Source organism: Citrobacter sp. Igbk 17 (assembly GCF_028069775.1).
In the GTDB taxonomy this organism is placed as follows: Bacteria; Pseudomonadota; Gammaproteobacteria; order Enterobacterales; family Enterobacteriaceae; genus Citrobacter.
The window spans coordinates 1-57,671 of sequence record NZ_JANEWI010000023.1 but is presented as its reverse complement, the minus strand read 5'-3'; the positions used below and the strand labels follow the sequence as shown (position 1 = coordinate 57,671).

Annotated in this window: 48 protein-coding genes and 1 pseudogene (1 of these 49 running past the window's edge); 25 read left to right on the top strand and 24 right to left on the bottom strand. The window is 51.5% G+C overall.

The window, feature by feature from the left end; genetic code table 11:
• The 10 genes from skp to rpsB all read right to left on the bottom strand — a co-directional run.
• Positions 1 to 480, bottom strand: the 5' portion of a protein-coding gene (skp, locus tag NNO08_RS14605; RefSeq protein WP_005132103.1) for a molecular chaperone Skp. Its footprint begins 6 nt before the window's first position; the window shows 480 of its 486 coding nt (coding positions 1-480); the start codon lies at positions 478 to 480; its stop codon lies off the left edge, out of view.
• Between the two features lie 122 nt (positions 481 to 602).
• Positions 603 to 3,023, bottom strand: coding sequence for an outer membrane protein assembly factor BamA (gene bamA / locus NNO08_RS14600; RefSeq protein ID WP_202039452.1), 2,421 nt, complete (start codon positions 3,021 to 3,023; stop codon positions 603 to 605).
• A gap of 29 nt (positions 3,024 to 3,052) precedes the next feature.
• Complete coding sequence (rseP, locus tag NNO08_RS14595; RefSeq protein ID WP_271441998.1) at positions 3,053 to 4,405, bottom strand: sigma E protease regulator RseP; 1,353 nt, start codon at positions 4,403 to 4,405, stop codon at positions 3,053 to 3,055.
• A gap of 11 nt (positions 4,406 to 4,416) precedes the next feature.
• The gene (cdsA, locus tag NNO08_RS14590; RefSeq protein WP_048212646.1) at positions 4,417 to 5,274 is read right to left on the bottom strand and encodes a phosphatidate cytidylyltransferase; all 858 of its coding nucleotides are present in this window, start codon (positions 5,272 to 5,274) and stop codon (positions 4,417 to 4,419) included.
• A gap of 12 nt (positions 5,275 to 5,286) precedes the next feature.
• Positions 5,287 to 6,045, bottom strand: coding sequence for a (2E,6E)-farnesyl-diphosphate-specific ditrans,polycis-undecaprenyl-diphosphate synthase (ispU, locus tag NNO08_RS14585; protein ID WP_040230029.1), 759 nt, complete (start codon positions 6,043 to 6,045; stop codon positions 5,287 to 5,289).
• 312 nt (positions 6,046 to 6,357) lie between these two features.
• The gene (gene ispC, locus NNO08_RS14580; protein WP_271456987.1) at positions 6,358 to 7,554 is read right to left on the bottom strand and encodes a 1-deoxy-D-xylulose-5-phosphate reductoisomerase; all 1,197 of its coding nucleotides are present in this window, start codon (positions 7,552 to 7,554) and stop codon (positions 6,358 to 6,360) included.
• A gap of 96 nt (positions 7,555 to 7,650) precedes the next feature.
• Complete coding sequence (frr, locus tag NNO08_RS14575; RefSeq protein ID WP_005132113.1) at positions 7,651 to 8,208, bottom strand: ribosome recycling factor; 558 nt, start codon at positions 8,206 to 8,208, stop codon at positions 7,651 to 7,653.
• Positions 8,209 to 8,347: 139 nt separating this feature from the next.
• Positions 8,348 to 9,073, bottom strand: a complete 726-nt coding sequence (gene pyrH, locus NNO08_RS14570; protein ID WP_005132114.1) for a UMP kinase — start codon at positions 9,071 to 9,073, stop codon at positions 8,348 to 8,350.
• Positions 9,074 to 9,218: 145 nt separating this feature from the next.
• Complete coding sequence (tsf, locus tag NNO08_RS14565; RefSeq protein WP_005132116.1) at positions 9,219 to 10,070, bottom strand: translation elongation factor Ts; 852 nt, start codon at positions 10,068 to 10,070, stop codon at positions 9,219 to 9,221.
• A gap of 134 nt (positions 10,071 to 10,204) precedes the next feature.
• Positions 10,205 to 10,930 (bottom strand): 30S ribosomal protein S2, encoded by a 726-nt coding sequence (gene rpsB / locus NNO08_RS14560; protein WP_005132117.1) that lies wholly within the window; start codon positions 10,928 to 10,930, stop codon positions 10,205 to 10,207.
• A gap of 450 nt (positions 10,931 to 11,380) precedes the next feature.
• Between rpsB and map the strand changes: the two genes are divergently transcribed.
• The 5 genes from map to NNO08_RS14535 all read left to right on the top strand — a co-directional run bounded on the left by map (position 11,381) and on the right by NNO08_RS14535 (position 19,639).
• The gene (gene map / locus NNO08_RS14555) at positions 11,381 to 12,175 is read left to right on the top strand and encodes a type I methionyl aminopeptidase (RefSeq protein ID WP_271442001.1); all 795 of its coding nucleotides are present in this window, start codon (positions 11,381 to 11,383) and stop codon (positions 12,173 to 12,175) included.
• Between the two features lie 238 nt (positions 12,176 to 12,413).
• Positions 12,414 to 15,086, top strand: a complete 2,673-nt coding sequence (gene glnD, locus NNO08_RS14550) for a bifunctional uridylyltransferase/uridylyl-removing protein GlnD (RefSeq protein WP_271450060.1) — start codon at positions 12,414 to 12,416, stop codon at positions 15,084 to 15,086.
• A gap of 31 nt (positions 15,087 to 15,117) precedes the next feature.
• Entirely contained in the window at positions 15,118 to 15,942 is an 825-nt protein-coding gene (dapD, locus tag NNO08_RS14545; protein WP_039030312.1) for a 2,3,4,5-tetrahydropyridine-2,6-dicarboxylate N-succinyltransferase, read from the top strand.
• Between the two features lie 109 nt (positions 15,943 to 16,051).
• The gene (locus NNO08_RS14540; protein WP_005132126.1) at positions 16,052 to 16,438 is read left to right on the top strand and encodes a DUF3461 family protein; all 387 of its coding nucleotides are present in this window, start codon (positions 16,052 to 16,054) and stop codon (positions 16,436 to 16,438) included.
• Between the two features lie 222 nt (positions 16,439 to 16,660).
• The gene (locus NNO08_RS14535) at positions 16,661 to 19,639 is read left to right on the top strand and encodes a putative mucin/carbohydrate-binding domain-containing protein (RefSeq protein WP_271456986.1); all 2,979 of its coding nucleotides are present in this window, start codon (positions 16,661 to 16,663) and stop codon (positions 19,637 to 19,639) included.
• A gap of 42 nt (positions 19,640 to 19,681) precedes the next feature.
• Here NNO08_RS14535 and cdaR read toward each other — a convergent pair whose 3' ends face one another.
• From cdaR to dgt, 3 genes are all read right to left on the bottom strand, one after another.
• Positions 19,682 to 20,839, bottom strand: a complete 1,158-nt coding sequence (gene cdaR, locus NNO08_RS14530; RefSeq protein WP_005132128.1) for a DNA-binding transcriptional regulator CdaR — start codon at positions 20,837 to 20,839, stop codon at positions 19,682 to 19,684.
• Positions 20,840 to 20,989: 150 nt separating this feature from the next.
• A complete protein-coding gene (gene degP, locus NNO08_RS14525; protein WP_005132129.1) occupies positions 20,990 to 22,423 on the bottom strand; it encodes a serine endoprotease DegP in 1,434 nt (477 codons plus the stop codon).
• A gap of 129 nt (positions 22,424 to 22,552) precedes the next feature.
• On the bottom strand, positions 22,553 to 24,070 hold the full coding sequence (gene dgt / locus NNO08_RS14520) for a dGTPase (protein WP_271442283.1): 1,518 nt from the start codon (positions 24,068 to 24,070) through the stop codon (positions 22,553 to 22,555).
• Between the two features lie 83 nt (positions 24,071 to 24,153).
• Between dgt and mtnN the strand changes: the two genes are divergently transcribed.
• From mtnN to NNO08_RS14505, 3 genes are read left to right on the top strand one after another with little or no spacing between them, the layout of a single operon-like run.
• The gene (gene mtnN / locus NNO08_RS14515) at positions 24,154 to 24,852 is read left to right on the top strand and encodes a 5'-methylthioadenosine/S-adenosylhomocysteine nucleosidase (RefSeq protein ID WP_137383241.1); all 699 of its coding nucleotides are present in this window, start codon (positions 24,154 to 24,156) and stop codon (positions 24,850 to 24,852) included.
• Positions 24,845 to 25,645, top strand: coding sequence for a vitamin B12 ABC transporter substrate-binding protein BtuF (gene btuF, locus NNO08_RS14510; protein ID WP_271456985.1), 801 nt, complete (start codon positions 24,845 to 24,847; stop codon positions 25,643 to 25,645). The genes mtnN and btuF overlap by 8 nt, the downstream gene beginning before the upstream one ends.
• A gap of 37 nt (positions 25,646 to 25,682) precedes the next feature.
• On the top strand, positions 25,683 to 26,306 hold the full coding sequence (locus tag NNO08_RS14505) for a TRIC cation channel family protein (RefSeq protein ID WP_005132135.1): 624 nt from the start codon (positions 25,683 to 25,685) through the stop codon (positions 26,304 to 26,306).
• A gap of 119 nt (positions 26,307 to 26,425) precedes the next feature.
• On the opposite strand, the gene erpA is transcribed toward NNO08_RS14505, so the two are convergent.
• The 3 genes and pseudogenes from erpA to clcA form a co-directional block, all read right to left on the bottom strand.
• Positions 26,426 to 26,770, bottom strand: a complete 345-nt coding sequence (erpA, locus tag NNO08_RS14500) for an iron-sulfur cluster insertion protein ErpA (protein ID WP_003018581.1) — start codon at positions 26,768 to 26,770, stop codon at positions 26,426 to 26,428.
• A pseudogene (gene yadW / locus NNO08_RS14495) lies at positions 26,763 to 26,828 on the bottom strand (small protein YadW). Before yadW ends, erpA begins: the two are co-directional and overlap by 8 nt.
• A 23-nt stretch (positions 26,829 to 26,851) precedes the next feature.
• A complete protein-coding gene (clcA, locus tag NNO08_RS14490) occupies positions 26,852 to 28,273 on the bottom strand; it encodes a H(+)/Cl(-) exchange transporter ClcA (protein WP_271456984.1) in 1,422 nt (473 codons plus the stop codon).
• A gap of 168 nt (positions 28,274 to 28,441) precedes the next feature.
• Between clcA and hemL the strand changes: the two genes are divergently transcribed.
• Positions 28,442 to 29,722, top strand: a complete 1,281-nt coding sequence (gene hemL, locus NNO08_RS14485; RefSeq protein ID WP_137383237.1) for a glutamate-1-semialdehyde 2,1-aminomutase — start codon at positions 28,442 to 28,444, stop codon at positions 29,720 to 29,722.
• 114 nt (positions 29,723 to 29,836) lie between these two features.
• Here hemL and fhuB read toward each other — a convergent pair whose 3' ends face one another.
• The 6 genes from fhuB to hrpB all read right to left on the bottom strand — a co-directional run bounded on the left by fhuB (position 29,837) and on the right by hrpB (position 41,181).
• Positions 29,837 to 31,819, bottom strand: a complete 1,983-nt coding sequence (fhuB, locus tag NNO08_RS14480; protein WP_271456983.1) for a Fe(3+)-hydroxamate ABC transporter permease FhuB — start codon at positions 31,817 to 31,819, stop codon at positions 29,837 to 29,839.
• A complete protein-coding gene (gene fhuD, locus NNO08_RS14475; protein WP_271456982.1) occupies positions 31,816 to 32,706 on the bottom strand; it encodes a Fe(3+)-hydroxamate ABC transporter substrate-binding protein FhuD in 891 nt (296 codons plus the stop codon). Before fhuD ends, fhuB begins: the two co-directional genes overlap by 4 nt.
• Positions 32,706 to 33,503 (bottom strand): Fe3+-hydroxamate ABC transporter ATP-binding protein FhuC, encoded by a 798-nt coding sequence (gene fhuC / locus NNO08_RS14470; protein ID WP_271442277.1) that lies wholly within the window; start codon positions 33,501 to 33,503, stop codon positions 32,706 to 32,708. Before fhuC ends, fhuD begins: the two co-directional genes overlap by 1 nt.
• Positions 33,504 to 33,550: 47 nt before the next feature.
• Entirely contained in the window at positions 33,551 to 35,770 is a 2,220-nt protein-coding gene (gene fhuA, locus NNO08_RS14465; protein ID WP_271442276.1) for a ferrichrome porin FhuA, read from the bottom strand.
• A gap of 304 nt (positions 35,771 to 36,074) precedes the next feature.
• A complete protein-coding gene (gene mrcB, locus NNO08_RS14460) occupies positions 36,075 to 38,612 on the bottom strand; it encodes a bifunctional glycosyl transferase/transpeptidase (protein ID WP_271456981.1) in 2,538 nt (845 codons plus the stop codon).
• A gap of 139 nt (positions 38,613 to 38,751) precedes the next feature.
• On the bottom strand, positions 38,752 to 41,181 hold the full coding sequence (gene hrpB, locus NNO08_RS14455; RefSeq protein ID WP_271442274.1) for an ATP-dependent helicase HrpB: 2,430 nt from the start codon (positions 41,179 to 41,181) through the stop codon (positions 38,752 to 38,754).
• 73 nt (positions 41,182 to 41,254) lie between these two features.
• On the opposite strand from hrpB, the gene thpR reads away from it, so the two are divergent.
• From thpR to NNO08_RS14375, 16 genes are all read left to right on the top strand, one after another.
• Complete coding sequence (gene thpR, locus NNO08_RS14450; protein ID WP_271442273.1) at positions 41,255 to 41,785, top strand: RNA 2',3'-cyclic phosphodiesterase; 531 nt, start codon at positions 41,255 to 41,257, stop codon at positions 41,783 to 41,785.
• Positions 41,786 to 41,800: 15 nt separating this feature from the next.
• Positions 41,801 to 42,505: a DNA/RNA nuclease SfsA gene (sfsA, locus tag NNO08_RS14445; RefSeq protein WP_271442272.1), complete on the top strand. Its 705-nt coding sequence runs from the start codon at positions 41,801 to 41,803 to the stop codon at positions 42,503 to 42,505.
• 177 nt (positions 42,506 to 42,682) lie between these two features.
• Positions 42,683 to 43,138 carry an RNA polymerase-binding protein DksA gene (gene dksA, locus NNO08_RS14440; protein ID WP_003829221.1) on the top strand — a complete coding sequence of 152 codons (456 nt, stop codon included), beginning with the start codon at positions 42,683 to 42,685 and terminating at the stop codon, positions 43,136 to 43,138.
• Positions 43,139 to 43,234: 96 nt separating this feature from the next.
• Positions 43,235 to 44,131 carry a tRNA glutamyl-Q(34) synthetase GluQRS gene (gene gluQRS / locus NNO08_RS14435; protein WP_271456980.1) on the top strand — a complete coding sequence of 299 codons (897 nt, stop codon included), beginning with the start codon at positions 43,235 to 43,237 and terminating at the stop codon, positions 44,129 to 44,131.
• A 71-nt stretch (positions 44,132 to 44,202) separates the two neighbouring features.
• A complete protein-coding gene (gene pcnB / locus NNO08_RS14430; protein ID WP_212734722.1) occupies positions 44,203 to 45,597 on the top strand; it encodes a polynucleotide adenylyltransferase PcnB in 1,395 nt (464 codons plus the stop codon).
• A gap of 51 nt (positions 45,598 to 45,648) precedes the next feature.
• Positions 45,649 to 46,140 carry a 2-amino-4-hydroxy-6-hydroxymethyldihydropteridine diphosphokinase gene (gene folK / locus NNO08_RS14425; RefSeq protein ID WP_271450071.1) on the top strand — a complete coding sequence of 164 codons (492 nt, stop codon included), beginning with the start codon at positions 45,649 to 45,651 and terminating at the stop codon, positions 46,138 to 46,140.
• Positions 46,141 to 46,260: 120 nt separating this feature from the next.
• Positions 46,261 to 47,052, top strand: coding sequence for a 3-methyl-2-oxobutanoate hydroxymethyltransferase (panB, locus tag NNO08_RS14420; RefSeq protein WP_137383692.1), 792 nt, complete (start codon positions 46,261 to 46,263; stop codon positions 47,050 to 47,052).
• Between the two features lie 125 nt (positions 47,053 to 47,177).
• Positions 47,178 to 48,032, top strand: a complete 855-nt coding sequence (panC, locus tag NNO08_RS14415; RefSeq protein ID WP_271456979.1) for a pantoate--beta-alanine ligase — start codon at positions 47,178 to 47,180, stop codon at positions 48,030 to 48,032.
• A 96-nt stretch (positions 48,033 to 48,128) separates the two neighbouring features.
• Positions 48,129 to 48,509 carry an aspartate 1-decarboxylase gene (gene panD / locus NNO08_RS14410; RefSeq protein ID WP_023178331.1) on the top strand — a complete coding sequence of 127 codons (381 nt, stop codon included), beginning with the start codon at positions 48,129 to 48,131 and terminating at the stop codon, positions 48,507 to 48,509.
• Between the two features lie 358 nt (positions 48,510 to 48,867).
• Positions 48,868 to 49,452: a fimbrial protein gene (locus NNO08_RS14405; protein ID WP_442870784.1), complete on the top strand. Its 585-nt coding sequence runs from the start codon at positions 48,868 to 48,870 to the stop codon at positions 49,450 to 49,452.
• 60 nt (positions 49,453 to 49,512) lie between these two features.
• Positions 49,513 to 50,247, top strand: a complete 735-nt coding sequence (locus NNO08_RS14400; RefSeq protein WP_271449992.1) for a fimbrial chaperone — start codon at positions 49,513 to 49,515, stop codon at positions 50,245 to 50,247.
• Between the two features lie 57 nt (positions 50,248 to 50,304).
• Positions 50,305 to 52,881 (top strand): outer membrane usher protein, encoded by a 2,577-nt coding sequence (locus NNO08_RS14395; RefSeq protein ID WP_271456995.1) that lies wholly within the window; start codon positions 50,305 to 50,307, stop codon positions 52,879 to 52,881.
• Positions 52,882 to 52,899: 18 nt separating this feature from the next.
• Complete coding sequence (locus NNO08_RS14390; RefSeq protein ID WP_271456978.1) at positions 52,900 to 53,475, top strand: fimbrial protein; 576 nt, start codon at positions 52,900 to 52,902, stop codon at positions 53,473 to 53,475.
• Positions 53,476 to 53,492: 17 nt separating this feature from the next.
• Entirely contained in the window at positions 53,493 to 54,059 is a 567-nt protein-coding gene (locus tag NNO08_RS14385) for a fimbrial protein (protein WP_271456977.1), read from the top strand.
• Positions 54,060 to 54,077: 18 nt separating this feature from the next.
• Positions 54,078 to 54,674, top strand: a complete 597-nt coding sequence (locus NNO08_RS14380) for a fimbrial-like protein (protein ID WP_271456976.1) — start codon at positions 54,078 to 54,080, stop codon at positions 54,672 to 54,674.
• A 23-nt stretch (positions 54,675 to 54,697) separates the two neighbouring features.
• Positions 54,698 to 55,807, top strand: coding sequence for a fimbrial protein (locus NNO08_RS14375; protein ID WP_271456975.1), 1,110 nt, complete (start codon positions 54,698 to 54,700; stop codon positions 55,805 to 55,807).
• Position 55,808: 1 nt separating this feature from the next.
• Here NNO08_RS14375 and NNO08_RS14370 read toward each other — a convergent pair whose 3' ends face one another.
• Positions 55,809 to 57,038, bottom strand: coding sequence for a polysaccharide deacetylase family protein (locus NNO08_RS14370; protein ID WP_271456974.1), 1,230 nt, complete (start codon positions 57,036 to 57,038; stop codon positions 55,809 to 55,811).
• A gap of 61 nt (positions 57,039 to 57,099) precedes the next feature.
• Entirely contained in the window at positions 57,100 to 57,540 is a 441-nt protein-coding gene (locus NNO08_RS14365; RefSeq protein ID WP_271456994.1) for a PTS sugar transporter subunit IIA, read from the bottom strand.
• Positions 57,541 to 57,671 lie beyond the last annotated feature (131 nt).

The window sequence follows — 57,671 nt, the reverse complement described above, 5'->3', positions numbered from 1 at the left end:
AACCTGTTTCAGTACGTCAGCGGTGATGTCTTTTACATCGCTGCTGTTGTATGCAACGGTGTTCGCGTCAACAACCAGATCGATGCTCTGGCTGCTCGCAACAGATTTCACAGCTGTCTGGATACGATTAACCAGCTTGCCACGTTCTTCGTTAGAACGACGTTGACGATCCTGCTCGAAAGCCTGCGCTTTCTGAGAGAAAGTCTGGCGCTGAGCCATTACGTCTTTTTCCAGCTTGGTACGGTCGCTGCCTGCTTTCATTGATTGCAGACGCTGCATTTTAGATTGCAGGTCGGATTCCATACGCTGCAGTTCACTGGCGCGGCCTTTGAACTCATTTTCCAGCGTAGTAGAAACACCCGTCTTCTGTGCAACCTGTTGGAACAGGCTACCCATGTTGACGATTGCAATTTTGTCAGCAGCCTGTGCGGACGTTGCCATCGCTAAACCGAGACCTGCAGCTAATAACCACTTTTTCACAATTAACTCCTTACCATCCCATTTGCACCCGAAGGTGCAGTTCTTTGCGTGGCCAGGCGATCCCATGCAAGATCGCCTAAAGTCATCGCTACACTACCACTACATTCCTTTGCGAAGAACAATTACCAGGTTTTACCAATGTTAAACTGGAACTGTTCCGCTTTGTCTCCATCGTACTTCTTGAACGGTTGGGCGTAGGAGAAAACCAACGGCCCCAATGGGGACATCCATTGTAACGCGATACCCGCAGACATACGGATATTATTCGGATCGCTGTAGTCTGGCACGCCAAGTGCACGAGTGTCGGCAGTGTTCTGCCAGTTCGTATCCCACACGGTACCCATATCCCAGAAGAAGGAGGTACGCACCGAGTTAGCATATTTATCGCTGATAAACGGCGTAGGTGTGATGAATTCCAGGCTGGCTACAGCCATGGCGTTACCGCCGACTGCATCGTCTGATTTACACAGCGCAGCGCCCGTACACTCTTCGTAGTTGTCATTATTGTCTCTATCGCCAGAATAAGCCCCGTTCTTATAGACGGCTTTCGGGCCGATAGTATTGGACTGGAAGCCACGCACGGTGCTGGAACCACCCGCGTAGAAGTTCTCATAGAACGGCATCTCTTTACTGCCTATGCCATCACCATAGCCCAGCTTGGTACGTCCCAGAACCACCCATTTGTGGTCGTCATCGATCGGCACATAGGTCGCCGTATCCAACGTCGCTTTATAGTATTCGTTATCAGAACCCGGAACAGTCACTTTACCGTTCAGGTTGACACGCGTACCTTCCGTAGGGAAATACCCACGGTCCAGCTTGTTGTAGGTCCAACCGTAGTTGAAGGTAAAGTCATCTGCGGCAAAGCTGCTGGTATCATCTTGTCCCATTGAATCAAGATAACGATCCATCGCAATCTGCGGCTGCATGTTGGACAGTTTGTTATGCACATAACCCAGGCCTGCGCGCAACGTGTTGTATTCGTTGACCGGGAAGCCCAGCGTTACGTCCGTACCATAGCTTTTGTTGGTATAGTCGGACAGATCTGCATCATCTGCCTCAAAGTCGTTATAGAAGACACGACCACCGAGACTCACACCATCGACGGTGAAGTACGGGTTGGTGACAGACAGCTCAGTATAGGTCTGATAGTCGTTTTTGGTGCCGCTAATCCCGACTGAATAACCGGTACCTAACCAGTTATCCTGCTGAACGCCCGCCTGGAAGCTTACGCCACTTTCAGTGCCGTAACCCACACCGAAGTTAAAGCTACCGGTGTTGCGTTCTTTCACCTTATAGACCACATCAACCTGATCAGGACTGCCCGGAACACGTTGAGTATCGGTATCGACAGTTTCAAAGTAACCCAGACGGTTCAGACGCTCTTTACCCTGGTCAACCAGATCGCTGCCCAACCAGGCGCCTTCCATCTGGCGCATTTCGCGACGCAGTACGGAATCTTTCGAAGTGTCGTTACCTTCAAAACGGATCTTACGCACATAGAAACGGTTACCCGCATCCACGTTTACACGCAATTTAACGGTTTTGTCTGCATCGTTGATTTCAGGCTGCGACTGTACACGCGGGTAGGCATAACCATAGCGTCCCAGAAGCTTCTTGATATCATCTTCCATTTTGGTCACTTTGGTGCCGTTATAGAGTTCACCCGGTTCGATTTTCGTCAGGGTCTCAATTTCGGCAGAGTGTCCAGCCAGGTTACCACTCACCTGGACCCCAGAAAGCTTGTACTGCTCGCCTTCTGTGATGTTAACGGTGATGTAGATACCTTTTTTATCCGGCGTCAGGCTAACCTGCGTGGAATCGATATTGAAGCGAGCATAACCGCGATCCAGATAGTAACTGCGCAGGGTTTCAAGGTCGCCGGCCAGTTTCTGTTTCTGGTATTTACGATCGCCCACCACGTTCCACCACGGTACTTCATCGCGTAGTTGGAAGTGAGAGATAAGCTCGTCGGTTGTGAAGGCGTGGTTGCCGACGATATTGATCTGTTGGATCTTCGCCGAAACGCCTTCCTGGAAGACCAGTTTGAGGTCAACGCGGTTACGCGGCAACGGCGTTACCACCGCTTTCACACTGGCGCTGTATTTACCGACGCTATAGTAGAAATCTTCCAGGCCTTTTTCGATATCGGCAAGCGTTGTGCGATCCAGAGACTCGCCAACACGTACGCCAGACGCCTCGAGGTTTTGCTTCAGCATGTCATCTTTTACCGATTTGTTACCGGAGAAAGTGATGCTGGCAATCGTCGGACGTTCTTTTACCTGAACCAGAAGGGTATCACCATCGCGCAGGACGCGGACATCCTCAAAGTTACCGGTGGCGAACAGAGCACGAATGGTATTACTGATATCTTCATCATTAACCGTGTCGCCTGTGCGCACCGGCATACTGAGGAGAGCCGCACCAACGGCGACTCGCTGTAGGCCTTCGAAATGAATGTCCTTCACTACGAACCCTTCAGCACCGTATACGGTGGCGCTGCTAAACAGCAGCGACGCTATGAGCAACTTTTTCATCGCCATCGTTATTATGCGTTCTTCCTAACACTCTCTTACAACCGAGAGAAATCATTGAAAAGTGCAAGCCCCATTAACAACACCAGCAAGATAGAGCCAATGCGATAACTAAAGTCTTGAACCCGCTCGGATACCGGACCGCCCTTCAGCTTTTCAATCGCCAGGAACAGCAGATGCCCCCCGTCAAGAACGGGCAACGGAAACAGGTTAATTATCCCTAAGTTCACGCTGATAAGCGCAAGGAACATCAGGTAATAAATAACCCCGAACTCCGCTGACATCCCAGCCCCCTGGGCGATAGAAATCGGCCCACTGAGGTTGTTCAGTTTTACATCACCGGTAATCAATTTTCCCAGCATACTGACCGTTAGCTTCATCAACTGCCACGTTTTATCCGAGGCTTCGAGGATGGCGCTGAATGGCCCATACTGGCGTACAGTCTTATACTCATCAGGCAGAGGGATAATTTTAGGCACTACGCCCGCAAAACCTTCGGCCTTTCCGTTACCCGGTTTTGAATCCGGGGTTAACGTCAAAGACAAGGAATTCCCTTGTCTTTCAATTTCTAGCGCTAGCGGCTTATCAGGATTATCGCGCACCAACGTCACGAACGTCATCCATTGCGTCAGCGGCTGACCATTGACTTTAACGATCCTGTCGCCAGCTTGCAAACCCGCCTTACTTGCCGCGGAGTTAACCTGCACTTCTGACAGCACCGGTTCAATCTGCGGACCACGTGGACGAATGCCCAAACTAGAGACGGGATCCTCTTTGTCTGGCTCAAATGCCCAATGGCGTAAATCCAGCGTTTTGTCCTGTCGCTGGTTACTGCCAAACTGCGCCACGCTGATGGTCGTATGCTCATCGCCAATTTTGGATACCAGTTGCAATCGGACGGTATCCCAATCAGGGGTTTCGATACCATCAACCGCTTTTAGTTCCGTACCTGGCTGAATTTGCGCCTGGGCAGCAATCGAGTTGGGTGTTATTTCACCAACAACCGGACGAACGCCAGGGACACCGATGATAAAGACCAGCCAGTAGGCAAAAATAGCGAAGAGGAAATTTGCAATTGGTCCTGCAGCGATAATGGCCGCGCGCTGCCCAACTGTTTTATTGTTGAAAGCGTAGTGGCGCAGCTCCGGTACAACTGGTTCAGCGCGCTCATCCAGCATTTTGACGTAACCGCCGAGGGGGATTAAGGCGATAACGTATTCCGTACCCTGTTTATCGGTACGGCGCCAAAGCGCTTTTCCAAAGCCAATGGAAAAGCGCTCGACGCGGACTCCGCAGCGCCGTGCAACCCAGAAATGACCAAATTCATGCACGGTGATAAGTACACCAAGTGCAACGATGAATGCAGCCAGATTCCAGAGAATACTCAGCATAAGACCATCCGTTAGAGCGTCCTGAATACCAGTAACAACAGGCAAGCAAAGACCGGCACCGCAGCCGTCAGGCTGTCAATACGATCCAGAATACCACCGTGTCCTGGGATTAAGTGACCACTGTCCTTAATACCTGCTTCACGCTTAAACATACTCTCGGTCAGGTCACCCAGCACGGAGGCCAGGGCTGCAACGATGGAGCAAATGAGCAAGGTGACAGGCGCAACTTCAAGATTCGCCCACATACCATAACCCCACGAGATTACAGCTGCAGTGGCAAGTCCGCCAATAAAACCCTGCCAGGTTTTACCAGGAGAAACCTTCGGCGCCAGTTTATGTTTGCCAAACATCTTACCAAACATATACGCACCTGAATCCGCTCCCCAAACGAGGATCATGACATAGAGCAGCCATAGCGCGCCACTATAATGATTCTCATCATAGTGCCAGGCACGTAGCGCCAGCATTCCCCAAAAGAAAGGAACAATGGTTAACACGCCGAAAATTATGCGTAATGTTTTGGAATTACGCCAGACCGAGGCTGAACCGGGGTAAAACAGCACCAGTAATAGCGCCACGGCCCACCAGCCCAGAGACGCCCAAAGCGACACCTCAACCAGCGGTTGGTGAATGTTATGATGATACTCAGGCAGCAAAAACAGCATCAGTGCCAGCAATAGCCCGCACAAAACCGCCAACCAGACTCGCTGTGTACGAGTGGCAAAACCGCTTAACTGTCCCCATTCCCACGCGGCCAGCATACAGACGACCAGCGTAACAATGGCGAACCCCACCGGCGGCAACAAAAACAACGCCGCGATGACAACGGGTATTAAAACAAAAGCAGAAATCAGGCGATACTTCAGCAAAAGCGACCCCCATCAGGCTTTTTCATCACCGGGCTCGGTGCCGCCGAAACGACGCTCACGATTAGCAAAGGCATGTAGCGCACCTTCAAAGTCTTGTTCATCGAAATCGGGCCAGAGAACATCCGTAAAGTAAAGTTCGGCGTAGGCAATTTGCCACAACAAAAAATTACTAATTCGATGCTCTCCCCCAGTCCTTATCACTAAATCCACAGGAGCCAGCTCATGCATACAAACTTGCTGACCAAGCATCTCTTCATCAATTTGCTCCGGACGCAACAGACCTTCCTGCACCTGTTGTGCCAGTTGCCTGACGCCCTGGACAATATCCCACCGTCCGCCGTAATTCGCGGCAATATTCAGCGTTAACCCGGTATTCTGGGCGGTAAGCGCTTCCGACTTGCGAATCCGTTCTTGCAAACGTGTGTTAAATCGACTGATATCCCCAATAATACGCAGGCGCACGTTATGGCGGTGCAGGTTTTTCACTTCGCTATCAAGTGCCCACACAAACAACTCCATTAACGCACTGACTTCCTGCGCTGGTCGGTTCCAGTTCTCACTGCTAAAGGCATACAGCGTTAACGCATCAATACCGTTATTGGCAGCAAAAGAGACAGCCCGGCGGACGGATTTTGCTCCGGCCTTATGCCCAAAGGCGCGGATCTTCCCTTGCTTTTTCGCCCAGCGGCCATTGCCATCCATGATAATTGCGACATGGCGACAACCATGTGCTGGCAAATTTTCGCTTAATGGTTTAGTTGCAGACAACATAACGCGTTTTTAGTCCCTGAAAGGATTATACGGTACTCAGGAATACTGAAGCCTTTGCGCTTCATCCTTCAGGCTGCCTCTTCGTTGGCTGTGCTTATTCGCCCCTGTCACATACTATTTGTATGCTCCAGGGAACTCATTCACTTGCCGCCTTGATGCAACCTGAATGATTTTGTGCATCCACAAAAAAGCCGTGTCAAACCACGGCTTACCCGATCGAAAAAAAGCAAATACCTGCGATCAGGTGGCGCAGACTATATCACTGAAGCCCAACGCTAACAAATAGCACGATCCCCCACAGAGGGATTATCATCAGCTTGAGAGTCGTGTCACTTGTTTTATCGCGACATCTCTGGCGATGGCATCGACCCTCAGCACATCATCAACGCTCTGCGGTTCCTGCAAATCCATCTTATCCAGTACGGATAAATTGAGATCGGCGATATCCGTAAATCGAATCTGCTGCGCCAAAAATGCGGCAACGGTAATTTCATTAGCGGCATTCAGCGCAGTTGTCGCAGCCTGTCCTTGCTCAAACGCGTCCATCGCCAGTTTCAGGCACGGATAACGCTGATAATCAGGTGCGGAAAACGTCAACGCACTGAGTTTGCAAAAATCGACAGGCTTAACGCCAGAGCTCACACGTTCCGGCCATGCCATTGTATGGGCGATAGGTGTGCGCATATCAGGCTCACCCAATTGGGCCAGGACGCTGCCATCCTGATAACGGACCATCGAGTGAATAACCGACTGTGGATGGATCAGCACTTCCATCTGACTTGCACTGGCATTAAATAACCAACGCGCTTCAATGTATTCCAGACCTTTATTCATCATAGTGGCGGAGTCGACAGAAATTTTTCGTCCCATCGACCAATTCGGATGACGGCATGCCTGATCGGGTGTCATTAGAGCCAGATCGTGCAATGGCGTTTCGCGGAAAGGGCCACCAGACCCGGTAAGCAGAACAGACACAACGCCGTTTTGCTCAAGGTCAGCGTATCCCAGATTGTGTTGGATAGGTTGCGGTAAACTCTGAAAAATCGCGTTATGTTCGCTATCTACCGGCAAAAGCTGCGCTTTATGGCGTTTCACGTCGTCCATAAACAGACGTCCGCAGGTTACCAGAGACTCTTTATTCGCCAGCAAAATGTTTTTGCCCGCGCGGATTGCCGCAAGTGTTGGCAACAAACCTGCCGCGCCGACTATCGCCGCCATAACCTGATCGACATCATCCAACGCAGCCATATCACAGGCAGCCTGCTGCCCGCACATAACCTCGGTGCGACTTCCATGATCCCGCAATGCGGCTTTCACCAGCGCTGCACTTTTTTCGTCATCCATCACCGCGTAACGGGGTGAAAACTCCAGACATTGCTCCACCATACGGGCGACATTTTTACCCGCTACCAACGCAGCAACACGAAATTTATCCGGGTTATGACGTACTACATCGAGCGTACTGCAACCAATAGAGCCGGTTGAGCCCAGGATGGTTAATTGCTTCATGAGACATCCAGAAGAATTGAGACAGGATAAAAAAGCAAAACGCCGCCATCCAGCCTTCTCAGGCCTTCTAAGCGGCGTTTTTAGCGTACAGGCGAATCAGAACTGCATCAGTTCCGCTTCTTTCTCTGCCAGCGCCGCATCAACTTTCTTGATTGCAGCATCGGTCAGTTTCTGTACGTCGTCCTGAGAACGGCGATCGTCATCTTCGCTGATCTCTTTATCTTTCAGCAGCGCTTTCACTTTGTCGTTGGCATCACGGCGTACGTTACGCACAGCAACACGCGCGCCTTCAGCTTCACCACGTACGATCTTGGTCAGATCTTTACGACGCTCTTCGGTCAGCGGTGGCAGCGGAACGCGGATGTCAGAGCCCGCTGAGCTTGGGTTCAGACCGAGGTCGGAAGCCATAATCGCTTTCTCAACAGCAGGACCCATAGAGCGGTCAAACACGTTGATTTTCAGGGTACGGGAATCTTCAACCGTTACGCTTGCCAGTTGGCGCAGCGGAGTCGGCGTGCCGTAATATTCCACGATAATGCCATCCAGCAGGCTGGGAGAAGCACGACCCGTGCGAATTTTGCTGATTTGATTTTTGAATGCTTCGACGCATTTGTCCATGCGTACTTCAGCATCTTTTCTGATATCGTTGATCACGTTACGAATCCTTGAAAGCTTGTTTCAGTCAGACCATACCCACTACGCAAGGTGTGACAAGTATAGTCTTGATTAATTTTGAGGGACGTATCCCGCGACATTAAAGCGGAATATTACCTGCATTTAGCCGCAACGGGAATTATTCCGTGATTAACGTGCCTTCTTTTTCACCCATCACAACGCGGCGCAACGCACCCGGTTTGTTCATGTTGAAGACACGAATCGGTAATTTGTGGTCACGAGCCAGCGTGAACGCAGCCAGATCCATCACTTTCAGTTCTTTATCCAGTACTTCAGCATAGGTCAGCTGCTCGTACATGGTTGCTGTTGGATCTTTAGCTGGATCGGCGGTAAACACACCATCAACTTTAGTGGCTTTCAGAACCACATCCGCTTCAATTTCAATACCACGCAGGCAGGCTGCGGAGTCGGTAGTGAAGAACGGGTTGCCAGTACCAGCGGACAAAATAACCACGCGGTTGTTACGCAGCAGACTGATCGCTTCTGCCCAGCTGTAGTTATCACACACGCCGTTCAGAGGAATTGCGGACATCAGGCGAGCGTTCACATAGGCGCGGTGAAGCGCATCGCGCATCGCCAGACCGTTCATTACGGTGGCTAACATGCCCATGTGGTCGCCCACAACGCGGTTCATCCCTGCTTTCGCCAGACCAGCACCACGGAACAGGTTACCACCACCGATCACTACGCCAACCTGGATTCCCAGCTCGACCAGCTCTTTGATTTCCTGAGCCATACGGTCAAGTATGCTTGCATCAATACCGAAGCCTTCTGAACCTTGCAGAGCTTCGCCACTTAACTTAAGCAGAATACGTTTGTAGACGGGTTTTGCATTGGTAGCCATGTTTCTTTCCTGAGACTGTCAACGAATGAGATGAGTTAATTCCAGCGACATTGTATGTCGCTTTTCAGCCTTACCACTATAGCGCTTAGCTGAATTTACAAGTCGGACGCAAAAAGAAGCCGCCCTCAGGCGGCTCCTTTTAAAATTAAGACTGCTTGGACATCGCAGCAACTTCTGCTGCAAAGTCAGTCTCAACTTTCTCGATGCCTTCACCCACTTCGAAGCGGATGAAACCAGTTACGTCAGCGTTGTGCTCTTTCAGCAGCTGAGCAACAGATTTGCTCGGTTCCATAACGAAAGGCTGACCAGTCAGAGAAACTTCGCCGGTGAATTTCTTCATGCGGCCTTCAACCATTTTCTCTGCGATTTCTTTCGGCTTACCAGACTGCATCGCGATGTCCAGCTGAACCTGGTATTCTTTTTCTACTACTTCAGCAGAAACGTCTTCCGGCTTAACGAATTCTGGTTTGCTTGCGGCGATGTGCATTGCCAGCTGTTTAACCAGTTCTTCATCAGCGCCAGTTGCAGCAACCAGAACACCGATACGAGCACCGTGCTGGTAGCTACCCAGAACTTCGCCTTCCAGGGAAGCAACACGACGGATGTTGATGTTCTCACCGATTTTAGCAACCAGAGCAACACGTTCTTCTTCGAACTGTGCTTTCAGAACTTCAACATCAGTGATTTTGCCAGCAACGGCAGCGTCCAGTACTTTGTCAGCAAATGCCTGGAAACCAGCATCTTTAGCAACGAAGTCAGTCTGGCAGTTAACTTCCAGAATGAAAGCGATATTGCCGTCGATTTTGGTTTTGATTACGCCGTCAGCAGCAACGTTGCCTGCTTTTTTCGCTGCTTTGATAGCACCGGACTTACGCATGTTTTCGATTGCCAGCTCGATGTCGCCATTAGCTTCAGTCAGTGCTTTTTTGCAATCCATCATGCCTGCGCCAGTACGCTCACGCAGCTCTTTTACCAGGGATGCGGTAATTTCAGCCATTCTAAAATCCTCGGAAGATTTGATCTGCCCGGCATGAAACCGCACAGATTTAAAAGTGAAAAAGGGGCCTGAAGGGCCCCTAACCAAACGTGATACTACCTGGTTTATAAGGGGGCTCTAACGAGCGTGCCTTATTATTCAGCTTCTACGAAGCTTTCTTCCGCCTGGGAAGCCAGATCCTGAGAACGGCCTTCACGAACGGTAGTAGCTACAGCGCCCAGGTACAGGGTCACAGCACGGATTGCGTCGTCGTTACCCGGGATAACGAAGTCAACACCGTCCGGATCAGAGTTGGTATCAACGATAGCAAATACCGGGATACCCAGGTTGTTTGCTTCTTTGATAGCAATGTGCTCGTGGTCAGCATCGATTACGAACAGAGCGTCCGGCAGGCCGCCCATGTCTTTGATACCGCCCAGGCTGTTTTCCAGTTTCTCAAGCTCACGGGTGCGCATCAGCGCTTCTTTCTTGGTCAGCTTTTCGAAAGTACCGTCCTGAGACTGAGTTTCCAGATCTTTCAGACGTTTGATGGACTGACGAACAGTTTTCCAGTTAGTCAGCATACCGCCCAACCAGCGATGGTTCACGAAGAACTGATCGCAGCTGTTAGCAGCGTCTTTCACCGCTTCGCTTGCAGCGCGTTTAGTACCAACGAAAAGGATTTTACCTTTACGAGCAGAGATCTTGTTCAGTTCAGCCAGAGCTTCGTTGAACATCGGTACAGTTTTCTCAAGGTTGATGATGTGAACTTTGTTACGCGCACCGAAGATGAACGGCTTCATTTTCGGGTTCCAGTAACGGGTCTGGTGACCGAAGTGAACACCAGCCTTGAGCATGTCGCGCATGGAAACAGTTGCCATGATTAAAACCTCTATATATAAAAGTTGGGGTTAAGCCTCCACGCATCCCATATTACCGACCCCAAAGGGCACCCCGGAATATGTGTCGATACGTGTGTGTTGTTACACAAAGTGAGATTTGTCGCTCCCGTCCATCGTGTGTAGTCTTCGAATGGATCGGAAGTCCGGCGCGCTTTATACCACAAATACGCCACCGACACCAATAATTGTTGGCGGTCTGTGCTGGATTGAACGATGAATTTCGTGTTACAGGCAGTCGGCAAATTTATGAATCCCTGGGAGCTTACGGCCAGTAAGTAACCAGGGTGAAAAAATGTAGCCAACGCATTTGTGGCACGAAAGGCGAAGTTCAGAATGATTCTCAATTTGGCAGGGTACACTCCAGACTGATACCATTGACGGCACTTACACAATTATTGTCGAAATAATCGACACTGATGGACAGAATTCATGGCTATCTCAATTAAGACTCCTGAAGAAATCGAAAAAATGCGCGTCGCTGGCCGTCTGGCAGCCGAAGTGCTGGAGATGATCGAACCGTTTATCAAACCGGGCGTGAGCACCGGCGAGCTGGATCGCATCTGTAACGACTACATCGTGAATGAACAGCAGGCGATTTCCGCGTGCCTGGGTTATCACGGTTATCCGAAATCCGTGTGCATCTCTATTAATGAAGTCGTGTGCCACGGGATCCCGGATGACGCTAAGCACCTGAAAGAGGGTGATATCGTCAACATCGACGTCACCGTGATTAAAGACGAGTACCACGGCGATACGTCCAAAATGTTTATCGTCGGTAAACCGACCATTCTTGGCGAGCGTCTGTGCCGCGTAACGCAGGAAAGCCTGTATCTGGCGCTGCGTATGGTAAAACCGGGTATTCGCCTACGTACCCTGGGTGCTGCAATTCAGAAATACGCAGAAGGTGAAGGCTTCTCTGTAGTACGTGAATACTGCGGCCACGGTATCGGTCGCGGCTTCCATGAAGAACCTCAGGTCCTGCACTACGATGCAGACGACGGCGGCGTGGTACTGCAGCCGGGCATGACCTTCACCGTAGAACCGATGCTGAATGCCGGTGATTACCGTATCCGCACCATGAAAGACGGCTGGACGGTGAAAACCAAAGATCGCAGCTTGTCTGCTCAGTACGAGCATACTATTGTGGTAACGGAAAACGGCTGTGAAATTCTGACATTACGTAAGGATGACACCATCCCGGCAGTCATCACACACGACGCATAATTTTTTGCCTGATGGCGATGCTCCTGCATCTTATCAGGCCTACAAATTACACCTTTACTCAAAATCATTCGAGTTGCCTCAAGGCGGCAAGAGAGTGAATCTTCAGGAGCGTACATAAGTACGTGACTGGAGTGAACGAGCGCAGCCAACGCAGAAGCAACTTGAAGGATGAAGAGTAAATACGTAGGCCGGGTAAGGCGTTCACGCCGTCATCCGGCTTTTTAATGGGTGGCGCACAATGAATACTCTTCCTGAACAGCACGCAAATACTGCCCTCCCCACCCTGCCTGGCCAACCGCAAAACCCAGGGACATGGCCACAGCACGACCTCAACTGTACCGGCATTAAAGCTCATATCGATAATTTCCAGCACTGGCTGGGGGAAGCATTTGACAGCGGAATTTCCGCTGAACAGTTAATCGAAGCCCGCACCGAATTTATTGACCAGTTGCTGCAGCGCCTGTGGATTGAAGCAGGTTTCGGTCAGATTGCCGATCTGGCGCTGGTTGCCGTTGGCGGCTACGGGCGTGGTGAGCTGCATCCACTTTCCGATATTGACCTGCTGATCCTTAGCCGTAAAAAACTGCCTGACGCGCAGGCGGAGAAAGTCGGCGAGTTATTAACGCTATTGTGGGATGTGCGGCTGGAGGTAGGACACAGCGTGCGTACACTGGAAGAGTGTCTGCTGGAAGGGCTATCAGATTTAACCGTCGCCACCAACCTGATTGAAACACGACTGCTGATTGGCGACGTCGCGTTGTTCCTTGAGCTGCAAAAGCATATTTTCAGCGAAGGTTTCTGGCCATCCGATAAATTTTACGCTGCCAAAGTAGAAGAGCAAAATCAACGCCATCAGCGCTATCACGGCACCAGCTACAATCTGGAGCCGGATATCAAAAGCAGTCCAGGTGGACTGCGCGACATCCACACCCTGCAATGGGTCGCCCGCCGTCATTTTGGTGCCACGTCGCTGGATGAGATGGTCGGTTTCGGCTTCCTGACGCTGGCGGAGCGCGCCGAACTGAATGAATGTTTGCATATTCTGTGGCGGATCCGCTTCGCATTGCATCTGATCGTGAACCGTTACGACAACCGTCTGCTGTTTGATCGACAGCTCAGCGTGGCTCAACGCCTCAATTATGGCGGTGAAGGCAATGAGCCTATCGAGCGGATGATGAAAGACTATTTCCGGGTCACGCGGCGAGTGAGCGAACTGAACCACATGCTGCTCCAGTTGTTTGACGAGGCGATTCTCGCCATGCCGGCCGATGAAAAACCGCGCCCCATTGATGACGACTTTCAACTGCGTGGCACATTGATTGACCTGCGCAATGACGACCTGTTTATCCGCGAGCCCGAGGCCATTTTGCGGATGTTTTATATCATGGTACGCAATAGCGCGATCACCGGAATTTACTCCACCACACTGCGTCATTTGCGTCATGCCCGCCGTCATTTAACGCAGCCGCTGTGCTACATTCCGGAAGCGCGCTCGCTATTTCTCAGCATGTTGCGCCATCCAGGCGCAGTCAGTCGCGGCCTGTTGCCAATGCATCGCCACAGCGTGTTATGGGCCTATATGCCGCAATGGTCGCATATAGTCGGTCAAATGCAGTTTGACCTGTTTCATGCTTATACAGTGGATGAGCACACTATCCGCGTCATGCTGAAACTGGAAAGTTTTGCCAAGGAAGAGACCCGCCAGCGTCATCCGTTGTGTGTGGATCTGTGGCCGCGCTTGCGTCAACCGGAACTCATTTTGATTGCTGCGCTGTTCCACGATATCGCCAAAGGTCGTGGCGGCGATCACTCTATTCTGGGGGCTCAGGACGTACTCAAGTTCGCCGAATTACACGGACTCAACTCCCGCGAAACGAATCTGGTTATGTGGCTGGTACGCCAGCATCTGCTGATGTCGGTGACCGCTCAGCGCCGTGATATTCAGGACCCGGAGGTGATTAAGCAATTCGCCGAAGAAGTACAAACGGAACACCGTTTGCGTTTCCTGGTCTGCCTTACCGTCGCCGATATCTGCGCCACTAACGAAACGCTATGGAATAGCTGGAAGCAAAGCCTGTTGCGCGAATTATACTTCGCCACAGAAAAACAACTGCGTCGTGGAATGCAAAATACACCGGATATGCGCGAGCGTGTGCGCCATCATCAGCTTCAGGCGCTGGCGTTATTGCGGATGGATAACATTGATGAAGAAGCGTTGCACCATATCTGGTCACGCTGTCGAGCGAACTATTTCGTGCGCCACAGCCCAAATCAACTGGCCTGGCATGCGCGTCATCTCTTACAACATGACCTCAAAGAACCGCTCATTCTGCTTAGCCCGCAGGCAACGCGTGGGGGAACGGAAATCTTTATCTGGAGTCCGGATCGCCCGTATCTGTTTGCCGCCGTTTGCGCCGAACTGGACCGGCGTAATCTGAGCGTCCACGATGCGCAGATTTTCACCACCCGTGATGGCATGGCGATGGATACGTTCATCGTACTGGAGCCGGACGGCAGTCCGCTGTCGTCAGACCGACACGAAGCGATCCGTTTTGGGTTGGAACAAGCCATTACTCAACGCAGTTGGCAACCACCGCAACCGCGTCGTCAGCCGGCAAAATTACGCCACTTTACTGTCGATACTGAGGTCACCTTTTTGCCGACCCATACCGACCGTAAGTCATTCCTCGAACTTATCGCACTCGATCAACCAGGACTACTGGCGCGGGTCGGGCAGATTTTTGCCGATCTGGGAATTTCGCTGCATGGCGCCCGAATTACAACTATTGGTGAGCGAGTAGAAGATTTATTCATAATCGCCACCGCCGACCGGCGTGCGCTTAATAATGAGCTGCAGCAGGAAGTACATCAACGGTTGACAGAGGCCCTCAATCCAAACGATAAAGGGTAATGTTTTTATTTATTATGGAAAGAGTTTAACAATGCAGCAGTTACAGAACGTTATTGAGTCCGCTTTTGAGCGTCGTGCCGACATCACTCCGGCGAATGTGGATACCGTAACCCGTGAAGCGGTTAATCAGGTTATTTCTTTACTGGATTCCGGTGCACTGCGTGTCGCAGAAAAGATTGACGGCCAGTGGGTCACCCATCAGTGGCTGAAAAAAGCGGTCCTGCTCTCTTTCCGTATTAACGATAATCAGGTTATCGATGGTGCGGAAAGCCGCTACTTCGATAAAGTGCCGATGAAATTTGCCGACTACGATGAAGCACGCTTCCAGAAAGAAGGCTTTCGCGTGGTTCCGCCTGCGGCCGTGCGTCAGGGGGCATTTATCGCACGTAACACCGTGCTGATGCCGTCTTACGTTAACATTGGTGCGTATGTTGATGAAGGTACGATGGTTGATACCTGGGCGACCGTAGGTTCTTGTGCGCAAATCGGTAAGAATGTTCACCTGTCCGGTGGCGTTGGCATCGGCGGCGTACTGGAGCCGTTACAGGCTAACCCGACCATCATCGAAGATAACTGCTTCATCGGTGCGCGTTCGGAAGTTGTGGAAGGCGTGATTGTCGAGGAAGGTTCCGTCATCTCGATGGGCGTGTATATCGGTCAGAGCACCCGTATTTACGATCGTGAAACAGGCGAAGTGCATTATGGTCGCGTACCGGCAGGTTCTGTTGTCGTTTCCGGCAACCTGCCGTCGAAAGATGGCAAATACAGTCTGTACTGCGCGGTGATCGTGAAGAAAGTCGACGCTAAAACGCGTGGCAAAGTGGGTATCAACGAACTGTTACGTACCATCGACTAACAGCAATTTGAAAAAGCGGGCTTAGCCCGCTTTTTTTACATCTGCGGGTGGCATAAACAAGGCTTTTCGTTAATTATTCAATGGTTATAGTGAGCTTAAGGGTACCGCTATGTATGACAATCTGAAAAGTCTGGGCATTACTAATCCTGAAGAGATCGATCGTTACAGCCTGCGGCAAGAAGCCAACAACGATATCCTGAAAATCTATTTCCAAAAGGATAAAGGCGAGTTTTTTGCCAAGAGCGTGAAATTCAAATATCCCCGTCAGCGTAAAACGGTGGTCGCCGATGGCATCGGTCAGGGCTACAAAGAAGTGCAGGAGATCAGTCCAAACCTGCGCTATGTGATCGATGAGTTGGATCAGATCTGCCAGCGCGATCGCAGTGAAGTCGATCTTAAACGCAAGATCCTCGATGATTTACGTCATCTGGAAAGCGTCGTGACCAATAAGATCAGCGAAATTGAAGCCGATCTGGAAAAACTGACGCGCAAATAAGCCATCATATCTTCAGGCCAGGAAACTGGCCTTTCTAAAAAAATATCACACACCCACACTCCCTTTAATTTACTCATCATTTCATTATCCATAAAGATAAAAAAATATATATCCATATCATTAACATCATTGCACACAGATATTATATAAAATGACTTTTATTATCTCATAAAAAATATAAGGTTTATCTATCTTCAACCACTAAATAAGAGATAACCAACTATGAACAATATACTTTTAATGAAATGCTATGCTCTCGAAAAGGCAACATGGCTTAATAAAGAAGGTTTTAATAAAGGGTTACTGCACGATCGTCAGGAATTAGACTTTATTTTGCCCGCGGAGACCATCCTTCGCGTCAGGCAGTCCGACATCAGTAATGGTTCTGCTACCTTGCGTCTATTATGCAATGACTCTGCTGTTGAAAAAACATTAACATTGAAAACTGAATGGCAAGAGATCAGCGCTACTGTTGATACCGTTCCTTTCATTGATACGCTATACATGGAAAATATTTCTGATTACGACGTTGAATTTGAAACACCAGAAAAATTCCAGACATTGCCTTTTTTTGACAAAAATAGTGATTCTGCTTTATTTTTTTCTTCATGGTCAGAGACCAACGCCCCCTATGCGCTTATCGATACTGGCAGTGCCAAACTATTAGTTCCCTTTGCCGACATGGATAATCTCCAGAATGTAAATACCGACAATGGCATTTACGGACTATTGGACTATTATGAAAAAATTTTTGCATTCTATAATGATTTAGCCGGACTTAGTTTTACGCCAGTAAATTCTCTCAATCAGAACATTGCCAATAAGTATTTCATTAAGGCAGATAAAAACGGTGTGGGTTCCGCCTATTTCAACACCTACTGGTGTGCAGAGACCTCATCAACCATCGCGCAAGGCTGGATTGATAATGTTGAAAACCAATGGACTGTGCTGCATGAAATTGCCCATGGATATCAGGGCAATTTTATGAATGACTCTCGCTTCTCCGCTGGAGAGGTTTGGAATAATATATATGGTGCATGGTTTCAGCAAGTTATGTTGGGCAATAAAAATGAACTGTATACCGATGGATGGTTATATAACGATGGAAACAGAGGTTACACTGAGGATAATTTCCGAAATAATATCTATAACCAAACACCGGTGAATCAGTGGAATCCACATCAAAGATTATTATTATTGATGCTAATGCAATTCAAATCCTCGATGAAAAATTTTGTGCTATTTAATGATAGTTACCGGGCATTGGCAAACAGCGAAAATTTCTCCGCATCAGATCATCACATCCTGGATATGCTTGCAGAGGCAAGCGCCTCTGCCGCAGGATATGATATGACCCCCTATATTGATTTGTGTGGTGTTGAACTTGATGATATCACCCGAGAACGTATTCAGACTCTGGAAACCAAACCGGTTTATCCACTCTTTGATCTCCTGCCTGAAGCGGAATGGGACAACGCGCAGCAAGCAATGGGGCTACAAACGTCTGTTTGGTTGGTTGATAATGCAGAGTTGTCTGTCTTAAACAAAAAAGGCAATGTTACCTTTGATATCATCATTGATAATTTAGCTCAAATTTATGGACGTGATCTCAAAATAATTGATCATTGTGGCAATGATATTACGGTCAGAATTACTAATACTACATTAGAACAGCAATATTTACCCATTGGGGTTTATCAACTTATTCTGCCAAAAGGAAAATCTCAAAAATATACTACTGATCAAAACTGGTTTGTGGTACGTGAAGGCGAAAATAATGTAACCATTAATTATACCCCACTAAATGACACCAGCGGTCGTAACGAAGAACTTATTTTCCTGGGGCTTGGCGATGCAAAGTTTGCAACCCTCACTGTTGAGAATGAGAGCAAAACAATCCAACTAAATGTCACCAGTTCCGCGCCACATTCTTACTATGGCAGTGACATTTATGCGAGCGTCACCATTTTCTCAGCGACTGGCGAGGAAATTTTCAATCGTGATATGCCAGGACAAAATTGTCCAATTACCTATGATGAAATTCCTTTTGAAGATGGGTATCTCATCAAGGTTTATCATGCCGAATGTGGGAAGCGTTTATATAGCCTACCAAATTATCTTGATCTGGTTGTGCACAATGAAAAAATCAATAACTTCAGGATTGATAAAACAGGATTATTTAATACCGCACTAAACAATGATCCGGATGAGGATCTCCGTTCTATTATTGCTGAGTCAGCAGAAAAGCTACGCGTTGAGTCACTTATTTATACTCTACCAGAAAGCACAGAAAAAATTAGTATCTGGCTAATGATTAACAAATTCACTGGCGAGGAGCGTGATTTATTATTGCTTGAATATGCAGATGTCATCCCATTAGATAATAGTGAACCCGACATCCTGACAGGGAGTATTATTCATCTTGAATTACGCGGATTGAGTGACGCCGAATTTTCCGAAGTTACTATCGATAACAGTAATTACTTGATGACGGTAAATACTAAATCAGTAATACCACACAATTATTATCCGGAAACCTACGCATGGATACGTGTGTGGAATGAAAATGGGATTGAAATGTACAACCGAAATTATGATGGCTCAATCCGATATCCGACTACAACAGAAAGCATTCCATTACGCAATGGCTATGTTATCGACATCCTTCATTATGAACCATTCAGATGCGTAGCTTCAAACGTTATGCAAAATACAGATTTTCAACTTGCACAGGATAATACATGGGAAGTCATTAGTTCAGGGCTACAAGATTACCAACACCCGACTTCCAGTGATCCGAAGGCGACAATACGAGGTAATAAATTTCTCTGGAAGCTACTGGGATATTACGATGTACAGTTTGCCAGTATTGATATGGATCTGGTGAATAACCAGGTTGTTTACTCAACAGAGGCCACCACGCCACACAGCATATATGGCGAAGATCTCTATGCAGAGGTCAATATTATCGATAACAATGGCTTTCTCGTTTATCATCAGGAAATACAAAGTAAAGTCCTGCTGGAGAAATACACGAACACTATGACACTGGAAAAAGGATATACTATTGAGGTTTATCATGCAGAAGCATATAAACGCTCGGTTATTCTCAACACCGAGACCGAGCAAAAGTATCCCCAAAAGAAAAAAGTAGTTTATCAGGTTATTGAAAAAGGACTGCTTTTAATTTCTGAAGAGTAACCCTTAGCTCAAAACCACCTCGCTGTGAGGTGGTTTAATGTCTCAATGCTGCTCATCCAGTTGCAACGCCACATACAGTAGCAGTCTGTCGTCAAAATTCCCCAAATCCAGCCCGGTCAGTTCTGAAATACGATTCAGGCGATACTCCAGCGTATTACGATGAATAAACAATGCCTTTGAGGTCGCCAGCGGCTGAACGTTATGCCGAAACCATGCCGCTAATGTCCGGCGCAGCAAGCCGTTGTTATCCATCGCTTTCAGTCGTACCAACGGACGGGCCAACTCATTAGCCTGCCAACCGCCACGCAGGCTGTCTAACAGCACGGGCAGCATCAAATCCTGGTAAAAATAGCTACGGCTTTCCGGCATGCGCTGCTTACCGACCATCATAGTCGTACGCGCGGTGCGATACGAGCGGGCAATGCTGCCCGGCCCGGTAAAATAGTTACCCAGCGATACGCGAAAGCGTAGCTGTCCGTTCTCTTTCATACGGGCGATCAGCTGTTCAACACGCTTGCGATGATCTTCTGCATCCCAGCGGCCAAACTGATTCAGCGCAGGTTTCAGAACGACCATCTCAGTCAGTGAAACAATCGCAATCAGGTTATTTCGCTCTGGTGTCGTCAACGCATTTTGTAATTGCTGTAGTTCAGCCATGGCGCTGTCTACACCAAGCTGACCGCTGTCGACCTCCACCACTGCTACCACACGTGGTTGGTTCAGATCTATTCCTAGCCGCTGCGCCCATTCCACCAGCGCCGGGGTGTTCTCTTCAGCCTGAATCAGGTTCATCACCAGTTCTTCGCGCAGACGACTGTCCTGAGCGAGCAGATGCATCAAACGCGACTGCTCCAGCATCATTTCGGCGGTCATACACACCAGTTCACCGTACTTACGTAAATGCTCCGGCTCGCCAGTTAAACCAATAACGCCAACAATTTCGCCTTCAAGCCGCAGCGGCAAGTTTATTCCCTGTCGCACGCCGTGCAGATGTCGTGCTACCGCATCATCAATATCGACGACCCGGCCCTGTGAGAGCACCAGCAGCGCACCTTCGTGCAATTCACCAATACGCTCGCGATCGCCACTGCCAATGATCCGCCCACGGGCATCCATTACGTTGATATTGGTATCAATGATGCGCATCGTGCGCGCCACGATATCCTGCGCCATTTTGGTATCGAGATGCCAGCCAGCCATAAAGCCCTCCTGTGAGCAGTGCTCAAGCATAGGGAAGAAAACAGGCCGCGACATTGTGCAAATGCACAAAGCAGAAGAGAGAAGTATGGAGTTGTGGTAGGTATCACAAAAAGAAACCCCTTCCCTGATATGGGAAGGGGTTCAGAGGGATTACTGCATCAACAGATAGATAGAGCTGTCACCACGCTGAATGTTCAGCGCCAGAACAGCTGGTTTACTGTCGAGAATTTTGCGCAGTTCCGCGATGTTTTTCACCGGTTGCTGGTTAGCACCAATGATGACATCCCCTTTCTTCAGGCCAATCTGTGCCGCCGGCGAATTCGGTTTCACATCGCTTACCACGACACCTTTGTCCTGGCCTTTGTTGCTCATATCCGCACCTTCAATGCCTTTGAAGATAGAGCTGGAATCAACCTGAGTCTGGCTGCTCTGCTGCAGTTCCAGGTTCACCGTTACCGGCTTACCGTCTCGCAGCAGGCCAAGGTTAATTTTGCTACCCACTGGCATGGTGCCGACCTGCGCACGCAGGGCAGCGAAGCTGCTGATGGGTTTACCGTTCAGTGATGTAATCACGTCACCCGCTTTGATACCGGCTTTCGCTGCAGAAGAGTTCGGCATAACCTGACTGACGAATGCCCCACGCTGGGCATCAACTTTCATCGCTTTCGCCAGCTCAGAGCTCAGCTCAGTCCCCATAATACCCAGCTCACCGCGTTTAACCTGGCCGAACTCAACCATCTGCGAAGTCAGGTTTTTCACCATGTTGCTTGGGATAGCAAAACCGATCCCGATGTTGCCACCGTCCGGCGCGAGGATCGCGGTGTTAATCCCGATCAACTCACCATTCAGGTTAACCAACGCACCACCAGAGTTACCGCGGTTGATCGCCGCATCCGTCTGGATAAAGTTCTCGTAGTTTTCGGCATTCAGGCCACTACGCCCCAGTGCAGAAACGATACCTGAAGTCACCGTTTCACCAAGGCCAAACGGGTTACCAATCGCTACAGTGTAATCACCCACGCGTAGCGCATCAGAATCTGCCAGCTTAATTGCCGTCAGGTTTTTCGGGTCCTGGATCTGGATCAGTGCGATATCAGAGCGCGGATCTTTTCCGACGATCTTCGCGTCAAACTTACGACCATCGCTCAGTTGAACCTTGATCACCGTGGCGTTATCGACCACGTGGTTGTTGGTCACAACATATCCTTTCGCGGCATCAATGATGACGCCAGACCCCAGCGCCATAAATTTCTGCTGCTGTCCGCCGCCGTTGTCAGCACCCGGAGCGCCACCCTGACAGAACGGTGAGCTCTGGAACGGAGAACCGTCCTGGCAGAACGGAGAGTTATCACCGAAGAACTGCTGGAAATTACGCGGCATACGCGGCGTATTGACCGTCGTGCTCCCCTCGACATTAATACTCACCACCGATGGCATCACTTTTTCGAGCATCGGGGCCAGGCTTGGCATCTGTTGGGCAGTTGTTGCTGAAGACGCTGTCTCAGCCGCCGTTGCAGACAGGGGGGACAACGCCAAACCTAAACTCAGAGCCAGTGCACTCATTGCTAATGTGGTTTTTTTCATGTGTTTCGTTCTCGATTAACAGGTCACGCAAAATTGCTGTATACCTCAGAGTCGTTTTATAGCGCTAAGTTCCAGAATGAAGTTTAAGGAAAAAGTAAAATTTTATTGTCCGTCTTTACAAATGAGTATTTATTGTTCTACCGCCATCAGCCGTCTATATTCATCCCAGGCATACAAGTCAGTCATCCCGCTGATATAATCCTGAATTAAACGGCAGCGGTAATAATATTCCATAACCGGGAACTCGGCACTACCCGGCAATATTTTACTGACCGCCTCAACATAAGCAAGACGATGGCGGGTAGACAACTTTTGAAATAATCGAGATTCGATAGGGAACTGTTTTAATCTTTCGTGTTCAACCAGCTCGCTAAAGTCGGATAATGACATTTTTAACAGTGGTTGGTAGATTTCCAGAAGCCCACTGATAACCCGATAGCCTTGCAATTCCAGTTGCTCCACATCTGGATGGCTAAACACATGTTTTACCGCTACATTTTTATAAACCCCAAGCAACTGACTGAAGCTACTGGCATCTTCTAATAAAGCGTGGTTAAAACTCCCCTCAAAAATTTGCGGTAAATTATCAATAAAACGCTGAGCGGCGTACGGTACCAGTTTATTCAGCGTGTTAACGCGTAAATACATAAAGAATTGATCTTCCGTACTGCGACTTAATGTATTTGAGCGAGATTTTTCCCAGGCGTTCTCAACAACCTGGCTAAACAGGGAACCTTTTTCATGATGCCCCCACGCCTCATACAGATGGTGGTAAAGCTGCTCAACACTGAAGATTCTTTTCTCAACAGCATCCTCCAGGTCAGCCACACAATAAGAGATATCGTCCGCTGCTTCCATAATCCAGGTTAATGGAAAGCGACTGTAAGGCGCTAATGATAATTCTTTACGTAACCGCTCAATATACGGTTCCTCGGAAAGGTAATATCCCGGTTTCTTCATTAAATAGTTATGCGTCGCCGGCGTACCTCCACGCCACCATGCCGGGCGCGTATATTTTAAAATCCCCCCCACCTGCGACCAGGTCAGGTTCATGCGCATCAGTGTATGCACCAACCGAATGCCCTGTGCATTGCCTTCAAAATGGCACAGGTCCTGACGTACCTTGCGGCGAATATCATTGAGCGACTCTTCACCTTCACGCAAACGTAACGCAGGCACCTGGCAGCGATCGTCGCTTAAGGGCTGGCTTTCAGCATCAGCCGGATAGAGTCGCTGGCGAAACCAGTCATTAATTGCTGCCTCGCCAAAGTGACCAAACGGCGGATTGCCGATGTCATGCATCAGGCAGGACATTTCGACGATGCTTTCAAAGGGACCGGTCAACTCATCCAGGCCGTACTGCTCCAACAATTTTTGCTCTTTCAGTCGACTGAGGATCTCTTTGGCGATATAACGCCCTACCTGCTGAACTTCCATCGAGTGCGTCAGGCGCGTACGCACCGCCGCATTACGCTCCAACGGAAAGACCTGGGTTTTTTGCTGCAGTCGGCGAATAGCCGGAGAATTGATAATACGTCCACGGTCGCTTTCGAAAATGCGCAGGATCTCATGCTCAGATTTCACGCCCTGCGGCGAACGGTAACGACGATGCCAGTTTATTTTTTTTCGGAAATCGATCTGTGCCATGTCCTCTCCCGCCTGAGAAATGCGCTACCCCTTAAGCGCATGATAGACTATGCCCTCAAATCTGGCTTATCGCGAGTAAATCTATGAAAATCGGCATCATTGGTGCAATGGAAGAAGAAGTTACGCTGCTGCGTGACAAAATCGAAAACCGTCAGACAATTGCTCTTGGCGGTTGTGAAATTTACACCGGCCAACTGAACGGTACTGAGGTTGCGCTACTGAAATCAGGCATCGGTAAAGTGGCTGCGGCGCTGGGCGCTACGCTGCTGCTTGAACACTGCAAGCCAGATGCCATCATTAATACCGGTTCAGCGGGTGGCCTGGCCTCTACGCTGAAAGTGGGTGATATCGTGGTTTCTGACGAAGCGCGCTATCACGATGCTGACGTCACCGCATTCGGCTATGAATTTGGCCAGCTACCGGGCTGCCCGGCTGGTTTTAAAGCCGACCCGGCACTGATTGCTGCAGCGGAATCCTGCATTGCCGAACTCAATCTGAACGCCGTCCGCGGACTGATCGTCAGCGGCGATGCCTTCATTAACGGCTCCGTTGGCCTGGCAAAAATTAAGCATAACTTCCCACAGGCGATTGCCGTTGAGATGGAAGCAACCGCAATTGCGCACGTGTGCCACAACTTTAACGTGCCGTTTGTTGTCGTTCGCGCTATCTCTGACGTTGCCGATCAGCAGTCCCATCTCAGCTTTGACGAGTTCCTGGTTGTTGCCGCGAAACAGTCAAGCCTGATGGTTGAAACGCTGGTGCAGAAACTGGCGCATGGCTAACTTCATCTCCAGGGCGCTGGTCGCCCTGCTTTTCACTCTTCCGGCGTGGCTTTACGCCGCGCCGCGCGTTATTTCGCTTTCCCCAGCCAACACTGAACTGGCCTTTGCCGCCGGTATTACCCCCGTTGGCGTCAGCAGCTATTCAAACTTCCCGCCCGAGGCCAAAAATATTGAAGAGGTCTCAACCTGGCAAGGCATGAATCTGGAACGTATCGTGGCGCTCAAACCCGATTTGGTTATTGCCTGGCGTGGAGGGAATGCCGAGCGGCAGGTTAATCAACTGACTGCCCTGGGAATTAAGGTCATCTGGGTCGATGCCGTCACCATCGAGCAGGTCGCTGATGCATTGCGTCAACTTGCGCCATGGAGCCCCAAGCCTGAACAAGCAAAGCAAGCAGCGCAAACCTTGCTTGATGAGTATGCTTTACTAAAGTCTCAGTATGCCAACAAACCGAAAAAACGTGTGTTTCTCCAGTTTGGCGCAAATCCTCTGTTTACCAGTGGAAAAGGTTCCATTCAAAACCAGGTTCTTGAGGTATGTGGTGGAGAAAACATCTTTTCCGGCAGCCGGGTTCCATGGCCGCAGGTCAGCCGCGAACAGGTCCTGGCAAGAGCCCCTCAGGCAATTGTTGCTACCGGCGGTTCGGGCGAAATTCCTAAAATTGAGCAATACTGGGGAAATCAGCTAAAAATACCGATTATTACTCTTGATAGTGACTGGTTTGAACGCGCGAGCCCGCGTATTATCCTCGCCGCAAAACAACTCTGTAATGCGCTTTCACAAGTAAATTAGCGCCTGCCCCCACCAGGTTTGTTGTGAGGATTTAAAGATGCTCGTCTATTGGCTGGATATTGTCGGTACCGCGGTATTTGCTATCTCTGGCGTATTACTTGCCGGAAAACTGCGTATGGACCCCTTCGGCGTTCTGGTCTTAGGCGTGGTAACCGCCGTCGGTGGCGGTACGATCCGTGATATGGCACTGGATCACGGCCCCGTATTCTGGGTTAAAGATCCCACCGATCTGGTGGTGGCGATGATCACCAGTATGTTGACGATCGTGCTGGTACGTCAGCCAAGACGCTTACCGAAATGGATCCTTCCGGTGCTGGATGCCGTAGGTCTGGCGGTGTTCGTGGGTATTGGTGTGAATAAAGCATTTCTCGCAGGAACCGGACCACTGGTAGCAATTTGTATGGGGGTCATTACCGGTGTTGGCGGTGGAATTATTCGCGATGTGTTAGCACGTGAAGTGCCGATGATTTTGCGCACCGAAATCTACGCTACAGCATGCATCATTGGCGGCATCGTCCACGCCACCGCGTTTTATACCTTCAATGTGTCGCTGGAAAACGCCAGTATGATGGGGATGGTCGTTACCCTGCTGATTCGGCTTGCCGCCATTCGTTGGCATTTGAAATTGCCGACGTTTGCGCTGGATGATAACGGGCGTTGATGTGACGATGCAGAACATGTAGGCCGGATAAGGCGTTTACGCCGCCATCCGGCACATTGCCCGGTGACGCTACGCTTACCGGGCCTACACCATCAGACCATCGGTATTACAGACAGCAATCAGATGCTGAAAGAGGAACCACACCCGCAGGTGCTTTTGGCGTTCGGGTTAGTCACAACAAAGCGAGAACCTTCCAGACCTTCGGTGTAATCAACTGCACCGCCTACCAGATACTGCAGGCTCATCGGATCAACCACCAGACCAACACCTTGCTTCTCAATGGTCATATCACCATCGTTTACCTGATCATCAAAGGTAAAACCGTACTGGAAACCGCTGCAACCACCGCCGGTGATATACACGCGTAATTTCAGATTTGGGTTATCTTCATCTGCGATCAGGCTTTTTACTTTATTGGCTGCTGCTTCAGTAAATTGCAGTGGCAGCGCTACGTCATCACTCATATTTTGCTCCAAACGACATTGGCAATTGGGCAAATTATAACCCAATGGTTAAGGCCATTATCTAATACCCTGGTATTTCGTTCAAGTATTCTCGCCCGTGGCGGTACTCTGGCTTTTTGCCGCCTGCTCCGCTTCCTGTTTAGCCAGTGTGCGGGCAAGGATAGTCGAGTATAGCGGTTTTCCACCCATAAACTGGGCTAATAGTGTTGCGCCAAGACAGGTAATAATCATTGGCAAAATGAGCTGATAGTTATCCGTCATTTCCAGCACCAGCACAATGCCCGTTAACGGCGCACGCACAGAAGCGGCCAGCAATGCCCCCATCCCGGCAATAGCAAACGTCCCCGCCTCCAAATGATACTGCGGAAAAGAGGCCGCTGCAGCCATGCCAAATGCAGTTCCCAGCAATGTGCCTAATGCCAGCATCGGGGCAAATATCCCACCAGGCGCGCCGGATGAGAAGCACAGCAGCGTGGTGATGACCCTGGCGATAAAGATAAACAGCAGAAGACCCACACTGAAATTGCCCGCAGCAGCAATCGGGATCAGATTAAATCCACCGCCTGCCGCTTCAGGTTGAATCAAACCGAGGATCCCGCACAGACCGCCGATCACGCCACCCATCAGCACCCATTTTTTAATTTCACCGCCGTGGAAGCGCTGAAACATATCCTGGGTACGCAACACCATGGTATTGAACAACGGCCCGACGCAACCAAAAATAATCCCCAGGATGAGGTACAACCACAGCGTATTAACCGGGGCATTGGAGAGTTTCCCGACCTCAATAATCGGGGCCTCGCCGTTGAAAATACGAAACACAATGCTCGACATAATCACGCCGGTAAATACGGCTTTGATCGACACGAGGTTATAACGAAACTGTGGTCGCATCTCTTCAATAATGAACAGAATGCCGGCCAAAGGCGCATTAAACGCGGCCGACAGACCCGCAGCCGCACCGGTTGCCAGTAAGGTGTGTCGCGCTTCGGCGCTACGCATGCGGAAAATATCCAGCACCATGCGCCCGATATTGCCACCAATTTGCACCGTTGGCCCTTCCCGGCCGAGCACCATCCCGGCACCCAGCGTCCCCATACCACCGATAAATTTTACCGGCAGCACACGCCACCAGCGCACAGGTCGCAATTCTTCTAATGCGCCTTCAATCTCCGGGATCCCCGAACCACCTGCTTCCGGGGCAAATTTACGCACCAGAAAATAACCTACCATCGCCAGCAGTGCAGAAAGAATAAATGCCAATGGCCATACAAGGACCGCGTGGTCAGCAACCTGTGCCAGTGCGCCAATACGCAGATTCTGCACCCAGGTCACGGCTTTCTCAAACGCCACACCCACCAACCCCGTCACTGTCCCCACCACGGCGGCCATCAAGAGGATCGCCAACGGCGTTTTGTCTCGTTCCAGGAGTCGACGGATTTGATCCCTGCGGCGTAAACGCACAATTTGTTGTGCTTCAAAAGAGGGAGTGTCAGTCTTCATCAGATGATCATTAATTGGTAATACAAATACGGAATCGGCATTCTACTCGCACATTTCACGAAAATCCCCTGCAAATCGTATTGTTTCAAATACGCAAAACTTTCATAACCTTCTCTGAATAACTAGAATAGCGGGCATTTACTTTTTCTACGAACCAGGACCCCATCCATGAGTAAGTCTGAAAACCTCTACAGCGCAGCACGCGAACTTATCCCCGGCGGCGTTAACTCCCCAGTTCGCGCCTTTACTGGCGTGGGTGGTACTCCGCTGTTTATTGAAAAAGCGGACGGCGCATATCTGTATGATGTCGATGGTAAAGCCTATATCGATTATGTCGGCTCCTGGGGGCCGATGGTGCTGGGTCATAACCACCCGGCAATTCGCAATGCCGTGATTGAAGCGGCAGAGCGCGGTTTAAGCTTCGGCGCACCGACCGAGATGGAAGTAAAAATGGCGGCGCTGGTCACTGAGCTCGTGCCAACCATGGATATGGTACGTATGGTGAACTCCGGTACCGAAGCGACGATGAGCGCGATCCGTCTGGCGCGCGGTTTTACCGGTCGCGATAAGATCATCAAATTTGAAGGCTGCTACCACGGTCATGCTGACTGCCTGCTGGTCAAAGCCGGTTCCGGCGCATTGACGCTGGGCCAGCCTAACTCCCCGGGGGTTCCGGCAGATTTCGCGAAACATACCCTGACCTGCACCTATAACGATCTTGCCTCAGTACGTGCGGCATTCGAACAGTATCCGCAGGAAATCGCCTGTATTATCGTTGAACCAGTAGCGGGCAACATGAACTGCATCCCGCCACTGCCGGAATTCCTGCCGGGTCTGCGTGCGCTGTGCGATGAGTTTGGCGCACTGTTGATCATCGATGAAGTCATGACCGGTTTCCGCGTCGCACTGGCGGGTGCGCAGGATTATTACGGCGTAGTACCGGATCTGACCTGCCTGGGTAAAATCATCGGTGGCGGCATGCCTGTTGGCGCATTTGGTGGCCGTCGTGATGTGATGGATGCCCTGGCCCCAACCGGACCGGTTTACCAGGCGGGTACGCTGTCCGGAAATCCAATTGCGATGGCGGCAGGATTCGCCTGTCTGAATGAAGTCGCCCAGCCAGGGATTCATGAGACGCTGAACGAACTGACGACACGTCTGGCAGAAGGTCTGCTGGAAGCCGCTCAGGAAGCAAATATTCCACTGGTGGTTAACCATGTCGGCGGGATGTTCGGGATTTTCTTCACTGATGCAGAAACCGTAACCTGCTATCAGGACGTGATGTCCTGCGACGTTGAACGCTTTAAGCGCTTCTTCCATATGATGCTGGATGAAGGCGTTTACCTGGCACCGTCCGCCTTTGAAGCAGGCTTTATGTCTGTCGCGCACAGCGAAGACGATATCAATAACACCATCGACGCCGCGCGTCGGGTGTTTGCGAAATTGTAAAAGAGAACGTCCAGAAACAACGTAGGCCGGGTAAGGCGAAGCCGCCACCCGGCTTTTTTATTGCCGGATGGCGACGCAAAGCGTCTTATCCGGCCTACATGAAAAGAATCAGCCTCAACGGCTCTGCTTACGTAACAGATAGATAAAGTACGGCGCGCCAATAAACGTCGACAGCAGTCCCGCCGGGATCTGATACGGAAACAGCACCATACGCCCACACCAGTCGGCAAACACCAGCAGCACGCCCCCCGCCAGCGCGGATATCACCATATGCGGCATCGTACGTCGAAAACCTAACATCCGCGCAATATGCGGCGCCATCAGCCCCACAAAGCTCAACGGACCGATTGTCATGGTTGCCGTAGCGGTCAGACCCGCAGCCAACATCAGTAAGCCAACACGCGACGGTGTTAATGCCAGACCGACAGCCCGCGCAGTGTCACCGCCTAACGGTAGAATCGTCAGCCAGCGGCGGCACAGCGGCGTTATCGCCAGCAGAATGATCATCACAATACCGGTACGTAAAACCTGTTCATTGGAAGCGTTATAGGTCGAGCCGGACATCCAGGTCAGAATGCCCGCCATGCGCGGATCGCCGCTGGCCTGCAGCATCATCAGCAACATTGTGAATGCCGTACTGAGCGCCATCCCCGCCAACAGCATCCTGTGCGGAGAGAAACCTCCACGCCCGGCGGCAATCATAATGATTAACAGCGTCACCGCCGCGCCGAGACTCCCCGCCGGCAGCAACCAGCCAAACGCATTGCCGGGCACCAGAAACAGCATGAGCACCACGCCGAAGGCCGCGCCGGAGCTAATACCCAGCACTTCCGGGCTGGCCATCGGATTACCGGTCAAACGCTGAATAATACAGCCCGCCACAGCCAGCATTACACCAGCTACCAGTGCAGCCAGGATGCGCGGCCAGCGCCAGGGCATCAGTTCATCCAGCATGGCGCCACTGGCCCAGCTCCAGCCGTGGGCATCGCGACCCAATGACAGCGCAACCACAACCGTCAGCAACAATATTGCGCCCCCAGCCAGCGCAAACATCAGCACGTGCTGACGCTCAGCGACGACACGGTTGCTGGCATTCATATCCGGCGCACTTATGCTCTTCAGACGCGGCAGCAGCCACAGCAGCAGCGGTGCTCCAATCAGCGCCGTCACCGATCCCGTAGAGACTTCCATCCAGATGCGAGTGAGCCACAAAATAATTTGATCGGAGAGCCAGAGGATCAGTGCGCCAATCAACGGAGCCAGCAGCAGACGCGCCAGCAAACGCCGCGCGCCGAGCATTTTCGCCAACAGCGGCGAAAACAGTCCCACAAAACCGATAATTCCGACGGCGTTGACCAGTAAAGCACTGAGCACAATCGCCAGCGTTAACGCCGCCAGGCGCGCCAGCGACAGCGCCAGTCCGAGATTGCGCGCCACGCCGTCATCCAGTCCCATCAGCGTCATTGGGCGTAATAGCAGCAGCGTCAACATCACGCCACCCAGCAGTTGCGGCCACAGCCTTTGCACCCCGCTCCAGTCGGTTTGCGTTAGCGTGCCGCTACTCCACAAAAACATGCTTTGTAGCTGATCATGATGGAAAATCACCATCAATTGATTAATCGCGCCACAGTACAGGCTGACCACCAGGCCCGCGAGGATCAGCGTCACCGGAGAAAGTCGTTTGCCCCAGGCTACGCCAAACACCAGCGCCCCAACAATACAAGCCCCTGCCAGCGCCGCAAATTGTGTCGTCAGTGCGCCAGGAATAGCCCACAGCGTAGTCACCGTGATGCCCAGTTGTGCCCCGGTGGCAACACCCAGCGTAGTCGGCTCCGCCAGCGGGTTACGCAGTACCTGCTGAAACAGCACACCAACCAGTCCCAGCCCGGCACCGACCAGCAGAGAAATCGCCAGCCTCGGCAACAGGCTGAAATGGAATACCATCTGCTCAATAACATCGATATCCGGTGACCAGATAGCCTGTTGCCACTGGCTACGCGGCAGAGCAGCGGAAAAGTTAAACCAGGTCAGCCAGCAGGCAGCAACAAACAGAACCGCTAGCAGAAGAGTTGGGAGCAGCGCAATACGTTTACTCACGCTTTCCCCCCCAGCGCATTATCCAGAATGCGCGCAAAATGCATCGCCGATAGCGTTGCACCATAGAACCAGACGGCGGGAACACGCTGAAAACGTCCGGCGCGAACAAATGGCATCGCCTGCCACAACGGTGTGGACATCAGTGCTTGCATATCCTTGTTGTTACCGTGATCGAAGCACAGCACATCAACATCTTTGTAGGCGGCAAGCCTGTCAATCCCTACCGCAGTGCTGCCCCAAAAGTTGGTTTCACCCTGCCAGGCATTGCGGATCCCGTACTCATTCAGCACTTCCTGGAACAAGCAGTTAGGCCCAAATACCAGCATATGGCGAGGATCGAGCAGGGTCATCAGCAATAATGGCCGGGAGCCTCGCTGAACAAAGCGCGGCTTCAGGCTGGCAATCAGGTGTTCGTACTGCGACAGATGACGTTCGGCAGCGGTCTGCAGATTCAGCAACTGAGCCAGTTCTTGCAACGACTGACGCGCCACTGCCAGCGGCTTTTTGCCATCACTGAAGTTAAAGCCGCGACCCGGCGCAATACGTGCAAGCTTCTCAGGTGCAGGACCATAACCAGCCGACCAGACCATAAATGAGGGTTTCATTTCAGTCAGCAGTTCGAGGTTCGGTTCAGTACGTAATCCGACATCAATGACGGAGTCCGGCAACGCGGGTTCGTTGACCCACAGTTTGTAGTTTGGAACATCCGCGACGCCGTAAGGTGCAACACCCAGCGCCAATAGCAACTCAACAGGCAGCCATTCCAGCGCCACTATACGCTGTGGATCAACCGCCGCCGCGCGGGCTGTATTCATTTGCCACAGTAGCGGAGATAGCGCCATTGCCGTTAGCAGTCGTCGACGGGAAAGATGAGGTAATCCAATCATTAATAGACAAAACTCACGGGTGCGGCACCGGCCGGATGCGGCAAAATGCCCATCGGGATACCGTAAATCAGTTCCAGGGTTTCACTACGCATCAGTTCCGCAGGTGTTCCCTCTGCAATCATTTCCCCACCGCGCAGCGCGACCAGGTAGTCACAGTAGCGGGCTGCCATGTTGATATCATGCAGTACGGCAACCACCGTCAATCCACGTTGTTGGCTCAAGCGATGTACCAGCGCCAGAACATCAACCTGATGCGCGATATCCAGCGCCGAGGTTGGTTCGTCCAGCAGCAGGCAACGGCTGTCTTGTGCCACCAGCATGGCGATCCACGCACGCTGACGCTCGCCGCCAGACAAGCTATCCACCAGGCGATGCGCCAGAGGTTTGAGTCCAACAAGCGTAATTGCCTCTTCCACTTTCTCCCTGTCAGCCACACCAAAGCGTCCCAACGCCCCATGCCAGGGATAACGCCCAATCGCTACCAGCTCACGTACCGTCATCCCTTCGGCCTGCGGTAACTGCTGGGGTAAATAGGCAACCTTACGGGCAAACGCTTTGCTGCTCCAGCTCTCCAGCGGCTGCTCATCAAGCAGGATTTCACCTTCTGACGGCGGCTGATGGCGTCCCAGCATTTTCAATAAGGTGGATTTACCGGAGCCGTTGTGGCCGATAAGCCCCGTCACTTTACCCACGGGAAAGGTTAACGAGAGAGGATGCAAAAGCGTGCGGCCAGGCACACGGAAGGAGACATTCTTCAACGCAAACGTCGTGTCGGGATGGGATCTGTTTTCCTGCATAGTGGCCAACTTGTAAAACGGGCACGCAAAGCGTGCCCAAAGAGAAATTAGAAACGGAAGGTTGCTGTTGCAACGACCTGACGTTCTGCGCCCCAGTAACATGCGTATTCGCTATAGCAACTGGAAACATATTCACGATTAAACAGGTTGTTGACGTTTACGGCAACGGACGAACCCGCCATACCGAAACGGGCCAGATCGTATTTCACCATGGCATCAGCAACGGTATAACCGCCCACATTAAACGAATCGTTTTTCTTCCCTGCAGCAGTATCGTTTTTGTAGTAACTCACCGTTGAACCGGTATAACGCACGCCAGCCCCAATGGTCAAACCACTCAGTGCTGATTCATAGAACGTGTAATCGGTCCATAACGAAGCCTGATTACGTGGTACTTCCGCCGGTCGTTGACCTTTAAAGATAGTGTCTTCGGTATATTCCGCATCCGTGTAGCTGTAAGCCGCCGTAACGTTAATATTGGCATTTACGGCTGCTTTTGCTTCCAGTTCAATGCCGCGTGAACGAATCTCCCCAGTCTGGACGCTGTACAGACCCGTAGGATCGTTCGGGTCCGCCGTCAGGTTTTTATCTTTCGTCAGCTGGTACACAGCCGCCGTCAGTACAACTGGCATATCCTTCGGAACATACTTCACACCGGCTTCGTACTGCTTACCACGCGACGGATCGAACGGTTTGCCTTCTTTCGTTGAACCGGATGTCGGTTCAAACGATTCGCTGTAGCTGAAGTACGGAGAAATACCATTGTCAAACAGATAGTTAACACCACCACGCCAGGTAAACTGCTGATCGTTCACTTCGGCCAGTGAATTACTGGAGCGGGTCAACGTGGAGGTGGTTGCAAAATCATAGCGGCCGCCCAACGTCAGCACCCACTTATCCCATTCCATCTGGTCCTGGGCGTAGAGTCCGGTCTGTTCCATACGGTTTAACACGGCGTACTTAGCATACGGTCCGCTGACATCAATATTCGGGTTACCGTACTGAGGGTTCTGCATATTTAATGGATCAGCATCGCCATACAGCGCATTGACATCGTTACGCATACGCGAGTAATCAACACCGGTCAGCAGAGTATGTGCAACATCACCGGTGGCAAAAGCAGACTGGAGCTGGGTATCAACGGTAAATGCATTGAGATCTTCATCAGAACGAACGTATTTACGGATAATCTCACCAGGCTGACTATAGCCAAAACCATATACAGAACGGTAGAGCGTTTTCACCTTGTCATAACGCAGGTTCTGGCGCACGGTGAAGGTGTCGTTAAAGGCATGCGAGAAGTTGTAGCCAACCATCTGCTGGCGGCGAGCCATCTTGTTATCCGCTTCACCTTCATTGAAATCAGTCGGCAGCTTGTGCGGATTACCATTTGCATCGTAATACGGAACAAGCGTACCTTCACGCGGCAACCAGCCATAATAACCCGCGTACGGATCGTTCTGGAAATTACTCAGGAAGGTGAAATCTGTTTTATCATCAGGGCGCCAGCTAAACGCAGGTGCAACTGCGTAGCGCGTTGATTTTGACATCTCCTGCTGAGAGTTCTGGCTATTACCCAACCCCGTTAAACGGTATGACCACACGCCGTCATCATCAATAGCATCGCTAAAATCGAAACCAGTTTGCCAGAGGTTGTTCGTCCCCATTTTAAACTGCACTTCTTTCAGGGGTTCTGTTGTCGGACGTTTGCTCACCATACTGACGATGCCGCCAGGGTTGCTGTTGCCGTACAGCACTGAAGTCGGCCCGCGCATCACTTCTACGCGTTCCAGAAAATACGGGTCCATAGATACTTCAGAGTAGTTATTACCCTGAAGTTTCATGCCATCAAGATACTGGTTGGTGTTGACCGTGGTTGGAGAGGTAAAACCACGAATCGTCACTACATCATAGGTGGAAGAGCTACCACGGGTAGCAAAAACACCGGGTGTATAAGCAATGGCTTCTTTTACTGTAGCCGGTTGCTTGGTATCCATCTCTTCACGCGTCACAACCGAAACAGACTGCGGGGTCTTTTCGATAGGCGTATCAGTTTTGGTGGCAGTGGCGGAACGCTTCGCGGCAATCGTCGGCGAAGGTCCCCATGCGCTTTCTTGTGCGGCAGGTGCTGCGGTTACGGTGATTGTTTCTTCTTTCGGTTGAACCGCCGCCTGTGCATACACAGACATGCCGCTAACCGCTGTGGCTACCACGACTGCAATTTTGCGCAGTGAGGAGTTTGGCTGAGCAGTTTTAAGACGCGCCATTGGTATTTCTCTGATGAAAGTGAATGATAACGTAAACGAGAATTATTATTATAACGAGAGCATAATATTCGAAACGCTGTTGCGATCGCAAGCAATACGCGACCCTACTAAAACTAAGGGGTTAAGAAATAACCAGATGAAAAGAAAGGGTTAATAAATTAGGCTGAAATGTTTTAACGGAAGGCGTACCGGATAGCGGCATGCTGCTCAAATTCCGTAGGCCTGATAAGCGCAGCGCCATCAGGCAAAACAAAGCCGAGTGGCGCCAAAGAAAAACCCGCCGAAGCGGGTTTTTAGGTAGGCATTAGTTGCTGCCAAACATATCCTTGATCCAACCTGCAACGCCGTCGCTGTCTTTCTTCTCCTGCTGCGGCGGTTGTTGTTGCTGCTGCTGTTGAGGCTGCGACTGCGTTGATTGATCGAACGGATTACCTGACTGCTGCTGCATCTCACCTTGCTGACACAACGAGTCCGGATCGGTAGTCCACACTGGCAGCGTACGCATACCGCCACTGCACACGAAGTTACCGTCGTAATCGACACCCATATCAACAATATCTTCCGGCGGCGTCAGCACCAGCGGGGTTGGTGTCTGGTTCGCCAGATAACGCTGATAAATCGACATCGCCCCGCTGGCACCGTACAACTTGGTTGGCTGGTTGTTATCGCGGCCTACCCAGGTAATCGTCACCTGGCTGCCATCGATACCGGCAAACCAGGTATCCACGTTGTTGTTGGTGGTCCCGGTTTTCCCTGCCAGGTGCAGCCCTGGGTACTTCGCGCCCAGTTGACGACCCGTACCGCGTTGAACCACCTGTTGCATGGTCCACAGCGTCATATAGGCCGCCTGCGCCGGAACGGCGCGCTCTGCCTGCGGGAAGCTTTGATACAGCACGGTCCCATCTTCAGCAATGACCGAACGCAGTGCTGATAATGGCGCACGGTTACCCCCGCTGGCGATGGTCTGGAACGCCTGCGCCACTTCAATTGGCGTCAGGTTCAACGCCCCCAGCAGCATCGCCGGAACCGGATTGAGCTGATCTTTCGGTGCGCCCAGCTTCGTCCAGGTGTCGGTTACTGCAGGCAGGCCCAGCGCCATCCCCAGATTGACCGTCGGGACGTTCATTGAACGCGTTAACGCATCCACCAGCATCACTTTACCGCTTTCGCTATAGCGACGGTCATCGTTCTGCGGTGACCACACCTGGCCGTTCGGCTGGCGCAGCGCAATCGGCGCATCGGCTATCCAGGTATTCAGGCGATACAGCTTCGGCTGGCTCAGCGCCGTCAGATAGGTTGCCGGTTTTGCCAGAGAACCGATGGAACGACGGGCCTGCATCGCGCGGTTATAGCCCGCAAACTGCGGCTCAGCGCCGCCGACCATAGCACGAACCTCGCCGCTAAAGCGGTCAACGACCACAATCGCGGTTTCCAGATCGCTCAGCTTGCGCTGTTTCTTCAGCACCGGAATGCCTTCCACCGCCGCTTTTTCTGCCGCATCCTGCGCCACGGAATCAAAGGTGGTGAAAATTTTCACACCGGAGAGATCTTTGACTTTATCGCCCAGCTTTGCCTGTAGCTCCTGGCGAACCATCTGCATAAACGCTGGCTGTGGTGAAATCACTCCGCCACGCGGCTGCACGCCTAACGGGCGCGCACTCAGCATGTCATACAGATCCTGATCGATAATCTGCTGCTGTTGCAGCAGGCGCAGCACCAGATTACGACGTTCCAGCGCCAGCTTCGGATTACGCCATGGGTTGTAGATTGACGCACCTTTCACCATCCCCACCAACAGCGCCTGCTGGTCAAGACTCAACTCCTCTACCGGACGGCCAAAATAATACAGGCTCGCCAGCGGGAAGCCACGGATCTCGTTATCACCGCTCTGACCGAGGTACACCTCGTTCATATACAGTTCAAGAATGCGGTCTTTGCTGTAGCGCGCATCCATGATCAGCGCCATGTAGGCTTCGTTCGCTTTACGCCAGTACGAGCGCTCGCTGGACAGGAACAGGTTTTTGACCAACTGTTGAGTCAACGTACTGGCCCCCTGCACCGTACGACCAGCCGTCAGGTTCGCCAGCACTGCACGTCCGATGGAATAGAGGCTGATACCGTCGTGCTCATAGAAATGGCGGTCTTCGGTCGCCAGCAGCGTATCGACCAACAAATCCGGGAAGCCGCTGCGCGGAACGAACAGACGCTGCTCACCGTTAGGGGAAGAGAGCATGGTGATCAAACGCGGATCGAGACGGAAGAAACCGAACTGGCGGTTGTTATCCATATTCTCAATGGTATCCAGATGATCGCCATCAAAGGTCAGACGCGCACGCACCTGCCCTTCTTTACTGTCCGGGAAGTCAAACGGACGGCGGATCATCTCAATGCTCTTCGCCTGCACGGTGAATTCGCCAGGGCGCGTCATTTTCGTCACCTGACGGTACTGTGTCGCCTCCAGCAGTTTCACCATCTCGTTCTTGCCGATGGGCATTTCTGGCTCAAGGTTAACCATCCGGCCATAAACAGCCGCGGGCAGTTGCCAGACTTTGCCATCGATACGGCTGCGAATTTTTTGGTCCAGGTACACGCCATATATCGCGATCAGCACCAAAAAGACGATCGACAGTTTTACCAGCAGCCAGAACCAGCCACGCTTACCACGAGGCTTACGCCCTTTGCCTTTACCCTTACGCGGCATCGGTTCTTCATCCTCATAGTCATCATCATCATAATCGTCGTCATACTCGTCATCTCTGAGTTGACGACGGCTCACCTTTTGTTTCGCCGGACGTGACGGTTTCCCTTTACGTCCAATTGGCTCGCGGTCATTCCCCGCCATGCTTTTTCTCCGCAACATTCAGGCGCAAGGGCCCGATTCTCTGTTCTTCCGTCCTGCGACAGAAGAAGAAATCTCTCAATTTTCTGCTGTATTTATGCCGGATGGCGGCGTAAAACGCCTTATCCGGCCTACCGTTTCATTACGAATACTTTTTGGTCCGCCGCGTTGGCGCGGTATTCGCCGGATCGTCCGGCCAGACGTGCTTGGGATAACGCCCTTTCATCTCTTTTTGTACCTCACGGTACGACCCTTTCCAGAACGCGCTCAGATCGCTTGTGACCTGCAGCGGTCGCTGGGCCGGAGAAAGCAGTTCCAGCACCAACGGCACACGCCCCTCGGCGATGGTTGGCGTATTCGCTTCGCCAAACATTTCCTGCATCCTGACCGCCAACACCGGGGGATTATCCTCGTGATAGCGAATGGCTATCCGGCTTCCCGTCGGCACAGTGTAATGCGCCGGCAGCGAACTCTCCAGACGTTGCAGCATTGACCAGTCCAGTAAACCGCGCAATGCCTGAGCCACATTTAATGCTTTGAGTGCGCGTAAAGAGTGCACACCGCTCATATGCGGCAATAGCCAGCTCTCCAGCGTCGACAGCAGCGAGGCATCATCGACAGCAGGCCAACCGTACTCCGGCAACCAGTTTGCCGCGCATTGCAGACGCAACCGAAACTGTTCAGCCTCAGGCGTCCAGTTGAGCACACTTAGGCCTTTATCGCGAATTCCGTTCAACATGGCCTGATGCAACTCGTCTTCCGAAGGTTTAGCCAGCGGCTGTACTTTAACTGTCAGTTGACCAATGCGCATTCGGCGCAGCGCTTTCAGCGTCCCCTGGGTTTCATCCCATTCGATGGTATCTGACTGTCGCAGCAGCTCAGGACACGTCTGTATTAATCTGTCGATATCCAGCGGCAAAGACAGCAAAATACGAGCATCCGGCGAGGCACTACCCTGTAGCAACAGCGGCGCGATAAGCCACTCATGGCGCGCCGATGCATCATCAGCATCCAGCATTGCCCCCATCCCGTTCGCCAGTTGATATCGCCCTTCCTGACCACGACGCCGGGCAATACGATCGGCAAACGCCTGCGCCAGTAAAGGTGCTAACCGTTCGCTATCAGGCTGGCCTCCACGCACATTCAGGCGCTTCAGTAGCTGCTGGCTACGCAGTTGCCAGGCGGGCTGGTGGCGTGAAAATGCTGTTGCCAGATCGGTACTTCCACCGCGCGGTGGTTCTTCCAGAATTGCCGCCAGCTTTGCTGCCGTTGCCGCTTCATCGTCATTGTTAGCACTGACTAGCATTGCTGCTAAGCGGGGATCGTTGCCCAGGGCCGCCATTTTTTGTCCGGTGGCACTGAGTCTGTCCCCCTCCAGTGCGCCCAGCATCTGTAACAAACGCGTTGCCGCCTGCATATTTACGACTGGCGGCCTATCCAGCCAGCTTAACTGTGCGGGATCGGTGCATCCCCATTGCAACAGTTCCATCAGCAGGCCGGACAGGTCGCTTTGTACGATTTCCGGCTCGCCTTGCGGCGCAGCCCTTTCTGCCTGCTCTTTGGCCAGCAGATGCAGACAAATACCGGGTTCCAGACGGCCTGCTCGCCCTGCACGTTGGGTCATTGAGGCCTGGCTAATGCGTTGGGTAATCAGTCGCGTTAATCCCGTGCGTGCATCAAAACGCGCCACACGCTCCTGAGCGCAGTCCACCACCAGACGGATACCTTCAATGGTTAAGCTGGTTTCAGCAATATTGGTTGCCAGCACGACTTTACGTCGCCCCGCTGGAGCAGGCAAAATGGCCTGTCGCTGCTCGGTCAGCGATAATGCGCCATACAGCGGGCACAGCAAGATATCGCTGCCCACGCGGCCTGCCAATTGCTCCTGCACACGCAGGATCTCCCCCACGCCGGGTAAAAATAGCAGCAACGAGCCACTCTCGTTACGCAGCAACTCCGCGGTGGCAATGGCAACCGCTTCGTCAAAACGTAAATGCGTCGCCAGGGGCTGGTAGCGCCGTTCAACAGGAAACGCACGTCCTTCGGAAACAAGGGTAGGCGCTTCAGGCAACAGCTGTTGTAAACGCCCGTTGTCCAGTGTGGCTGACATAATCAGCAGTTTTAAATCATCCCGCAGGCCTTGCTGCACGTCCAACAGGAGCGCCAGTGCCAGATCCGCCTGCAGGCTGCGCTCGTGAAATTCATCAAGGATCACCAGACCAACCCCCTGCAATTCTGGATCGCGTTGGATCATGCGCGTGAGCACACCTTCTGTGACCACTTCAAGCCGGGTTTGCGGCCCAATGCAGCTTTGCGCGCGCATGCGGTAACCCACGGTTTCGCCGGGCTTTTCGTTTAGCGACTCCGCCAGTCGTTGTGCCACATTGCGAGCCGCCAGACGACGCGGTTCCAGCAGGATAATGCGCCCCGAAATCCCCTGATGCTTCAGAAACTGCAGCGGCAGCCAGGTCGATTTCCCGGCCCCCGTCGGCGCAGTCAGCAGGACCTGCGGTGAGGCATCAAGGGCAGTAAGCAGTTCAGGCACTATGGCGGCAACGGGCAACGACGTCACAAATGACTCCAGAGGGTTAACATTCTTCGCGCTGCATTGTAGCATCGCGTTAATTCATAACCGAGTATCCATCATGTCTGAGCCAAAACGGCTGTTCTTTGCCATTGAATTGCCTACTGAGGTTCGGGAGCAGCTCATCCACTGGCGAGCCGCACAATTTCCACCGGAAGCGGGCCGCCCTGTCGCCGCGGACAATCTGCACCTGACGCTGGCTTTTTTAGGGGATGTCAGTGCGGAGAAACAGCAGGCGCTATCACAGCTGGCCGGACGCATTCGCCAGCCGTCGTTTACGCTCAGGCTGGACGATGCAGGGCAATGGCTGCGTTCGCGTGTGGTATGGCTGGGAATGCGCCAGCCGCCACGTGGGCTATTGCAACTGGCCAACATGCTGCGAGCACAGGCCGCACGCAGCGGATGCTACCAAAGCCCGCAGCCCTTTCACCCGCATATCACGCTCTTGCGCGATGCCAGCCATGCAGTCGCCATCCCGCCCCCCGGTTTTTGCTGGTCATTTCCGGTTACGGAGTTTGCGCTTTACGCCTCGTCATTTGAGCGAGGACGCACTCGCTACTCAACCTTGCAACGCTGGGCGCTGAGCAAGTAATCAAGGGTATTATTCATGCAATTTTCTCCCCCTTTACAACGCGCTACGCTAATTCAGCGCTATAAACGTTTTTTAGCGGATGTGATCACACCTGATGGCACAACCTTGACGCTACACTGCCCAAATACCGGAGCAATGACCGGATGCGCAACCCCTGGTGATACCGTCTGGTATTCAACATCAGAAAATACTAAACGGAAATATCCACATACATGGGAATTAACGCAAACCGGATCTGATGCTTTTATTTGTGTTAACACGCTATGGGCCAATCGCTTAACGAAAGAGGCGATTCAGAATGAACTCATTGCGGAGCTTTCTGGCTACAGTGTGTTGAAAAGTGAAGTAAAATACGGCGCAGAAGGCAGTCGTATTGATTTTTTGTTACAGGCAGATTCCCGGACTGACTGCTATATTGAAGTAAAATCAGTCACGTTGGCGGAAAAAGAGTATGGTTATTTTCCCGATGCCATCACTGAACGAGGTCAGAAACATCTTCGGGAATTGATGAGCGTAGCGGCTGAAGGTAAACGTGCAGTCATATTTTTCGCGGTACTACATTCAGCCATTACACGGTTTTCACCCGCGCGCCATATCGATGCAAAATATGCGCAGTTATTAGTCGAAGCACAGCTAAAGGGGGTCGAAATTCTGGTTTATAAAGCGGAACTTTCTGCCCATGGTATGACTCTTAAAGAACCGTTGCCCATTGCCTTATAATGGTGTGAACAACGGGTTAATTAGTATTCTGGCCGCGTGCGCAAATACGCTTTTCCTCACAGGGTTGTCAAGTGTTACGTATAGATAATTGCTATCCGGAAAAGCATCTGCTATTTATAGCGACCTGATTTTTCCCCCGAACATGGGGATCGATAGTGCGTGTTAAGGAGAAGCAACATGCAAGAAGGGCAAAACCGTAAAACATCGTCCCTGAGTATTCTCGCCATCGCTGGGGTGGAGCCGTACCAGGAGAAACCGGGCGAAGAGTATATGAACGAAGCCCAGCTGTCGCACTTCAGGCGTATTCTTGAAGCATGGCGTAATCAACTCAGGGATGAAGTCGATCGCACTGTGACTCATATGCAGGACGAAGCGGCTAACTTCCCTGATCCGGTTGACCGTGCCGCACAGGAAGAAGAATTCAGCCTTGAGCTGCGTAACCGTGACCGTGAGCGCAAACTGATCAAAAAGATCGAGAAGACGCTGAAGAAAGTAGAAGACGAAGATTTCGGCTACTGCGAATCATGCGGCGTAGAAATTGGTATTCGTCGTCTGGAAGCCCGTCCAACAGCCGATCTGTGCATCGACTGCAAAACGCTGGCAGAAATTCGCGAAAAACAGATGGCGGGTTAATCCCGTAGGCTGTTGCATGCCGGATAGCATTACGCTAATCCGACAATACCTGGGCGGGAGTTTCTCCCGCCTTATTCTTTTATATTATCCATCGACATGACAGACAAACCCTATATTGGCCGTTTTGCCCCTTCACCTTCCGGTGAACTGCATTTTGGTTCCCTGGTAGCCGCCCTCGGCAGTTATCTGCAGGCCCGTGCACAACGTGGAATCTGGCGGGTACGAATTGAAGATATCGATCCCCCTCGTGAAGTTCCCGGTGCTGCAGAGACGATTCTGCGTCAGCTGGAACATTACGGGCTGCACTGGGATGGCGAAATCGTGTGGCAGTCGCAACGCCATGACGCCTACCGTGAGGCACTGGCCTGGTTACAACAACAAGATTTAAGCTACTACTGCACCTGTACACGCGCCCGTATTCAGCGTATTGGCGGGATTTACGACGGTCATTGCCGCGCGTTACGCCACGGGCCGGAAAATGCAGCGGTACGCATCAAGCAACAGCATCCCGTCTTACACTTTAACGACCTGCTGCGCGGCAACATTCACGCCGACCCAGAGCTTGCTCGGGAAGACTTTATTATCCACCGACGCGACGGACTGTTTGCTTATAACCTTGCGGTGGTGGTTGATGACCACTTCCAGGGGGTAACTGAGATTGTACGCGGTGCAGATCTCATCGAACCGACTGTACGCCAAATTTCGTTGTATCAGCAGTTCGGCTGGCAAGTACCGGACTATATTCATCTGCCGTTGGCGCTCAACGAGCAAGGCGCTAAACTTTCTAAGCAGAATCATGCGCCTGCCCTACCGCACAGCGATCCACGCCCGATTCTCATCAAGGCGTTGCGTTTCCTCGGTCAGAGCACTGCAATACCGTGGCAAGCGCTGAGTGTGGAAGAATTACTGCAAACTGCGGTGCAAAATTGGACGCTTTCGACTGTGCCGGGTTCAGTGAATGTAAATCCGGCATTCTCAAATGACTCATGCTGAGCTATGATTAGCCGCGATTTTTACACAGCAACACTTGTTCTGACTGAAGTTTGACACTACCGAGGTGCACTATTTTTACCCGAGTCGCTAATTTTTGCCGCAAGGTGCTAAGCCGCGAGGAGCGCGAGGCCGAGCTTGCCGTCGCCCGTCCGCATATGACGGTAATCCCGCGTGAGCAGCACTCTATCTCCCGCAAAGATATCAGTGAAAATGCCCTGAAGGTAATGTACAGGCTTAATAAGGCTGGATACGAGGCATGGCTGGTTGGCGGTGGCGTGCGCGACCTTTTGCTGGGCAAAAAACCGAAAGACTTTGATGTCACCACTAACGCGACACCGGATCAGGTACGGAAGTTGTTTCGCAACTGCCGCCTGGTTGGGCGTCGTTTCCGTCTGGCTCACGTCATGTTTGGCCCGGAAATTATCGAAGTCGCGACTTTTCGTGGTCATCATGAAGGCAGCGAAGCCGATCGTGCAACGTCACAGCGTGGGCAAAACGGAATGCTGTTGCGCGACAACATCTTCGGTTCCATCGAAGAAGATGCCCAACGCCGCGATTTCACCATCAACAGCCTCTACTATAGCGTGGCTGATTTCACCGTTCGTGATTACGTGGGTGGAATGCAGGATCTGGAAGACGGCATCATCCGTCTGATTGGCAATCCTGAAACGCGCTATCGTGAAGATCCCGTGCGTATGCTGCGCGCGGTACGCTTTGCAGCCAAGCTTGATATGCGTATCAGCCCGGAAACCGCAGAGCCGATCCCACGCCTGGCAACACTGCTGAACGATATTCCTCCTGCACGCCTGTTTGAAGAAGCACTCAAGCTGTTACAGGCTGGCTACGGTTATGAAACCTATAAAAAACTGCGTGAGTACAGCCTGTTCCAGCCGCTGTTCCCAACCATCACCCGCTATTTCACCGAAGACGGTGACAGCGCGATGGAACGCATCATTGCCCAGGTACTAAAGAATACCGACACCCGTATCCACAATGATATGCGCGTGAACCCGGCCTTCTTGTTTGCGGCGATGTTCTGGTATCCGTTGCTGGAAACCGCGCAGAAAATTGCCCAGGAAAGCGGTCTGGCCTATTACGACGCCTTCGCGCTGGCCATGAACGACGTGCTGGATGAAGCCTGTCGTTCACTGGCTATCCCGAAACGCCTGACGTCGCTCACCCGTGATATCTGGCAGCTTCAGTTACGCATGTCCCGTCGTCAGGGTAAGCGCGCCTGGAAGCTGATGGAGCATCCAAAATTCCGCGCAGCCTACGACTTGTTGGCGCTGCGTGCCGAAGTGGAAAATAACGCCGAACTGCAGCGTCTGGCGCAGTGGTGGGGCGAATTCCAGGTGTCGGCTCCGCCAGAGCAAAAAGGCATGCTGAACGAGCTTGATGAAGAACCAGAACGTCGTCGTCATCGTCGTCCACGTAAGCGTGCGCCGCGCCGCGAAGGTTCCGCATGACCCATCACGTATACCCTACAAATTTCGAGTCGCATCAAGGCGGTGACACAGATGCAGCTTGAAAGACGACGGGTATATATCGCTCTCGGCAGTAATTTAGCCTCTCCTCTGGAGCAGGTTAATGCTGCCGTGCAAGCGATCGGTGAAATCCCGGACAGCCAAATTCTCGCCGTTTCTTCCTTTTACCGCACCCCGCCATTAGGCCCACAGGATCAGCCCGATTACCTGAATGCCGCCGTCGCGCTGGAAACCACCCTTGCAGCGGAAGAGTTACTTAATCACACTCAACGCATTGAGTTGCAGCAGGGCCGTGTGCGTAAAGCCGAGCGCTGGGGCCCGCGTACGCTGGACCTCGACATCATGCTGTTTGGTGATGAAGTGATTAACACCGAACGTCTGACCGTACCGCACTACGATATGAAAAACCGCGGCTTTATGCTGTGGCCACTTTTTGAAATCGCACCTGAACTGACCTTCCCGGACGGAACCCGCCTGCATCAACACCTCTCCCAACTCGGTGCGGCAAAACCTGCACACTGGTAAAGTAATCCTTCCCCTTTAGCGTTTACTGCTTTCGCGCCAAACGATTGCTTAAATCAATTGCCCCCCTGAATGTGACTGCTAGAATGCCGTTAAATATGACTTTCACCATCAGGATATGTTATGAAACCGACAACAATCTCATTGCTGCAAAAATACAAGCAAGAGAAGAAACGCTTCGCGACGATTACGGCCTACGACTACAGCTTCGCGAAACTCTTTGCCGACGAAGGTATCAATGTGATGCTGGTGGGTGATTCCCTGGGGATGACGATTCAGGGTCATGACTCTACCCTGCCGGTCACTGTTGACGATATTGCCTACCATACTCGCACTGTGCGTCGCGGGGCACCCAACTGCCTGCTGCTTTCCGATCTCCCGTTTATGGCCTACGCTACGCCAGAACAAACCTTTGCAAACGCGGCGGTTGTGATGCGCGCGGGTGCCAATATGGTCAAGATTGAAGGCGGCGCATGGTTGGTCGATACGGTGAGAATGCTGACTGAACGCGCGGTTCCGGTTTGCGGTCATCTGGGTCTGACCCCGCAGTCAGTCAACATTTTTGGCGGCTATAAGGTGCAAGGCCGTGGTGATGCCGGGCAAACGCTACTTGACGACGCACTGGCACTGGAAGCGGCTGGCGCTCAACTGCTGGTGCTGGAATGCGTGCCGGTTGAACTGGCAAAACGCATCACCGAAGCGCTATCCATTCCGGTGATCGGCATCGGCGCGGGCAACGTCACCGACGGTCAGATTTTAGTGATGCACGATGCGTTTGGCATTACCGGCGGTCATATTCCAAAATTCGCGAAAAATTTCCTTGCCGAAGCGGGCGACATGCGCGCTGCGGTGCGGCAGTATATTGCTGAGGTGGAATCCGGCGTTTACCCGGGCGAAGAACATAGCTTCCACTAAATTTTCTGACGAGATGTAGGCCTGATAAGCGTAGCGCCATCAGGCGGTTCGGCGCACGTTGCCGGATGGCGGCGCAAACAGCTTCTCTGGCCTACAGACCCTCAGGCAACTAAAGGAGTCAAGGTGTGCTAATTATTGAAACCCTGCCGCTGCTGCGCCAGCATATTCGCCGTCTGCGTCAGGAAGGTAAACGTGTGGCGCTGGTTCCCACCATGGGCAATCTACACGACGGCCACATGAAGCTGGTCGATGAAGCAAAAGCCCAGGCCGAAGTGGTCATCGTCAGCATTTTCGTCAACCCAATGCAATTCGACCGACCGGAAGATCTGGTGCGCTATCCGCGCACGCTGCAGGAAGACTGTGAAAAGCTGAACAAACGTAAAGTCGATTATATCTTTGCTCCAGCCGTTGAGGAAATCTACCCACAGGGGCTGGAAGGCCAGACGTACGTTGATGTTCCCGGCCTCTCTACCATGTTGGAAGGCGCCAGCCGTCCGGGCCACTTCCGTGGCGTTTCGACCATCGTCAGCAAACTGTTCAACCTGATCCAGCCGGATGTTGCCTGCTTTGGCGAAAAAGATTTCCAGCAGTTAGCATTGATCCGCAAAATGGTTGCGGATATGGGTTATGACATTGAGATCGTCGGTGTGCCTATTATTCGCGCCAAAGACGGCTTAGCCCTTAGCTCACGTAACGGATATCTGACGGCAGAGCAGCGTAAAATCGCCCCCGGCTTGTACAAAGTGATGAGCCGCATTGGCGAAAAATTACAGGCTGGCGAGCGCGATCTGGAAGAGATTATTGCTATTGCCGCGCAGGAGCTGAATGAAAAAGGTTTCCGCGCCGACGATATTCAGATCCGCGATGCCGACACACTGCTGGAACTGACTGAAAACAGCAAGCGTGCAGTGATTCTGGTCGCCGCATGGCTGGGCCAGGCACGGCTGATCGATAATCAAAGCGTTACATTAGCCCTGTAGACAGGGGTTAAAAATCGGGCAATACTGCCTGAGAAATTTCTCAAAGCGGGCCAGTTGTGCCTGCTTAGCCAAGGTAAACGACAGGGTATAGAAGTTATGATTCGCACCATGCTGCAAGGCAAGCTCCACCGCGTAAAAGTCACGCAGGCGGACCTGCATTACGAAGGCTCCTGCGCCATCGACCAGGATTTCCTTGATGCCTCCGGTATTCTGGAAAACGAAGCTATTGATATCTGGAACGTGACGAATGGGAAACGTTTCTCAACCTATGCGATTGCGGCTGAACGCGGCTCCAAAATCATCTCGGTGAATGGTGCGGCAGCGCACTGCGCTGAGGTTGGCGACATTGTGATTATCGCCAGCTTCGTCACCATGTCTGATGAAGAAGCTCGGACATGGCGCCCGAAAGTGGCCTACTTTGAAGGCGACAACGAAATGAAGCGTACCGCGAAAGCCATTCCGGTACAGGTTGCCTGATGCTAATTGCGGAGACCGCATGAGTCAGGTTGTCTCCGCACATTTATCACCAATGTAATACGGCAGCATAATATTTTTGATGCGGCTGTATAATATCTCATTTCCTTATCTATTGCGCACTGCCGCTACTCCATTGAATTAATCCTTTCCTCAAACAAGCCATAGCCTGCATTGAATGGACTGGAGGAGGCTCCCCACGTAATCTAGTAAGGTATACTCACCAAACATCAAATAAAACTTAATAATCTTTTTAGAAAATATAATGAAACAGGATTATTTTTCGTAAATATAATCGTAAGTGCACATAGAAAATTAAATGAATTAATTTTCCATCACCACTCATAAATGGATGTTATATATGATTTATAAAACAACTCTGGCCACCGCCTTCGCTGTAGCCACAATGGGTTCTCTTTCAGCCCAGGCTGTCGACATAGGTCTTATTACATTTGATGGCGCAGTCACGGATACGACCTGTACCATCACGACCAATGACGGCTTTGATACAAACGATGTCTACGTTCCGCTCCCCGTTGTAAAGAAAAGCGATGTTGAAGGCACAACCATCGATAAAGGGGTGGGTGAAAAAGAGTTCGAACTGAAACTCAGTAATTGCCCTGATGGGCTAACAAAAGCCTCCGCGGTCTTTACCTCACAGCAGTTTGCCGATCTCAGTAACGGTACGCTAAAAAACAATCCTGTCGTGTCTGGCCATGCTAACAACGTCAACCTGGCGCTCTACAACAACGCTAGCACGGATAAAACGCGTATTAACATCGGGCTCGCTGATAACAACTCTCAAACCGCAGATATCAGTACCGGTGAAGGCACCCTCGCCTATCGCGTGGCCTATGTCCCCAGTGCTGACTGGGTCAAAGGTACAACGGATATCACCTCTGGTAGCGTAAGCAGCACCGCAACCTTCACAATGACCTATCAATAATTATTTGATAAACAGGCGCTTAACTATCAGGAGAAGCGCCTTTGATATTTATGGATGAATATGATGAATCTCACTAAAACCGCCCAATCAGCGCTATTGTTTAGCGCGACCCTACTGACATCTCATGTCGCTCTCGCCGATATTGTGATTTCCGGCACCCGTGTTATCTATCCGGAATCAGCAAAAGACGTAACGGTGAATATGGAAAACCGCGGTAAAAAGCCGTTATTAGTGCAAACCTGGCTGGACGATGGCCGCGATACCACGAGCCCGCAGGAATTGAAGCTTCCCTTTGTCATCACACCACCAGTATCGCGCGTCGATGCCGGAAACGGTCAGACGGTACGTATTACCTGGCTTGGTCAACCTTTACCTCAGGACAGAGAAACCCTGTTCTGGTTTAACGTACTTGAGGTGCCATCAAAAGCCAAAAACGTTGAAACCCAGAATATGCTGCAACTGGCGTTCCGTACCCGTATCAAAATGTTCTTCCGCCCAAATGGATTGAAAAGCAGTCCTTCAACCGCAGCGGCACAGCTCACATGGTCTCAACAGCAGCAAAACAGCAAATCCGTTTTGGTTGCACACAACGATTCGCCCTATTACATCTCGCTGGCAAAAGTAACCGCTCAGTTAGGAGGCACACCCGAAGAGGTTGAGCCACACACTGTCGCGCCATTCAGCAGTCAGGCAATGGCATTAACGCATACCCGTTCGGCTAAAGTCGCAAAAATTACTTATGCATCGATTAATGATTTCGGAGGAGTAGAACAACACCAGGCAGTCATTAAATAACATAACAACCTGCCAGCAGAGCCTCTGCTGTTAGTAACTAATGGATTAGTGAAGAGATTGTTACTGCGCCGCTCTATTTACTGCATTTTTATCTATTTTGCTGCTCAGGCTCCATCCTATGCGGTCGATACCTCTACACCCCAATCTTCTGATGAAGATGTCGAATTCAACGATCTGTTCTTGTTTAACACTGGCAATAATATTGATGTTAGCCGCTTCTCAAAAGGCAATCCCATTATTCCAGGGACGTTCAAAACCCAACTGTCGCTAAACAAAAGAAAAAAGCTACTGACAGACTTTACCTTTAAGGACAATAACACGCCGCGAGCCACCCCCTGCTTTACTACCAAAATACTGATGCAGATAGGGATTAAAGCAGATGCAATTAAAGACAAATTGAAAGATAACGACGAAGAAACCTGCATTGATATCACCAGCGTCTTTCCCGGTATGAGTTGGAATTTTGACTCTGGTAATCAGGAGCTCAACCTTAATTCGCCGCAGATTTATATCGACAGTCACCCGAACGGCTATATTGATCCTTCGCTCTGGGATGATGGGATAGTCGCAGCCATGGTTTCATACGATCTCAACGCCTGGCGTAACCATAGCGCAAACAGCACGACAGAAACCGCCTATGCTGGACTAAAATATGGTCTGAATTTTGGGCCGTGGCGCCTGCGTTCGCGAGGCACCCTCAACTGGGATCAGGATAGCGGCGCCGACTACGCCAGTCAGGACATTTATCTACAGCGCGACCTTACAAGGCTACATTCGCAGTTGTTGCTTGGCGACTCCTATACGCGTGGCGATATATTTAACGCTTTCAACCTGCGCGGAATGCGTATTTATAACGATGACCGCATGCTGCCGGGCGGGATCTCCACGTATGCGCCCAGGATTCATGGTGTCGCCACCAGTAATGCTAAAGTCACCGTGACGCAAAGCGGCAATAAAATTTATGAAAGCACCGTCCCGCCGGGCGAATTCGAAATTAGCGACCTGAGCACCGTGGGCTACGGCAGCGATCTGGTAGTTACCGTCGAAGAATCCGACGGCAGCCAGCGAACCTTTTCCGTCCCCTACTCTTCCGTTAGCCAGCTCATTCGCCCCGGCAATGCCCGCTGGGATATTGGCTTGGGTGAGCTGAATGATAGCAATTTGAAGACACGGCCCAAAGTAGGCTACCTCTCCGGCTTTTACGGCTTAACGGATCTTGTCACGGGATACGCTGGCGCACAGTATGCCGATAACCATTATTTCTCCGGCCTGCTGGGGTTGGCCATCAATACACGGCTGGGCGCATTCTCATTCGATACCACCTATTCCGATGCTGATATCAGCGGCCTGGGCCCGTTAAGTGGCCAAAGCTATCGCCTCTCCTGGAGCAAGCTGATTGAGCCAACACGCACCTCTTTCAACGTCGCCGCCTACCGTTTTTCAACGGCAAACTATCTGACACTAAGCGATGCGGCCACGCTCACCGACGAAATTCAAAACAACACAGACAACAATAGTAACAGCACCTATGACAGCTATCAGCGGATGAAAAATCAGATACAGATTAACGTGAGCCAACCTTTGGCTGCGGAAAAAAAGGATTATGGTTCGCTTTATCTGACCGGAAGCTGGCAGAACTACTGGAATAGCAGCAGCACAACCTCCCAATATTCAGTAGGTTATAACAACTCATTCAGTCTTGGCAGCTACAGTATTTCATTGCAGCGCAGCTATAACGAATACGGCGAAAAAGACGATCGGCTGTATCTCAACCTCAGTATTCCGCTGGGGACGCTGTTTAACCACGGAGAATCCCCGGGCGGGTTCTCCAGCATCAACACCAGCCTGAGTTCCGACTTCAAAAAGAATTCAACGCTGAATACCAGCGCTAACGGCAATACCGAAGATTACCGCTTCAGCTATAGCATCAATGCCAGCACGACTCATGCTGATGGTAGCGACACCAGGCAAATCGGCGGATACGGTAGCTACAACAGCGCTTATGGCCCCTTAAGCCTTTCGGCCTCCGCAGCAGACAGGAGTAACCGCCAGACCTCCTTGAGCTACAGTGGCGGCATGCTGCTGCACGCCGGCGGACTCACGCTCGCCCCCGGCAGCATCGGCGACACCGATACGCTGGCGCTGGTCAGCGCTCCCGGCGCAGAGGGTGCGCATTTAACGACTGGTGATGGCGTTATCGACGGCTCTGGCTATGCCATCATGCCGTATTTATCTGCTTACCGGGAAAACACGATTGGTCTTGATATCTCTGACCTTGAATCCGACGTGGAGATTAAAAACACCAGTACAACCGCCGTACCGCGCAGCGGCGCCGTCATTCGTGTTGATTTTGAAACCGATCAGGGCCGCTCACTGCTGCTCGACCTGCACCGCTCAGACAACGGTTTTATTCCGCTTGGTGCAGACGTGCTCAATGAGCAAGGGCTTTCAATAGGCGCAGTCGGCCAGGCGGGGCAGGCTTATGTCCGCGGCGTGCAGGACAATGGCACGCTACGCGTCATATGGGGAAATACCGCCAACAGTAGTTGTACAGTGACATATCGCATTACGGAGTCTGCACAGAAAGTGGGATTAAGCATCATGCTAAATAACCAAATATGCCAGATGGAATAGTTTTTACAAGGAGTTTTTATGCAATCATCACGGTTCTTTTTACGTATTATCATCCTGCTAACGCTGTGCGTAAGCACGTCGGCTATGGCCAGCGGCACGCTCAATCTCGACCTGACATTAACCGCAACGCTTCGCGAGACAACCTGCGATATGACCCTTGAAGGCGGTAGCGGTGACGGCACAAACAATATTATTCCCATCGGCAGCGGCGGGATTACCCAACTGGATAAAATCATCAACGCCGACAGCTCCGCGACAACCGCGTTTAAGCTCAAAATCGTCGATTGCCCATCAAGCTTAACCAAACTGAAAACCACCATCACCGGTAACGTCTCCAGCATCCAGACGGCCATTGGCAATTCGGCGACCGATAATGCGGCCAGCAACGTTGGCGTCAGCATTGCCCGAGCCGTGACTCCCGATCAGCCTTTTGAAATAAACGCCACCGACGATGCCAAAAGCCTATTTTGGACATCAAGCGAAATCAGCGCCCAGGAGGTGCCATTAGTTGCCCGCCTCATGGAAACGGCAACCGGTAAAGGAACAACCGGTATTTTCAGCGCCATCGCAACGTTCAATTTTGAGTATGAATAACGGCAAGGAACCAAAAAATGAAAATATATACCCTGACATCTTTGATCGTCGCCACCTTACTCACCGCCGGTTACTCCACGGTGACGCTCGCGGACATCACCGGCACCACCAGCGTCCAGGCGACGTTCACATCAACGATTGAAGCCGGTACCTGCACAGCGCAAATCCAGAGTGCGGGCGGACAATCTATCAGTGAACTCGCTTTTGGTGACGTATTTAAATCCGATCTGGTTGCTCAGAGCCGCAGCGAAGCCTTCAAAATTGCCTTCAGCGATTGCGTAGGCGTTAAATCTGCCAGTATTCAGGCCACTTCCGGCAGCGGTGGCGGCTGTTCCGGCCCGGATTCTGACGGCGATTCTTTCTCGGCGGGCAACGCCACTGGTTTTGAAATCTGGAAGGGAGAAGCTGGCGCGGGCACGCTCTTAAGCTGCAATAGCAAACCCGCACAGAACATCACCATTAGCGATAGCAACGTCGATGTTGAGATGGATGCCCGGATCGTGATTGCCAAGGCACGCACTATCAGCGACGTGAAGGCTGGCAACATCAGAGCTCCGGTCACATTCCTGGTGACGTACCAATAGAAGATAAGGTAGGGAATCGTGTTATTCACGCTGAGTAAAAAAATACGTTCTATCTTCAGCCTTTCGGCGTGCCTGGCAGTCGCATGTGGTTGCCAGGCCGGTGACGCAAATCTGGAGATGACCCTCAGCGCCAATATTGTTGAAAACACCTGCCAGATCTCGGTTTCTGACAGTGGGCAGGTACATCTCCCCACCGTCGGAAAAGGTTGGTTTTATAACGCTGACGGCAGCTCACGTCTTGCCCCCACCGATGCGGCTGCGGGTACGGCCTTCTCAATAAAAGTGGAAAACTGCCCGGGAGATAATATTACGGTAAATTCACTGAACTTTAGTTTCCAGCCGCAAAACGGACAGTGGCCAACGGGCAGCAAGCAGGTGTTTATCAATGAGACCCCCGTGACAGCAAGCGGCGCGGATAACGTCGGCATCGTTATTTTCTCTACTGCGCACCACACTAACGTGCTCAATAGCGATGGCACATCTAACGTCACAATGAATATAGAGAACAGTGCCTGGGCCGCCGAGTATGAGTTCTATGCCCGGCTGCAAAATACGGGCCCGGTGAGTACAGGAAAAATTACCAGCAACGTACTGGTCAGCACCATTTATAACTAATTCAGGATGAAGGAAGGTTACTCATGTTTATCACACGGCGAACGCCAGTAAGGCATATTTATTTTCTGCTCGCCGCGCTGTTAATTACGGCGGGTCCAGCGCAAGCCGCTATTGAGTGTCGGTTTGGTAACGGCGGCGGCGGTACGACAACACTGGTGAATGGCATATCCTCAAATAATATCCGCTGGAGCCAGTCCAGTGGGCCCGGGTATTCAAATGATGAGGTATTGCTCGCCACAGTTAATTTAACGCTAAGCCCGTCTCTGCAATCCACCTGTAGCCTGGGTAACGATGGCGAGGTGTTGAAGGAAAAGGCAGATACAGCCTATGTTCACGCCGGGAGCGCGTATGATGACAGCGCAGCGTTGTATTACACCAATATTCCAGGTATCTACTTTACTGCCAAAATTTATTCTGACGCAGGCGGTGGTTTTTTCAAAAATACGGGAGTCACCACCGATGGCTGGGAAACTCTTGAAGCTGACCACGACGACGAACGCTGGAAAAACAAGACCTGGAAAGCGCTTATTCATATTTATCAGTACAACGCCGAGTTTGCCGGGAATACCAGCGGTATCGTCACATTAACGCCAAAAGCCAGCTTCTCGCTGGGACAAATGGCGATTGGCGACAGAACCGATAGCAATAACAAGCCCTGGACATTCAACGTTACCCCAACCAGCTTTCAAATCCCCATTACTACCACCACCTGCCAGACCGCAGCACTCAGCGATGGCTCAACCAATATCGACCTCGGTGACTATATGCTTGCCGATTTTAACCAGTCAGCACGTAGTCATGACGTTGCCGTACAGCTTAAGGGCTGCAATAACCTGTTTGGCGTTGATGTAAAAATCACCTCGAATAAAACCACGGGAAGCAGTAACGATCTACTGGGGAATACGCTCACCACCAACGCCGCCTCCGGCGTGGGCGTCAAGCTGATGTCCGGATCAAACACGTCATCTCAGTTTATCCCTAACTCATATGCCCAAACACATTACAACTTCAATACAGGCTCAAGCACCACCGCTAACGTGATCGATTTTACCGCTCAGTTGGTCAAAGACGGCAATACGATGAAGGCTGGAGAGTTCAAAGCCGCCGCCACCGTGTTGATGACCTACTACTGACCTACCCCTGCGGCTGATTGCTGATCAGCCGCGACATCGTTTCCAGTGAATCCGTTCTTAAAATATAAAGTCGTTTCAATAAGTACGGATTATCCCCCGGCTTCACCTTCCCTCTCACCGTGGTGACCGCCATGTGGAACCCTGCCTCTTTTGCCGCATTGACGGCTATTGCGTTATAGCCACCAAACGGATACGAAAGATAAATAACATGGGGATTAAACTGAGCAAGCGCCCGCCGCGAACGCGCAAAATCAAACAGAATATTGTGATAACTGCGACTCAGCAGGATTGGCCGGTGGTTGGCATCTACCCGGTGCAAAAAATGGGTATGTGACTGGAAGTCAAAAACATCCCTGATACCATTCAATTCAGAGAGACTCATAAACTGCAGCGATTTCGGGTCCCACTTCTGGGGATGGCGCTTAATACGCGACGAAATAATAAACGCTGTCGCTTTCATCCCGAACTGCCTGAGGACAGGATAAGCATAACGGCTGACCGACTTCAGGCCATCGTCGAACGTCAGCACAACAGCTCGTGCTGGCAGATTCATTTTATTCTGCACGTAGCCTTCCAGTTGATACATCGTCAACGTGGTGTAACCGCGATCCCGTAGCCAGGCCATTTGGTTACTGAACGCACGCACAGAGGTGGTCGTGGAGGTGTGGCGAAAACGAGTATTCTCTTCATCACGCAGAATATGATGGTAGGTCAACACAGGAATACCGTGGTCTTCCTGTGCATCCAGCGCGCTGATATAAGCCAGCCTGCCACCAATGCGAATCTGAAACCAGGTCTGATTGAGTCGGTCTTTAAGCTTACTAATTATGGGATAGCGCAGGTTGTCCGCCAGTACGCCAAACGGAGCACTCCCAACATCCGGGGCATTATAAACGGGTGTGTCTTTCCAGGTTATCAGGCTTTGATTGCTGAGCGGTTTGTTGAGGTCACCTAAACCATCGTCAACTTTCTGCCGCCCCTGAACAGGCTCCAGATGTCCCTTATCGATAAACCCGGTACCAAAGCCAAAGGTGAATTCATAGTAGTCAGCGGCAATTGGCTCTACTGAGAGGATTTGGCCGGCGCGTATATTCCCTACCGTCACCATTTTATTACCGATCTGCGCCCAAACGGCAGCCGCTTCAGTGGTTTGCATATAACGAGCAGGCAACGCCGCAGCAACGCTACCGGAGAACAGGAGCAACAAAACCAACAGAGCGCGCATCACCATATAAGATAACCGAGGCGAGAAACTTCGATTATTGTAGCAAAATCGCTATCAATACCAATGATTAACACGCATACAAATCATGCAGCAATACGAAAGGCGGATTTTTCTGTTGTTGATGCCAGAGGCTCGAGACGTCAGGCCCACCAAGCGTCACGATACGGTCACGAAAGGCAGAACTGCTCAAAGATTCCCGCGATATTAGCATTTGCTCCAGCAATGCGTAGCTGATACCGGAAATAACTTCACACTGGGGATGCTTATGACTCATCAACGAGGCGACACGGTACGGTGCAGCGCCAGCAATATCCGTCAGAAAGATGACGCCCTCACCGGAGTCTGTGGCATGCAAAGCATCGCACATCATACGGCTTAACATATTCGAACTGAGTCCACGCCAGAAGCTGACTGCCCGGCACTGTGCCTGTGGACCGTACTTTCTTTCCAGACGCTGCAGCATATCCTGTGCCTTATCGTCATGACAGGTAATTACCCAACCTAGCATCATCATCCCTCCTTTTGCTATAAACCATCCTGACACAGACAAACATGCTTGACAGTGATGGCGATCATCCTGGGTTAATTTATTTTTTTAACGCATGAAATAGCCATTCCCCTCATATTATTAATCGAATC

Coding starts and splice junctions, on each gene's coding strand:
- bamA (WP_202039452.1), bottom strand. CDS start 3,023: ATGGCGATGAAAAAGTTGCTCATAGCGTCGCTGCTGTTTAGCAGCGCC.
- rseP (WP_271441998.1), bottom strand. CDS start 4,405: ATGCTGAGTATTCTCTGGAATCTGGCTGCATTCATCGTTGCACTTGGT.
- ispU (WP_040230029.1), bottom strand. CDS start 6,045: ATGTTGTCTGCAACTAAACCATTAAGCGAAAATTTGCCAGCACATGGT.
- ispC (WP_271456987.1), bottom strand. CDS start 7,554: ATGAAGCAATTAACCATCCTGGGCTCAACCGGCTCTATTGGTTGCAGT.
- pyrH (WP_005132114.1), bottom strand. CDS start 9,073: ATGGCTACCAATGCAAAACCCGTCTACAAACGTATTCTGCTTAAGTTA.
- tsf (WP_005132116.1), bottom strand. CDS start 10,070: ATGGCTGAAATTACCGCATCCCTGGTAAAAGAGCTGCGTGAGCGTACT.
- rpsB (WP_005132117.1), bottom strand. CDS start 10,930: ATGGCAACTGTTTCCATGCGCGACATGCTCAAGGCTGGTGTTCACTTC.
- map (WP_271442001.1), top strand. CDS start 11,381: ATGGCTATCTCAATTAAGACTCCTGAAGAAATCGAAAAAATGCGCGTC.
- glnD (WP_271450060.1), top strand. CDS start 12,414: ATGAATACTCTTCCTGAACAGCACGCAAATACTGCCCTCCCCACCCTG.
- dapD (WP_039030312.1), top strand. CDS start 15,118: ATGCAGCAGTTACAGAACGTTATTGAGTCCGCTTTTGAGCGTCGTGCC.
- NNO08_RS14540 (WP_005132126.1), top strand. CDS start 16,052: ATGTATGACAATCTGAAAAGTCTGGGCATTACTAATCCTGAAGAGATC.
- NNO08_RS14535 (WP_271456986.1), top strand. CDS start 16,661: ATGAACAATATACTTTTAATGAAATGCTATGCTCTCGAAAAGGCAACA.
- cdaR (WP_005132128.1), bottom strand. CDS start 20,839: ATGGCTGGCTGGCATCTCGATACCAAAATGGCGCAGGATATCGTGGCG.
- degP (WP_005132129.1), bottom strand. CDS start 22,423: ATGAAAAAAACCACATTAGCAATGAGTGCACTGGCTCTGAGTTTAGGT.
- dgt (WP_271442283.1), bottom strand. CDS start 24,070: ATGGCACAGATCGATTTCCGAAAAAAAATAAACTGGCATCGTCGTTAC.
- mtnN (WP_137383241.1), top strand. CDS start 24,154: ATGAAAATCGGCATCATTGGTGCAATGGAAGAAGAAGTTACGCTGCTG.
- btuF (WP_271456985.1), top strand. CDS start 24,845: ATGGCTAACTTCATCTCCAGGGCGCTGGTCGCCCTGCTTTTCACTCTT.
- NNO08_RS14505 (WP_005132135.1), top strand. CDS start 25,683: ATGCTCGTCTATTGGCTGGATATTGTCGGTACCGCGGTATTTGCTATC.
- erpA (WP_003018581.1), bottom strand. CDS start 26,770: ATGAGTGATGACGTAGCGCTGCCACTGCAATTTACTGAAGCAGCAGCC.
- clcA (WP_271456984.1), bottom strand. CDS start 28,273: ATGAAGACTGACACTCCCTCTTTTGAAGCACAACAAATTGTGCGTTTA.
- hemL (WP_137383237.1), top strand. CDS start 28,442: ATGAGTAAGTCTGAAAACCTCTACAGCGCAGCACGCGAACTTATCCCC.
- fhuD (WP_271456982.1), bottom strand. CDS start 32,706: ATGATTGGATTACCTCATCTTTCCCGTCGACGACTGCTAACGGCAATG.
- fhuC (WP_271442277.1), bottom strand. CDS start 33,503: ATGCAGGAAAACAGATCCCATCCCGACACGACGTTTGCGTTGAAGAAT.
- fhuA (WP_271442276.1), bottom strand. CDS start 35,770: ATGGCGCGTCTTAAAACTGCTCAGCCAAACTCCTCACTGCGCAAAATT.
- mrcB (WP_271456981.1), bottom strand. CDS start 38,612: ATGGCGGGGAATGACCGCGAGCCAATTGGACGTAAAGGGAAACCGTCA.
- thpR (WP_271442273.1), top strand. CDS start 41,255: ATGTCTGAGCCAAAACGGCTGTTCTTTGCCATTGAATTGCCTACTGAG.
- sfsA (WP_271442272.1), top strand. CDS start 41,801: ATGCAATTTTCTCCCCCTTTACAACGCGCTACGCTAATTCAGCGCTAT.
- dksA (WP_003829221.1), top strand. CDS start 42,683: ATGCAAGAAGGGCAAAACCGTAAAACATCGTCCCTGAGTATTCTCGCC.
- gluQRS (WP_271456980.1), top strand. CDS start 43,235: ATGACAGACAAACCCTATATTGGCCGTTTTGCCCCTTCACCTTCCGGT.
- folK (WP_271450071.1), top strand. CDS start 45,649: ATGCAGCTTGAAAGACGACGGGTATATATCGCTCTCGGCAGTAATTTA.
- panB (WP_137383692.1), top strand. CDS start 46,261: ATGAAACCGACAACAATCTCATTGCTGCAAAAATACAAGCAAGAGAAG.
- panD (WP_023178331.1), top strand. CDS start 48,129: ATGATTCGCACCATGCTGCAAGGCAAGCTCCACCGCGTAAAAGTCACG.
- NNO08_RS14405 (WP_442870784.1), top strand. CDS start 48,868: ATGATTTATAAAACAACTCTGGCCACCGCCTTCGCTGTAGCCACAATG.
- NNO08_RS14400 (WP_271449992.1), top strand. CDS start 49,513: ATGATGAATCTCACTAAAACCGCCCAATCAGCGCTATTGTTTAGCGCG.
- NNO08_RS14390 (WP_271456978.1), top strand. CDS start 52,900: ATGCAATCATCACGGTTCTTTTTACGTATTATCATCCTGCTAACGCTG.
- NNO08_RS14385 (WP_271456977.1), top strand. CDS start 53,493: ATGAAAATATATACCCTGACATCTTTGATCGTCGCCACCTTACTCACC.
- NNO08_RS14375 (WP_271456975.1), top strand. CDS start 54,698: ATGTTTATCACACGGCGAACGCCAGTAAGGCATATTTATTTTCTGCTC.
- NNO08_RS14370 (WP_271456974.1), bottom strand. CDS start 57,038: ATGGTGATGCGCGCTCTGTTGGTTTTGTTGCTCCTGTTCTCCGGTAGC.
- NNO08_RS14365 (WP_271456994.1), bottom strand. CDS start 57,540: ATGCTAGGTTGGGTAATTACCTGTCATGACGATAAGGCACAGGATATG.